The organism is Micromonospora sp. NPDC050417 (genome assembly GCF_044458865.1).
Classification (GTDB): domain Bacteria; phylum Actinomycetota; class Actinomycetes; order Mycobacteriales; family Micromonosporaceae; genus Micromonospora_G.
The window spans coordinates 232,652-290,322 of record NZ_JBITIH010000002.1 but is presented as its reverse complement, the minus strand read 5'-3'; the positions used below and the strand labels follow the sequence as shown (position 1 = coordinate 290,322).

50 protein-coding genes, 1 tRNA gene and 1 pseudogene (2 of these 52 running past the window's edge) are annotated in these 57,671 nt (G+C 70.3%); 21 read left to right on the top strand and 31 right to left on the bottom strand.

The window, feature by feature from the left end; genetic code table 11:
• The 5 genes from ACIBF5_RS03910 to ACIBF5_RS03890 form a co-directional block, all read right to left on the bottom strand.
• Window positions 1–721, bottom strand: the start of a protein-coding gene (locus tag ACIBF5_RS03910) for a peptidoglycan D,D-transpeptidase FtsI family protein (RefSeq protein WP_396807824.1). It extends 782 nt beyond the left edge of the window; only the first 721 of its 1,503 coding nucleotides appear in the window; its start codon is at window positions 719–721; the stop codon falls past the left edge of the window.
• Complete coding sequence (locus ACIBF5_RS03905; protein WP_396808275.1) at window positions 718–2,163, bottom strand: FtsW/RodA/SpoVE family cell cycle protein; 1,446 nt, start codon at window positions 2,161–2,163, stop codon at window positions 718–720. Before ACIBF5_RS03905 ends, ACIBF5_RS03910 begins: the two co-directional genes overlap by 4 nt.
• Window positions 2,164–2,242: 79 nt before the next feature.
• Window positions 2,243–3,715 carry a PP2C family protein-serine/threonine phosphatase gene (locus tag ACIBF5_RS03900; protein ID WP_396807822.1) on the bottom strand — a complete coding sequence of 491 codons (1,473 nt, stop codon included), beginning with the start codon at window positions 3,713–3,715 and terminating at the stop codon, window positions 2,243–2,245.
• On the bottom strand, window positions 3,712–4,194 hold the full coding sequence (locus ACIBF5_RS03895; protein ID WP_396807820.1) for an FHA domain-containing protein: 483 nt from the start codon (window positions 4,192–4,194) through the stop codon (window positions 3,712–3,714). Before ACIBF5_RS03895 ends, ACIBF5_RS03900 begins: the two co-directional genes overlap by 4 nt.
• 4 nt (window positions 4,195–4,198) lie before the next feature.
• Complete coding sequence (locus ACIBF5_RS03890) at window positions 4,199–4,996, bottom strand: DUF3662 and FHA domain-containing protein (protein WP_121162331.1); 798 nt, start codon at window positions 4,994–4,996, stop codon at window positions 4,199–4,201.
• A 244-nt stretch (window positions 4,997–5,240) separates the two neighbouring features.
• On the opposite strand from ACIBF5_RS03890, the gene ACIBF5_RS03885 reads away from it, so the two are divergent.
• From ACIBF5_RS03885 to ACIBF5_RS03860, 6 genes are all read left to right on the top strand, one after another.
• Window positions 5,241–5,326 (top strand) — tRNA-Leu (locus tag ACIBF5_RS03885).
• A gap of 122 nt (window positions 5,327–5,448) precedes the next feature.
• Complete coding sequence (locus tag ACIBF5_RS03880; RefSeq protein ID WP_396807818.1) at window positions 5,449–6,522, top strand: NAD-dependent epimerase/dehydratase family protein; 1,074 nt, start codon at window positions 5,449–5,451, stop codon at window positions 6,520–6,522.
• A gap of 99 nt (window positions 6,523–6,621) precedes the next feature.
• Window positions 6,622–7,428, top strand: a complete 807-nt coding sequence (locus ACIBF5_RS03875; RefSeq protein ID WP_396807816.1) for a WecB/TagA/CpsF family glycosyltransferase — start codon at window positions 6,622–6,624, stop codon at window positions 7,426–7,428.
• Between the two features lie 139 nt (window positions 7,429–7,567).
• Window positions 7,568–9,001: a hypothetical protein gene (locus tag ACIBF5_RS03870; RefSeq protein ID WP_396807815.1), complete on the top strand. Its 1,434-nt coding sequence runs from the start codon at window positions 7,568–7,570 to the stop codon at window positions 8,999–9,001.
• Entirely contained in the window at window positions 8,998–9,777 is a 780-nt protein-coding gene (locus tag ACIBF5_RS03865; RefSeq protein WP_396807813.1) for a 3-ketoacyl-ACP reductase, read from the top strand. Before ACIBF5_RS03870 ends, ACIBF5_RS03865 begins: the two co-directional genes overlap by 4 nt.
• Before the next feature lie 98 nt (window positions 9,778–9,875).
• Window positions 9,876–10,481: a hypothetical protein gene (locus tag ACIBF5_RS03860; RefSeq protein WP_396807811.1), complete on the top strand. Its 606-nt coding sequence runs from the start codon at window positions 9,876–9,878 to the stop codon at window positions 10,479–10,481.
• On the opposite strand, the gene ACIBF5_RS03855 is transcribed toward ACIBF5_RS03860, so the two are convergent.
• From ACIBF5_RS03855 to ACIBF5_RS03845, 3 genes are all read right to left on the bottom strand, one after another.
• Window positions 10,449–10,862, bottom strand: a complete 414-nt coding sequence (locus ACIBF5_RS03855) for a hypothetical protein (RefSeq protein WP_396807809.1) — start codon at window positions 10,860–10,862, stop codon at window positions 10,449–10,451. The genes ACIBF5_RS03860 and ACIBF5_RS03855 overlap by 33 nt on opposite strands.
• A 258-nt stretch (window positions 10,863–11,120) precedes the next feature.
• Complete coding sequence (locus ACIBF5_RS03850) at window positions 11,121–11,342, bottom strand: DUF397 domain-containing protein (protein WP_121157696.1); 222 nt, start codon at window positions 11,340–11,342, stop codon at window positions 11,121–11,123.
• Window positions 11,318–12,193, bottom strand: a complete 876-nt coding sequence (locus tag ACIBF5_RS03845; protein ID WP_396807807.1) for a helix-turn-helix domain-containing protein — start codon at window positions 12,191–12,193, stop codon at window positions 11,318–11,320. Before ACIBF5_RS03845 ends, ACIBF5_RS03850 begins: the two co-directional genes overlap by 25 nt.
• Before the next feature lie 577 nt (window positions 12,194–12,770).
• On the opposite strand from ACIBF5_RS03845, the gene ACIBF5_RS03840 reads away from it, so the two are divergent.
• Entirely contained in the window at window positions 12,771–13,076 is a 306-nt protein-coding gene (locus ACIBF5_RS03840) for a hypothetical protein (RefSeq protein WP_396807805.1), read from the top strand.
• Window positions 13,077–13,208: 132 nt separating this feature from the next.
• Entirely contained in the window at window positions 13,209–13,718 is a 510-nt protein-coding gene (locus ACIBF5_RS03835) for a hypothetical protein (RefSeq protein ID WP_396807804.1), read from the top strand.
• A 13-nt stretch (window positions 13,719–13,731) separates the two neighbouring features.
• Here ACIBF5_RS03835 and ACIBF5_RS03830 read toward each other — a convergent pair whose 3' ends face one another.
• Window positions 13,732–14,943, bottom strand: a complete 1,212-nt coding sequence (locus ACIBF5_RS03830) for a PASTA domain-containing protein (RefSeq protein WP_396807803.1) — start codon at window positions 14,941–14,943, stop codon at window positions 13,732–13,734.
• 179 nt (window positions 14,944–15,122) lie between these two features.
• On the bottom strand, window positions 15,123–15,821 hold the full coding sequence (locus ACIBF5_RS03825; protein WP_396807802.1) for a PASTA domain-containing protein: 699 nt from the start codon (window positions 15,819–15,821) through the stop codon (window positions 15,123–15,125).
• Between the two features lie 186 nt (window positions 15,822–16,007).
• On the opposite strand from ACIBF5_RS03825, the gene ACIBF5_RS03820 reads away from it, so the two are divergent.
• Window positions 16,008–17,252, top strand: a complete 1,245-nt coding sequence (locus tag ACIBF5_RS03820; RefSeq protein WP_396807800.1) for a hypothetical protein — start codon at window positions 16,008–16,010, stop codon at window positions 17,250–17,252.
• Between the two features lie 24 nt (window positions 17,253–17,276).
• On the opposite strand, the gene ACIBF5_RS03815 is transcribed toward ACIBF5_RS03820, so the two are convergent.
• Window positions 17,277–18,755 (bottom strand): glutamate--cysteine ligase, encoded by a 1,479-nt coding sequence (locus ACIBF5_RS03815; RefSeq protein ID WP_396807798.1) that lies wholly within the window; start codon window positions 18,753–18,755, stop codon window positions 17,277–17,279.
• 285 nt (window positions 18,756–19,040) lie between these two features.
• Entirely contained in the window at window positions 19,041–19,619 is a 579-nt protein-coding gene (locus ACIBF5_RS03810; protein WP_396807796.1) for a YceI family protein, read from the bottom strand.
• A gap of 160 nt (window positions 19,620–19,779) precedes the next feature.
• Between ACIBF5_RS03810 and ACIBF5_RS03805 the strand changes: the two genes are divergently transcribed.
• The gene (locus ACIBF5_RS03805; protein WP_396808273.1) at window positions 19,780–20,250 is read left to right on the top strand and encodes a MarR family winged helix-turn-helix transcriptional regulator; all 471 of its coding nucleotides are present in this window, start codon (window positions 19,780–19,782) and stop codon (window positions 20,248–20,250) included.
• Between the two features lie 152 nt (window positions 20,251–20,402).
• Here the strand turns inward: ACIBF5_RS03805 and ACIBF5_RS03800 are convergent, their stop codons facing one another.
• From ACIBF5_RS03800 to ACIBF5_RS03760, 9 genes are all read right to left on the bottom strand, one after another.
• On the bottom strand, window positions 20,403–23,120 hold the full coding sequence (locus tag ACIBF5_RS03800) for an ATP-binding protein (RefSeq protein ID WP_396808271.1): 2,718 nt from the start codon (window positions 23,118–23,120) through the stop codon (window positions 20,403–20,405).
• A 109-nt stretch (window positions 23,121–23,229) separates the two neighbouring features.
• Window positions 23,230–25,497 (bottom strand): MMPL family transporter, encoded by a 2,268-nt coding sequence (locus ACIBF5_RS03795; RefSeq protein ID WP_396807794.1) that lies wholly within the window; start codon window positions 25,495–25,497, stop codon window positions 23,230–23,232.
• 198 nt (window positions 25,498–25,695) lie between these two features.
• Complete coding sequence (locus tag ACIBF5_RS03790; RefSeq protein WP_396807792.1) at window positions 25,696–26,844, bottom strand: acyl-CoA dehydrogenase family protein; 1,149 nt, start codon at window positions 26,842–26,844, stop codon at window positions 25,696–25,698.
• 174 nt (window positions 26,845–27,018) lie between these two features.
• Window positions 27,019–28,551, bottom strand: a complete 1,533-nt coding sequence (locus ACIBF5_RS03785; protein WP_396807790.1) for an acyl-CoA carboxylase subunit beta — start codon at window positions 28,549–28,551, stop codon at window positions 27,019–27,021.
• 148 nt (window positions 28,552–28,699) lie between these two features.
• Window positions 28,700–29,608 carry a hydroxymethylglutaryl-CoA lyase gene (locus ACIBF5_RS03780; protein WP_396807788.1) on the bottom strand — a complete coding sequence of 303 codons (909 nt, stop codon included), beginning with the start codon at window positions 29,606–29,608 and terminating at the stop codon, window positions 28,700–28,702.
• 137 nt (window positions 29,609–29,745) lie between these two features.
• Entirely contained in the window at window positions 29,746–31,083 is a 1,338-nt protein-coding gene (locus ACIBF5_RS03775) for an acetyl/propionyl/methylcrotonyl-CoA carboxylase subunit alpha (RefSeq protein WP_396807787.1), read from the bottom strand.
• A 150-nt stretch (window positions 31,084–31,233) separates the two neighbouring features.
• Window positions 31,234–31,854: a TetR/AcrR family transcriptional regulator gene (locus ACIBF5_RS03770; RefSeq protein WP_396807785.1), complete on the bottom strand. Its 621-nt coding sequence runs from the start codon at window positions 31,852–31,854 to the stop codon at window positions 31,234–31,236.
• Window positions 31,855–31,963: 109 nt separating this feature from the next.
• Window positions 31,964–34,918, bottom strand: a complete 2,955-nt coding sequence (locus ACIBF5_RS03765) for a hypothetical protein (protein ID WP_396807783.1) — start codon at window positions 34,916–34,918, stop codon at window positions 31,964–31,966.
• 6 nt (window positions 34,919–34,924) lie between these two features.
• A complete protein-coding gene (locus ACIBF5_RS03760; protein WP_396807781.1) occupies window positions 34,925–36,718 on the bottom strand; it encodes an HSP90 family protein in 1,794 nt (597 codons plus the stop codon).
• Window positions 36,719–36,810: 92 nt separating this feature from the next.
• Here ACIBF5_RS03760 and ACIBF5_RS03755 point away from each other — a divergent pair, with 92 nt between their 5' ends.
• The 3 genes from ACIBF5_RS03755 (at window position 36,811) to ACIBF5_RS03745 (ending at window position 39,637) form a co-directional block, all read left to right on the top strand.
• The gene (locus tag ACIBF5_RS03755) at window positions 36,811–37,611 is read left to right on the top strand and encodes an MFS transporter (RefSeq protein WP_396807779.1); all 801 of its coding nucleotides are present in this window, start codon (window positions 36,811–36,813) and stop codon (window positions 37,609–37,611) included.
• 88 nt (window positions 37,612–37,699) lie between these two features.
• A complete protein-coding gene (locus tag ACIBF5_RS03750; RefSeq protein ID WP_396807777.1) occupies window positions 37,700–38,206 on the top strand; it encodes a hypothetical protein in 507 nt (168 codons plus the stop codon).
• 129 nt (window positions 38,207–38,335) lie between these two features.
• Window positions 38,336–39,637 (top strand): hypothetical protein, encoded by a 1,302-nt coding sequence (locus tag ACIBF5_RS03745; RefSeq protein ID WP_396807775.1) that lies wholly within the window; start codon window positions 38,336–38,338, stop codon window positions 39,635–39,637.
• Window positions 39,638–39,671: 34 nt separating this feature from the next.
• Here ACIBF5_RS03745 and ACIBF5_RS03740 read toward each other — a convergent pair whose 3' ends face one another.
• Window positions 39,672–40,574: a sulfurtransferase gene (locus tag ACIBF5_RS03740; RefSeq protein WP_396807773.1), complete on the bottom strand. Its 903-nt coding sequence runs from the start codon at window positions 40,572–40,574 to the stop codon at window positions 39,672–39,674.
• A gap of 110 nt (window positions 40,575–40,684) precedes the next feature.
• Here ACIBF5_RS03740 and ACIBF5_RS03735 point away from each other — a divergent pair.
• Window positions 40,685–41,620: pseudogene (locus tag ACIBF5_RS03735) on the top strand (MFS transporter); the annotation flags it as partial.
• A 61-nt stretch (window positions 41,621–41,681) separates the two neighbouring features.
• On the opposite strand, the gene ACIBF5_RS03730 reads toward ACIBF5_RS03735, so the two are convergent.
• Window positions 41,682–42,449: an SGNH/GDSL hydrolase family protein gene (locus ACIBF5_RS03730; protein ID WP_396807771.1), complete on the bottom strand. Its 768-nt coding sequence runs from the start codon at window positions 42,447–42,449 to the stop codon at window positions 41,682–41,684.
• Between the two features lie 203 nt (window positions 42,450–42,652).
• Here ACIBF5_RS03730 and ACIBF5_RS03725 point away from each other — a divergent pair, with 203 nt between their 5' ends.
• Window positions 42,653–44,401: a proline--tRNA ligase gene (locus ACIBF5_RS03725; protein WP_396807769.1), complete on the top strand. Its 1,749-nt coding sequence runs from the start codon at window positions 42,653–42,655 to the stop codon at window positions 44,399–44,401.
• Between the two features lie 121 nt (window positions 44,402–44,522).
• Here ACIBF5_RS03725 and ACIBF5_RS03720 read toward each other — a convergent pair whose 3' ends face one another.
• Entirely contained in the window at window positions 44,523–45,134 is a 612-nt protein-coding gene (locus ACIBF5_RS03720; protein WP_396807767.1) for a dTDP-4-dehydrorhamnose 3,5-epimerase family protein, read from the bottom strand.
• Between the two features lie 145 nt (window positions 45,135–45,279).
• Between ACIBF5_RS03720 and ACIBF5_RS03715 the strand changes: the two genes are divergently transcribed.
• From ACIBF5_RS03715 to ACIBF5_RS03705, 3 genes are all read left to right on the top strand, one after another.
• Window positions 45,280–45,684: a CBS domain-containing protein gene (locus ACIBF5_RS03715; RefSeq protein WP_396807765.1), complete on the top strand. Its 405-nt coding sequence runs from the start codon at window positions 45,280–45,282 to the stop codon at window positions 45,682–45,684.
• Between the two features lie 62 nt (window positions 45,685–45,746).
• Window positions 45,747–46,178 (top strand): SufE family protein, encoded by a 432-nt coding sequence (locus ACIBF5_RS03710; RefSeq protein ID WP_396808269.1) that lies wholly within the window; start codon window positions 45,747–45,749, stop codon window positions 46,176–46,178.
• A gap of 21 nt (window positions 46,179–46,199) precedes the next feature.
• Complete coding sequence (locus ACIBF5_RS03705) at window positions 46,200–46,832, top strand: DsbA family protein (RefSeq protein WP_396807764.1); 633 nt, start codon at window positions 46,200–46,202, stop codon at window positions 46,830–46,832.
• A 111-nt stretch (window positions 46,833–46,943) separates the two neighbouring features.
• Here the strand turns inward: ACIBF5_RS03705 and ACIBF5_RS03700 are convergent, their stop codons facing one another.
• The 3 genes from ACIBF5_RS03700 to ACIBF5_RS03690 form a co-directional block, all read right to left on the bottom strand.
• Entirely contained in the window at window positions 46,944–47,495 is a 552-nt protein-coding gene (locus ACIBF5_RS03700) for a YbaK/EbsC family protein (RefSeq protein ID WP_396807762.1), read from the bottom strand.
• 89 nt (window positions 47,496–47,584) lie between these two features.
• Window positions 47,585–47,794, bottom strand: coding sequence for a hypothetical protein (locus ACIBF5_RS03695; RefSeq protein ID WP_396807760.1), 210 nt, complete (start codon window positions 47,792–47,794; stop codon window positions 47,585–47,587).
• A 37-nt stretch (window positions 47,795–47,831) separates the two neighbouring features.
• Window positions 47,832–48,614, bottom strand: coding sequence for an SDR family oxidoreductase (locus ACIBF5_RS03690; RefSeq protein WP_396807758.1), 783 nt, complete (start codon window positions 48,612–48,614; stop codon window positions 47,832–47,834).
• 153 nt (window positions 48,615–48,767) lie between these two features.
• On the opposite strand from ACIBF5_RS03690, the gene ACIBF5_RS03685 reads away from it, so the two are divergent.
• Both ACIBF5_RS03685 and ACIBF5_RS03680 read left to right on the top strand, forming a co-directional pair.
• A complete protein-coding gene (locus ACIBF5_RS03685) occupies window positions 48,768–49,574 on the top strand; it encodes an alpha/beta fold hydrolase (protein WP_396807756.1) in 807 nt (268 codons plus the stop codon).
• A complete protein-coding gene (locus tag ACIBF5_RS03680) occupies window positions 49,567–50,136 on the top strand; it encodes a TetR/AcrR family transcriptional regulator (protein WP_396807754.1) in 570 nt (189 codons plus the stop codon). The genes ACIBF5_RS03685 and ACIBF5_RS03680 overlap by 8 nt, the downstream gene beginning before the upstream one ends.
• Before the next feature lie 43 nt (window positions 50,137–50,179).
• Here ACIBF5_RS03680 and ACIBF5_RS03675 read toward each other — a convergent pair whose 3' ends face one another.
• Both ACIBF5_RS03675 and ACIBF5_RS03670 read right to left on the bottom strand, forming a co-directional pair.
• A complete protein-coding gene (locus ACIBF5_RS03675) occupies window positions 50,180–51,610 on the bottom strand; it encodes an MFS transporter (protein ID WP_396807752.1) in 1,431 nt (476 codons plus the stop codon).
• A gap of 129 nt (window positions 51,611–51,739) precedes the next feature.
• Window positions 51,740–51,994: a hypothetical protein gene (locus ACIBF5_RS03670; RefSeq protein WP_396807750.1), complete on the bottom strand. Its 255-nt coding sequence runs from the start codon at window positions 51,992–51,994 to the stop codon at window positions 51,740–51,742.
• Between the two features lie 268 nt (window positions 51,995–52,262).
• Here ACIBF5_RS03670 and ACIBF5_RS03665 point away from each other — a divergent pair, with 268 nt between their 5' ends.
• Window positions 52,263–56,774, top strand: coding sequence for an HAD-IC family P-type ATPase (locus ACIBF5_RS03665; protein WP_396807748.1), 4,512 nt, complete (start codon window positions 52,263–52,265; stop codon window positions 56,772–56,774).
• Window positions 56,775–56,801: 27 nt separating this feature from the next.
• On the opposite strand, the gene ACIBF5_RS03660 is transcribed toward ACIBF5_RS03665, so the two are convergent.
• Complete coding sequence (locus ACIBF5_RS03660) at window positions 56,802–57,431, bottom strand: MBL fold metallo-hydrolase (RefSeq protein ID WP_396807746.1); 630 nt, start codon at window positions 57,429–57,431, stop codon at window positions 56,802–56,804.
• Window positions 57,431–57,671, bottom strand: partial view of an S-(hydroxymethyl)mycothiol dehydrogenase gene (locus ACIBF5_RS03655; RefSeq protein WP_396807744.1) — the final stretch only. The gene runs 848 nt beyond the window's last position; only the last 241 of its 1,089 coding nucleotides appear in the window; its start codon lies beyond the right edge, outside the window — the gene reads right to left on this strand; its stop codon occupies window positions 57,431–57,433. The genes ACIBF5_RS03660 and ACIBF5_RS03655 overlap by 1 nt, the downstream gene beginning before the upstream one ends.

Sequence of the window (57,671 nt, the reverse complement as noted above, 5' to 3'; positions counted from 1 at the left end):
TGTCCTTGGTGTAGCCGTTCTCCAACGCGGCTGCGGCGTCGATCACCTTGAAGGTCGAGCCCGGCGGGTTGACCTCGGTGAGTGCGCGGTTCAGCAGCGGCTCGTTCGGATCCTGGACGAGCTTGTCGTACGCCGCCGTTGCCGCGTCGATGTCGTGGGTGGCCAGCGTGTTCGGATCGAAGCTGGGCATGGAAACCAGCGCCTGCACCGCCCCGGTGGTCGGGTTCAGTGCGATGGCCGCACCTCGGGTCGCACCGACCTTGTTCTTGGTCAGCTCGTCGAAGGCGGTCTGCTGGGCCCGACGGGAGAGGGTCAGCAGCACGTTTCCGCCAGCGGTCTGGTCACCGGTGAACAGGTCCCGGACCCGGTCCCCGAAAAGCTGGTCGCTGGTGCCGGCGAGAAAGTCGTTCTCGCTCCGTTCGATGCCGGTCGGGCCGATGTTGACCGGCTGGTAGCCGAGCACGTGCGCGTACATCGGCCCGTCGACGTACGAGCGCAGGAACTTCAGCCGGCCCGAGGTCTCCTTGCTGCTGGCCAGAGCCGTGCCGCCGGCCTCGATGTTGCCCCGCTTGCGGTCGTACTGGGCAACCTGCACCCGCCCGTTGTAATCGCTGGTGCGGTAGTCGTCGGCCTTGTAGCCCTGGACCCAGTTGAGATTCACGAAGAGCAGGCCGAACAGGACCATGACGACCACGCCGACCTTGCGCAGGGGTGCGTTCACGGGCGAATCACCTCCGTTTGCGCGCCGTGCAACTGGGCCGGGGGCGTCCCGGAGCCACCCGCCGCCCGGGCGGGCGAGGAGCCGTCCACCGGCCGCCGGGCCGCGTCGGAGATCCGTAGCAGCATCGCCACCAGCAGCCAGTTCGCCATCAGTGACGAACCACCGGCGGAGAGGAACGGTGTCGTCTGACCGGTCAGCGGGATGAGCTTGCTGATGCCGCCGACGATCACGAAGACCTGCAGTCCGAGGGTGAACGCGAGGCCGCCGGCGAGGAGCTTGCCGAACGAGTCGCGTACGGCCAGTGCGGCACGCAGCCCCCGCTCGACGATCAGCAGGTAGATGACGAGCAGCGCGGAGAGCCCGAAGAGGCCGATCTCCTCACCCATGCCGGCGAAGATGAAGTCGTTGTGCACCTCGGGTACCAGGGTCGGCTGGCCGGCGCCCGGCCCGGTGCCGAAGAGACCTCCGGTGCCGAGCCCGAGTAGCCCCTGGACGAGCTGATACCCGTCCCCGAGCGGGTCGTCGAACGGGTGCAGCCAGATCTCGGCCCGCAGATAGAAGTTGGCGAACGGGCCGCCGACCGTGCTGCCCAGGAAGTACGCCAGGAAAGCGCCGCCGAAGAAGAGCAGCAGACCGATAATCAACCAGCTAACCCGTTCGGTGGCGATGTAGAGCGTCACCACGAACATGCCGAAGTAGAGCAGCGAGGTGCCGAGGTCCTTCTCGAAGACGAGGACCATGAGGCTGACCAGCCAGACCCCGATCACCGGCCCGAGGTCCCGGCCGCGCGGGAAGTCAATGCCGAGGAAACGGCGGCTCGCCAGCGACAGCACCTCCCGCTTGCGGACCAGGTAGTAGGCGAAGAAGACCAGCAGGGCCAGTTTGGCGAACTCACCCGGCTGGATGGAGAACCCGCCGATCATGATCCAAAGCTTGGCGCCGTTGATCTCCGACATGCTTCGCGGGAGGACCGCCGGGAGCATCACCAACACGATGCCGGCGAGGCCGAGCGTGTACGCGTACCGCGAGATTGCTCGGTGGTCTCGGAGCAGGACCAGCAGGCCGGCAGCGAGAATCACCGCGGCCAGGGTCCAGGCCAACTGGCGACCACCGGTGCCAGCGAAGATCGGGAAGTCGGGCCGCTCCTCCGGTCTCGCCTCGCCGAGGTCGAGCCGGCGCAGGAAACCCACGCCGAGCCCGTTGATCAGCGCCACCGCCGGCACCAGCACCGGGTCGGCGTACGGCGCCAGGTAACGAATCACCAGGTGCAGGCCGAGGAAGACCGCAGCGAGTGCTGCGGTCGGCACCCAGAAGTCCAATGTCACCGTGTCGAGCAGGTTCGCCTCGACGGTGGCCGCGTAGCCCAGTACCAGTGCCATCGCCAACAGCAGGAGCGACAGTTCGGCGTTGCGCCGGGACGTGGTGTCCCGGACGCGTGGCATCTCACCCGTGACTGCGGGCGCTGGTGGCGGTCCGACTGGGGCAGTCACGATGAGTCCCTCGGATCGTTGGATCTCACGGTCACTCGGGCGACCGGCATCCCGCCGGGTCGGGGGTGGCCGGCGGAAGGGTGTCGGACGGCAGCACCTCGGGGCTACCGCTGTCGGCCGTCGCCGTCACCTCGGGCTGATCCGAACTCTCCGTCACCCCAGACGCCGACGGGGTCGGCGTTCCGGAGAACTGGGGAGTCGGGGAACCGGATGGCGACGGCGGTTCGCTCGGGCTCGGTGAGCCCTCGGCCGACGCTGTCGGGCTCGGTGGGCAGGTCGGCTTGAGGTTCGGGTTGCCCGGCTCGTCGACGGTCAACTCCGAGAGCAGACGCTCGGCGTCCGGCTCGTTCTTCGCCACTATCCCCTGCTTGACCTGCTCCTGCGCCGCGTTGGTCAGGTCGTTGAGCTCGGCCCGACTGGTGGAGTGCACGCTGGAGAGGTTGAGCCCGGCGATCTGGCCCGGCACGCCCCGGAACACGGCGAGCTGGCCGGTCTCGGTGGCACCCACGTAGAACTGCCGCTGGCTGTAGGTCCAGCCGCCCCAGAGGCCGGCGCCGAGGATGGCGGCGAGAGCGATCAACTGCACCGCCGTACGCACCGGCCGGCGGCGGGGCCGCTCCGGGTCGTCGTCGGCGTTCGCCGGGGATTCGGCCGGTTCCGGGCTGGCGGGACGTGGCGGAGTCAGTGCGGAGGCCCGCGCGGCCGGGGTGGAGTCGTCCGCCGAGGTGGCCATCCCACGGTCACGGGCGGCGGCGCCGCCAACGATCGGTGCCGCCTCCAGGATGTCCTGGTCGGTCGCGTCGGCGATGACCACCGTGATGTTGTCCGGGCCACCGCCGCGGAGCGCGAGCTGGACCAGCCGCTCGACACACTGCTGCGGGTCGGTGTACTCGCGCAGGGTCTGGCCGATGGTCTCCGCACTCACCACGCCGGAGAGACCGTCACTACAGATCAGGTAGCGGTCACCGGGGAGCACCTGCCGGACGGAGTACTCCGGGTCGATGTCGCGTCCGTCGAGCGCCCGGGTGAGCAGCGACCGTTGGGGGTGACTGCTCGCCTCCTCCAGCGTGATCCGACCCTCGTCGACAAGCATCTGGACGTACGTGTCGTCCTTGGTGATCTGGGCGAACTCCCCGTCGCGCAGCAGGTACGCGCGCGAGTCACCGATGTGCACCATGCCGATCTTGCTGCCGGAGAAAAGCGTGGCAGTCAGGGTGGTGCCCATACCCTCCAGGTGTGGGTTGGCGTCCACCGTGTCGCGCAGTTGTTGGTTGGCGGTGTCGACGGCAGAACGCAACGCGTCGACCAGGGCGTCCCCAGGGACATCCTCGTCGAGCGGCGCCATCGCACCGATGACGATGTTGCTGGCGACGTCACCGGCGGCCATGCCGCCCATGCCGTCCGCCACGGCGAGTAGCCGCGGACCGGCGTAGACGGAATCCTGGTTTCCGTCTCGGATCAGACCGCGGTCGCTGTGGGCCGCATAGCGCAGGGTCAGAGTCATGGCCGTAACTCAAGAGAAGTGCGGCCGATCCGGATCGGCACGCCGAGGGGGACGGGGGTTGGTCCGGTGACCTTAGCGCGATCGAGGTATGTGCCGTTAGTCGAGCCGAGATCCTCGACGAACCACTGACCGGAACGGGGCACCAGCCGGGCGTGTCGGGCCGAGGCGTAGTCGTCGGTAATCACCAGGGTGGAGTCCTCCGCACGGCCAATGGTGATCTGCCCTTCACCGAGAGTGATCCTGGTGCCAGCCAGCTGGCCGGCGGTGACCACGAGTTGATGTGCCGCCCGGCCGCGCTTCACCTTCGCCGGCTTGCCCTGGGAGGTCACCGCGCCGACCCCGCGCGGGGCGGCGACCAGGCGACTGGACCGGGCGCCCGCGAAGAGATCCCGACGGATGACGCCCACCACGGTGAAAACGAAGATCCAGAGCAGGACGATGAACGCGAACCGGGCGACGGTGATGACGAAGGGCGCCAAGTTTTTAGCCGTCCACTCGGAACGTCAGGGTGGTCGTCCCGAGCTGGACCATGTCTCCAGGGTTGAGCGCCACCGCCGAAACCCGCTGGCCGTTGACCATCGTCCCGTTGGTCGACCCCAGGTCGGTGAGGACAACCTGGGCGCCGTCGAAGTCGAGCCGGGCGTGTCGCCGGGAGATTCCGACGTCGGGCAGCCGCAGGTTCGCCTGGTCGCCGCGACCGATCACGGTCGAACCCATCTGCAACGGGTAGCTGCGGCCGTCGCCGGAGACCAGTCGCACGTTGCGACCGCCACCGCCGTGTCCGGGCGGCGGGCCGTAGCCACCGCCCTGCTGGTCGTACGGCGAGTAGCCGCCGGGGGCGGGCTGGTCGTAGCCCTGCTGCTGGACCGGGGCGACATCGCCCCCGGTGTAGACCTCCGCGGTGACCCGGAACATGCCCGTGTCCAGTCCGTCGCCGCGCTCGATCTCGACGATCACGTCGCCGTAGACCGTCCACGCCTGCTCGCCGATGAACTCGGCCTGCGACTGCGCCAGCTCCTGGGCGAGCGCAGCGGCGTACGGCGCGAGCCGACTGTGGTCGTAAGGCGAGAGATCGATCACGTAGCGGTTGGGCACAAGAGTGCGCCCACCAGCCAGGATCGCCTTGTGCGCCTCTGCCTCCCGCTGCATCGCGTTGAGGATCTCCACAGGGTGGACGACCCCCTTGAACACCTTCGCGAAGGCCCCTTCTACCAGGCCTTCCAGACGCTTCTCGAAGCGTTGCAGCACGCTCACCGGCTCCTCCTCGGGTCCCGAGGACATGATGGTATCCGGCCGCCGCACGCGCAGCTCGCACGCCGCTCGGCCGTCCGCTGCCGACCCATACCTGAGGGTCGGAGTCCTCGTGCTAGTGTTCCATGCGCCGCCAGCGGTAACGCCAGCGGTCGCAGTACGAACAGCGTAATATGTCCCGGCGTCGGTCGAAGACCTGGCTGGGATAACCTGAAGTTGGTAGGGCCCACGCACGACGGTGGGGGCAGTGCTAATCTGCCTCGGCGTCGCGTAAGGGGAAGTGGCGGAATGGCAGACGCGCACGGTTCAGGTCCGTGTGCCCGAAAGGGCGTGGGGGTTCAACTCCCCCCTTCCCCACCAACACGAAGGGCCCCGCGTTCACGCGGGGCCCTTCGTCCATCTCTGGGCGCGAATGCCCGAACCTGATGGGCACCGCGTTATGCTCCGATGGTTTCCGGCTGCCGAAAATTCTGGAGTGTCGTGTGAGTGTCGCGCTGGTGACCGGATCAGGCGGTCTGATCGGCTCCGAGGCGGTCCGGCACTTCGCCGGTCTCGGCCTCGACGTGGTGGGCATCGACAACGACATGCGTCGTCAGTTCTTCGGTGCCGAGGCCTCCACCGCGTGGAACGTGCTCCGACTGACCAGTGATCTCGGCGGGTCGTACACACACAAGGACGCGGACATCCGCGACCGGGACGCGCTGGCGGAGATCTTCCGGCGCTACGGCCGCGAGATCTCGGTGGTGATCCACACCGCCGCGCAGCCCTCACACGACTGGGCGGTACGGGACCCGTTCACGGACTTCGACGTGAACGCCGGCGGCACGTTGAACGTTCTACAGAACGTCCGTGAGCACTGCCCCGAAGCGGCCTTCATCCACTGCTCGACCAACAAGGTCTACGGCGACCGGCCGAACAGCCTGCCCTTGATCGAGCAGGAGACCCGCTGGGAGATCGACCCGGGACATCCGTACGCGGACGGCATCAAGGAGGACATGTCGATCGACGGCACTCTGCACTCCGTCTTCGGCGCCTCCAAGGTCGCCGCCGACGTGATGGTGCAGGAGTACGGCCGCTACTTCGACATGCGTACCGCCTGCTTCCGTGGCGGCACCTTGACCGGCCCGGCCCACTCGGCGACCGAACTGCACGGCTTCCTGGCGTACGTGATGCGCTGCAACATGGAGCGCCGGACGTACAAGATCTTCGGATACAAGGGCAAAATGGTGCGTGACGCGATCCACAGTCACGACGTCGTCAACGCGTTCGAGGCGTTCTACCGCAACCCGCGCTCGGCTGCGGTCTACAACCTCGGTGGCGGGCGGCACTCGAACTGCTCGCACCTGGAGGCGTTCGCGATCGCCGAGCAGATCTCCGGGCAGGAGATGATTACCGAATACCGCGAGGAGAACCGGATCGGTGACCACCAGTGGTGGATCGGTTCCAACGCGTCATTCCAGGCCGACTACCCGGACTGGAAGCAGATCTACGACGTGCCGATGATCCTGCGCGAGATCTACGAGGCCAACGTGGACAAGTGGATACCGCAGGCATGAGCGCACCGGTTCAGGCCGCACCATGAACCGTCGACATGCGCTGACCAGTCAGTTCAGCCACGGGGATCACGGCGCCGCCAGGCGCAGCGAGGAACCGCGATGATCTCCGAGGGTAAGCGCAACGTGCTGGGCGTTCTCGTGAACGTCGTCGACTACGACGCCGCCGCCACGGAGGTGATCTCCGCCGCCCGGGAACGTCGGCCGTTCGCGCTCACCGCGCTGGCTGTACACGGCGTGATGACCGGCGTACTGGATCCACCCCACAACGCTCGTCTCAACTCGTTCGACCTGGTCACGCCGGACGGTCAGCCGGTCCGCTGGGCGCTCAACCTGCTGCACGGGGCCAACCTGAACGAACGGGTCTACGGTCCGACGCTCACGCTGCGCGTCCTGGCCCGCGCCGCCGACGAGGGTCTGCCGGTCTACCTCTACGGCTCGACCGAGCAGACCCTGGCCCGCCTGGTGCCAGCCTTGGAACGGCGCTTCCCGGCGCTGAAGTTCGCCGGGGTGGAGGCGTCCAAGTTCCGCTCGGTGCGACCGGGCGAGGAGAACGAGATCGCCGACCGCATCCGCAGCTCCGGGGCCCGGCTGGTGCTGGTCGGGCTCGGCTGCCCCCGACAGGAGGTCTTCGCCTACGCGATGCGCCCGCTGTTGGACATGCCACTGCTGGCCGTCGGGGCCGCCTTCGACTACCACGCCGGACTGCTGCGCAAGCCGCCGGCGTGGATGCAGCGGGCCGGGCTGGAGTGGCTCTGGCGGCTCGGCCTGGAACCGAGACGCCTCTGGCAGCGCTACCTGGTGCTGAACCCGGCGTACGCCACCCGGGTGGCGGCGCAGCGGACGAAACTCTGGAAGGCCACACCACCGCCGCCGGCAAGCGACCCGCCGTCGAGTTTCTCGGTCTGACCGCGAACCTCTCCGGACCGAGCGCACCACGAGTTCCTGGACCGCCCCGCCCGTACCTCGGGAGGGGCGGTCTGTCGTTGCGGGGACCTGGAGCGGTCGGGGTCTATCCGTTGGGCAAGCGCTTTCCTATGCTGAGCTGATGATGAGGAGCGACGACGAGCTGACCCCGGCCCGACTGATCCCGAAGATCGACCGGCTCTGGGCGCTATCCGCCGAGAAGATCGACTCGATCGAACAGACCTCTCCACCCGGCTCGCCCTCGCCGGTGTTCACCGTCGACGGCCGGTACACCGCCCGGGGGTGGACCGAATGGACCCAGGGTTTCCAGTACGGCTCCGCGCTGCTCCAGTACGACGCCACCGGCGAACACCGCTTCCTCGACGTCGGCCGGGACCAGACCGTGGCCGTGATGGCCAGTCACGTCAGCCACATCGGCGTACACGACCACGGCTTCAACAACGTCAGCACGTACGGCAACCTGTGGCGGCTGATGAACGAGGGGCGCATCCCCGAGGACCAGGGCGAGCGGCACTTCTACGAGCTCGCCCTGAAGCTCACCGGCGCGGTGCAGGCGGCCCGGTGGCGGGAGACCGCCGACGGCACCGGCTACATCTACTCCTTCAACGGGCCGCAGTCGCTCTTCGTCGACACCATCCGCTCCTGCCGCGCGCTCAGCCTGTCGCACCTGCTCGGACACGTCCTGATGGGTGAGCGGGACGAACGGATCTCACTACTCGGACGGCTGGTCGAACACGCCATCAACACCGCCAGGTGGAACGTCTTCTACGGGGAAGGACGGGACGGCTACGACATCCCCGGCCGTACCGCTCACGAGTCGATTTTCAACGTGAACGACGGCAGCTACCGGTGTCCGAGCACCCAGCAGGGCTACTCCCCGTTCAGCACCTGGACCCGGGGACTGGCCTGGGCCATGCTCGGTTTCCCGGAGCAGTTGGAGTTCCTCGCGACCCTGCCGGACGAGGCGTTCGCACCGTACGGCGGCCGGGTCGGGGTCGAGACGCCACTGCTCCGCGGAGCCATCGCCACCTGCGACTTCTACCTGGCCCACACCCCGGTCGACGGGGTGCCGTACTGGGACACCGGCGCCCCCGGACTGACCCGGCTCGGTGACTACCTGGAGCACCCGGCTGACCCGTACAACCCGCACGAACCGGTGGACTCGTCAGCGGCGGCGATCGGGGCGCAGGGGCTGCTCCGACTCGGCCGCTATCTCACCTCGATCGGTCGAAACGCGGAGGGACGGCGCTACTGGCAGGCCGGACTGACGGTCTGCGACACCCTCTTCGACGAGCCCTACCTGAGCACCGACAGTCGGCACCAGGGCCTGATCCTGCACTCGGTCTACCACCGCCCGAACGGCTGGGACCACGTACCGGCCGGGCAGGGGGTGCCGAACGGCGAGTCCAGCATGTGGGGTGACTACCACGCCCGCGAACTGGCCCTCTACGTCCAACGCGTGGCCCGCGCCGAGCCGTACTACACCTTCTTCGGGCCGAACGCGGTCGCCGTACCGTCGATCTCCGCACCGGCCGCGGCGCTGGTGGCCCGGTGACCGGCCGGCCGGTCGCGGTCGTCACCGGCGGATCCCGGGGCATCGGGCGCGGCATCGTGCTCTCGCTCGCCGGCGCCGGGTACGACGTGGTCGTCAACTACGCCAGCAACGCGGACGCCGCCCGGGAGGTCGGCAAGGAGGTCGAGGCGCGGGGTGGGCAGGCGCACCTGGTCCGGGCCGACGTCGCACAGCGCACCGACCGGCGGACGCTGATCGACCAGACGGTCGCCACCTTCGGCCGGCTCGACCTGCTGGTCAGCAACGCAGGGGTCGCCCCCGCCGTACGGGCCGACCTGCTGGAGGCCGAGGAGGAGTCCTTCGACCGGTTGATCGAGATCAACCTCAAGGGGCCGTACTTCCTGGTCCAGCTCGCCGCCCGGACGATGATCGAACAGCAGGCCGCCGGGATCGTCAGCAACCCGAAGATCGTGATCGTGTCGTCGATCAGCGCCTACACGGCCAGCGTGAACCGGGGCGACTACTGCGTCAGCAAGGCTGGGCTGGCGATGACCGCGCAGCTCTACGCGACCCGGCTGGCCGAGCACGGGATCAACGTGTACGAGATCCGGCCCGGGATCATCGAGACCGACATGACCGGTGGTGTGAAGGACCGGTACGACGACCTCATCCTCAACCAGGGACTGACCCCGATCCGCCGTTGGGGACAACCGGAGGACGTCGGCCGTGCGGTGGTCGCCGTCGCCACCGACCTGCTGCCGTTCAGCACCGGACAGATCATCGACGTCGACGGGGGTTTCCACCTGCGTACCCTCTGACCGGGTCGTCCCGGGCCACCCCCTACTGGAGGAACTCCGGGGGCGGCCCGGGGTGCGGCCCTGATTCCCCCGGCGCCGGATCGGGCAATGCTGTATTCATGGATATCGACCTGGCTGTCCTGGTCGCGGTGGCTGTCGTCTGGCTGGCCGCCGGCCTCGTCGCGGACGGACTGCCGCAACTGGACAGTCCCCGGACGCTACGCAGACGTACCACCTGGTTGCTGGCCCTGACCGGGACCGGCCTCGGCACGCTGGCCGCCCTCGGCCTGGTCGCGCTGGTCGCGGCGGGCCCGACGGTGGCCGACCGGGCACCGCTCGCCCTGCTCCTGCCCTCGGTCCCGGCCACCGCGGTGGCGCTGCTGACCGTAGGCCGGCTCCGACGCCTGCGGGCCGGTGCCGGCGCGTTCGCCTCGGCGCCGGACGCCCCGTTGTCACCCGCGCTGCGAGCCGGTGCGGCGCACCCGATGATCGCGCTGCCGCTCCAGGTGGCTGGACTGGTGACTCTGCCGGCGCTGGTCTCCGCCACCTCGCTCGTCCCGGTGGCCGCGCTGACCGGGTTCGCGCTCACCACGAGCCTCGCCGTGGTCAGTGTCATCGGCGTACGACACGCTCTGCGCCACAATCGGCTGTCCGAAAATTCGATAACGGTACGCCCGAGCGCCCGGGGAACCTCAGCGCGGCCGACCCGCATCCTGCACGTATAGCAGCTCAAGAATCGCACGTGCGGCTTCGAACCACCGGTCCAGCCATTCCTGCCGAGGCATCGAACCCTTGGATGGCAATTCGAGCAACAGGCCCCGCAACAATGGGTGATCGACCAATGACTCAAACTGCGGCTCGGACCAGTCCGGCGGCGGATACACCGGCTCACTGAGCCCGCCCAGATCGAGCGACGGCAGTTTCGGCGGGCGCTCCGACTGACTGGCCGGACCGAGATCGGGCACCCCGTTGTCATGGGAGCGCAGGTCCTGTCCGGGGGGCCCGTCGTCGGCCAAAATACCGTCCCGGCGGGCGCCGCGGTACTTGGTGCCGAGCCGCTCCGGCTTGGCCGTGCCGTTGCCCAGGTTCTCCGAACCGATCGTCATCCGTCTCGCCTGCCTCACTCCGCCGCGAACCCGCGCGTCAGGTTGTACCAGCCGGTGCCGTGCCGCCTGGTACAACGACCCGGACCTGCCCTGGCGACGGCGTGCACCCGACCAGTAGTCCGGCAGACCCTCGTTGACCTGCGAAGGAATGCGAGGGCGACGAGCGGGCGCTGGTACGGGCAACAACCAGCGGACATGGTGAGCGCGGGCACCCATCGGGGTGTCCGCGCTCAGAATTGGCCCGCGTCGTGCGCTCAACTAGTCCAGATCGAACTCGCCGTCCTTGGCGCCGCCGACGAAGGCGTCCCACTCGTCCGGCGTGAAGATCAAGGCTGGCCCGGCCGTGTTCTTCGAGTCACGAACAGCGATCGCGCCACTCACGAAGGCCACCTCGACGCAGTTGTCACAATTAGGCCCGCTACGCGAGCTCTTGTACCAAGCTGCGTCGGTGAGGTCTACGCGAAACCCCTTTGTCTCCACTTCCACAATGGCTCCTCTGCCAACCTTGCAATCAGAGCTACCGAATCCTCCGGGCGAATCGCCGCAGCTCGAATATGGTCGAAAATAAAGGCGTACTTCTGTAGCTCCTCGACCTTTTCCAGGAAGAGCCCACCCGTGGCGTTTTCGGCGTACACCACCGGGGGGTCACCCGGTTCCGGAAAGTCGAGAATCGTGAAGGTGCCGTCCATGCCGGCATGCGCGCCGACGTCGAACGGCAAGATCTGGATCGTTACATTCGGCTGATCGGCCGCTTCCACCAGCCGCTTCAGTTGGTCGCGCATGACCTCGTCGCCACCGACCGGCCGACTTACCACCGTTTCATCGAGCACCACCCACACGTCGATCGGATCGTCTTGGCTCAGTAACGACTGACGACCCAACCGGACACGGACACGCTGCTCGACCTCGTCCGTGGTGATGTCCGGCCGCGCTGACCGGATCATCGCCTTGGCGTACTCCTCGGTCTGGAGCAGACCCGGCACGACCTGTTGCTCGTACGCCCGAATCGAACCGGCGGCGGCCTCGAAACCGACGTATGCGCTGGTCAGCACGGTGCTGTACGAGGCCCACCAGCCCTTCTGCCGCGCCTCCCGGGCGATCTGCAGCAGGTCTTCGCTCTCCTTGCCGACGATGCCGTAGATGCTGATCATGTCGCGAACATCACGAACCGTGGCGGTGGTGTGACCCGTCTCAATACGTGAGATCTTGGACTGCGAGCATTCCAGCCGCTCGGCGACCACCTCGATGGTCACCCCGGCCGACTCCCGGAGCCGACGCAACTCGGCTCCCAGACGACGGCGACGGATGGTCGGGCTCCGGCGCTCAGACACCGGGTCACCTCCGGTCGATCGCGCATAGTTCGGCCCACCGCGGTGCGCGACCATCAGGCGGTGGGCAATCGAGTTCGCGGCAGGATTTACCCACGTGTCAGCCGGCCGCGGCGGCGGAGACCGCCCCAGTCTGCCGCGTCCACACGCGACACTTCAAGCTTCGGCGGCACCCAACGCGCAAGAGCCATGCTGCAACTTGCATTGATCACACTCTTCGTGCACTCTGTGCGTATGGCTCGGGTTACTCAGCGTTTCGATCTAGTGGCACTGCGGACCGCCTGTCGCTCCGCAGTGGACCGGAGCGGCCTCCTCGCGCAAGCCCCGACCGGACACGACCCGGGGTAATGACCCCGCCGCTGTACGCCGTACGGCTACGGCGGCTGGTGCGGTCCCGGAGTCGACGGGTGTTGGTCGGGGCCGGCGTGAACGCGCCGACCGGCCCCTACCACCGGCCCCGGCCAGCACCCTCGACCTGCCGCTGTGGGCGGCCGGATTCCGCGTACGTCCACCCACGGACCGCGCGGTCAAGCCCACCAGCTCAACAGTCCAACCATGGTCAGTTCGGACAGGAGTCGATGTGCTTCCTCCCCGCTCAGGTGACGTCCTCCAAGTGACCCGCGCGGCGAGCGTGCAGTTCGCCCAGCCGATCCTCTTCCGGGTGATCCGGGCGCACGACTGGCCCACCTACGACGGCTGGATCTGGCTCGACGGATACGAGCTCAACGCCGCCATGGACGCGGTCGCCCGACGATCGATCTTCGTACAGCTCGACGGACTGCGGGCGGTCCGACTGACAGCGCCAGCAGCGCGGCACCTCAACGCGGGACCTCGGACGATGACCGGCGGACGCAACTCGTCGCCCGTCCGGGTGCGGGTCGGCTGACGGCGGGACATCCCGTCGTTCCGGCGCCGGCACCGGCCCAACCACCATAAACTCGGGCTGACGGCAGGCTCCGGGAAACGATGGTCGTACCAGCGACCCACTCGTCACGAGCCCCGAACCGCAGGGGTGGCCATGGCCACGACGTCCCGCGCTCGACTCCAGCTCACCGCACGTCTCACGTGCGTCGTCACCGCCTCCGCGTTACTCGCCGGCGGGGCGGCAGGATGCGCCACCGAACCCCACCGCCACCTCGACCCGGCCGCCGCGCTCGGCACACCGGCACCCGCTCCCGGGGGCGCATGGCCCTCGTACCCCCTGCCCAGCCAAGTCCCGACGCCGTCGGCGAACGGCTGGTCCCTGCCGGCGCTACCCACAGCCGGACCCAGCGGATCCCACCCGACCCGAGATGTGACAGCGCCGTGGTCGACCCGGCCCACCTCCCAGGCGACCACGCCCCTGGGCGGCGGGAGCGGAGCAGGCGGGCTGGTCGTCGGCCCACGCCCGGATGCCACCACCACCGGCCGGGCCAGCGACCGACTACCGGCGGGCTACCAACGATCACTGGTCTATTCAGGGCTGTTCGGACTGGTCATCGCGATGGTCGGAATCACCATGATCGGCCGGCGCCGGCAACTCTGGTAAGCCTGACGACCGCTCAGCCTGTCGGTGTCGGATCAGGCGTGGCGGGCGCACCGGCGGTAGCCGTGGGCGTCGGAGGCACGCCCGGCGTCGGGGGCGCTTCCGCGACCGTCAACGTGACCTGAGATCCAACCGCGATCGGCGTACTCGGGCGTGGGTCGGAAGCGATCACCGTACCGGGCACCCGGTTCGACTCGCGGAACTCGACCCGGGACGTCAACCCCGCCTGATCGAGTAGCTCCTGGGCCGCTTCCTGACTCAGCCCGATCACCGGTGGCACCTCGACGACACTCGCCGAGGTCGCGGAAGGGGTTGGCGCGGACGTGGTCGGCACGGCCGAGGTCGGCGCAACGGTGGCGCTCCGACTGGGCGACGGCGACGGCGATGGCGATGGGACCGAGGCAGGTCCCGTCCCACCGGGATTCGCCTGCACAATCAGCCAGATGCCGAACGCCAGCACCCCCAACAGGATCAGCCCGATCAGCCCGATCAGGATCGGCATCCACCAGCGCCGGTTGGACCCTCCGTCATCGCCGGCCCACTCGGTCGGTGGCGGCCCTCCCGCACCGGGCCGCACCGGCGGTCGCACCCCTGCCCGCCCGGACCACGGTGCACCACCCGACGAGGGCAGGCCCGCGTCCCGAGCAGCGGGGAGGGCCGCCGTCTGATCCAACCGACGCGCCGAAGGCCGGGGCAGCTTCGCGGTCACGTCCGGCGCCGCCGGGGGCTGCGGCAACTTCGCGGTCACGTCGGGTCCGGCCGGCGGTAGTGCCATCGTCTGGTCACTCGCGGGGCCGGGCAGGTTGCCCGGCAAGGCGATCGTGGCGTCAGGCGACGGACCAGCCGTACGATCCGGCAACGCGATCGTCTCGTCAGAAGACGAACCCACCGTACGATCCGGCAACGCGATCGTCTCGTCGCCCGTCCCCTGGTCCGGCAGCGCCACCGTCTCGTCACCGGCGGAGACCGCTGGAGCGGCGGACGGCAGCACCGTGGTCTCGTCGATCGGTTCCGGTTTCTCGACGGCGGTATCGGCCTCCGCGCCGGACTCGGGCACCGCATCCGACTCCGTCAGCGGTTCGGACAACGCACGCGGCTCGGACCCGGTGGGCGGTGCGGACTCTCCGGCCTGCTCGTCCTCACCCGCAGTCGAGGGCTCCTCGCGCGGACTGGCACCGGACGGGGCCTCTACCGAAGGACCGCCCGGTTCCTCGGCTGGCTCCTCCACCTGCCCGTCGGTAGACGGAGACGACTTTGCCGGGGTCGGTTCAGGAACATCCCGCGGCTGATCACGGTCGTCCGCCATGGTGTGTTCCTCTCCCCGAGATCTTCGCCCATCCAACTTATCTGGCCTGTTCGTCAGCGGCGGCCACGCCACGGTAAGCGGGCCACGCCACGGTAAGCGGGCTACGCGGCCGGCGTGGGTTGATCAGGCAGCGTGGTGGGCAGGTTGCCGCAGTAAATGACAACCTTCTCGTTCCACCGGAGCTGCGCGCCGGGTCGTGGTTCCTGCCGTACGACCAAGCCGTTCTTCCCGTTGGGGTAGGCAGGCTCGAACCCCGCGTCGACGATCTGCGTCTTCGCCTCGTTGCAGCTCAACGCGACCACCTCGGGTACGTCGGCGAGCGGGGCGGCACCCGCCACAAACACCTTGACCGCGGTTCCCTTGCGTACGTTCGCGCCCGCTGGCGGGTCGGTACGCAGGACTGCCGGGTTCTCACCGTCCTTGCCGAAGATCAGCTGCCACCCGAGTCCCCGGTCACGCAGATCCTGCCGCACCCTCTCGAAGCTCTGCCCGGTGAGGTCCGGCAGCGCGAACTGACCCGCGGGTACGGACGCCGTCGTCTTGCCAGCGGACGGGGTCGACGTACTGGGCCGGGGCTTCGACGTCTTCGACGACGTCGGTTCGGCGGTGACGGTGGCGGAAGGGCCGGCCTGGTTCAGCGGCTCGGAACCGTCGCTCTTCGCGAGCGCCCAGCCGCCGATCGCGCCGACGGTGGCGAGCACGACGGTCGCGACCGCCGCGCCAGCGACCATAGCCGCGCGGTTGGGCCGGTCCGACTGCTCGACAGACGATGGCTGCCAGCTCGCATTCCCGTCCGACATGTCGACCACTGCCTCACCATCCGGGCATCGCACCGCCCGCCGACAATCAACACCTGACCAATCGAGTGTGCTGGCTGGTGACAACCACGGTCCAACCGGGCGTCGCAGCACACCCTGGGTAAGGGTGCGAGCACGCCTGACCGCCGTGACTCGCCCTGCCGGCGGGTGAACGCTACGCTGCCCCGCATGGCCGTACGAGGCTGGGGAGGATCGGTCGCCATCGCGATCGGCGTAGCTGCCGGCGCTGGTGCCGCGCAACTGGGGCTCGGTTACGGGCTCGGCATTATCGCCTGGCTGCCGTCGGCCAGCGGTACGAGTGAGGCTTCCTGGGTGGCGAGCCTCGCGTGGGCCTCCTGGATCGCCGCCACCTCGACCGTTGCCGGTGCGATCGCCGCCCAACGGATCGCTGCTCCCGGATCCGTGCGGTCGACCGGCGTGGGCGCGGCGACGTCGCCCAGTCAGGCGCTCACCGGGGGACTCTGGCGGGTCGCGCTCGCACTGGCCAGCGCGGTCGGCGGCTTGGTGACGGTCGCGCTGGTCGCCGTACCGGCGCGGGCCGCGACCCGGGCTGACAGCGTCTCACCGCAGAGCATCGCCGCCGGGTACGCGGTCATCGGGGTGATGCTCGGCCTGGTGCTGGCGATCTGGTCACTCTCGTCCCCGGCCGTCGCCACCAATGTCATCGCCACCTCCGGTTGGTTGTGGCTGCTCGCGATCATCGCGGTCGTTGACGGGGTCCTCTCCGGACGAGGGCTGGCCAGTGCGCAGCTCGGCGTCTGGCAGATCACCTCGGACAGCGAGCGGTTCTGGTTCCGCGACTACTTCTACTGGCCCGGGGCGGCGCTCTCGCTCGGCTCCGCCCTGGTGATCGGGGCGCTCGCCGCCCGCTCGACCGCGCGGCTGCCCGAGCGCCGGGTCGGCGCGGTGGTGTCCGGTGTCGCGGGACCGCTGCTGGTCGCAGCCGCCTATTTCCTGGCCGCGCCCCGGCTGGTCGGGATCCGCGCCGAACAGGTCTCGGCACACCTGGCGGCGCCGTACGCGGTGATCGCCGGTCTCGCCGGTTCGGCCCTGGTCGCCGCGCTGGCGCAGCGCGGGTCGGCGAGCCGGGCGCAACGGGCGGAGCCGACCGGGTCCGCTCCGGCGGAGCAGGACGAACCTGGTCGGGTGCCGCAGCAGCGGGCGGCTGCCCCGGAGGATCGGACCACCGACCCGGACGGGAACGCGACCCGGTCGTACGACAGCGACTCGACCTCCCCGATCGAATCCGCCGAGGCATCGGCGTGGGACGAGCCGTCGGCACCGCCCACGGCCGACGTGCACCGGGCGGATGGCGCTGACCAGCCGGACCCGGAGCAGTTCAGCGGCCCGGACCAGCCCGACGGTACGACGCCGTCGAAGACCCGGCCGAGCCGCTCGCGCCGCACCCGCTGACGGCACCGGGCGGCGGGCAGCCGCCTACTCGATCGGCCAGGTGTGCACGGGCTCGTTGGTCCGTTGCAGCTCCCCGTACCGCTGCAACATCCGGTGCAACGCGGCCGGCCGTGTCAGTCCGTGGCTGTGCTCTGCGGCCCGTACCGTTCGGGCCTGCCAGACCGCGCCGTTGCGGCGGAGCCGACAGCGCTCCTCGATGATCCCGAGCAGCCGGTCGCGTTCCGACGGCGCGACCCCGAACCGGTCCAGCCCGACCGCGGCCCGGGGCAGCAGGACGTCCAGCACGAGGTCCGTCACCCGGACCTCACCGAGCCGGGGCCAGTAGACGGTGGCGTCGATTCCTCGCCGGGCTGCGGAGTGGAAGTTCTCCTCTGCGGCGCTGAACGGGAGCTGACTCCAGATTGGCCAGTCGGCCTCGGCCAACTCTCGGGCCAACCCGAAGTAGAAGGCGGCGTTGGCCAGCATGTCGACCACGGTTGGCCCGGCCGGTAGCACCCTGTTCTCCACCCGCAGGTGCGGGCGACCGTTCATGATGTCGTACACCGGCCGGTTCCAGCGGTAGACGGTGCCGTTGTGCAACCGCAGCTCACTGAGGCGTGGCACCCCGCCCCGGTGCAGCACCTCGGCCGGATCCTCCTCCTCGCAGATTGGCAGCAACGGAGGGAAGTACCGCACGTTCTCCTCGAAGAGGTCGAAAATCGAGGTGATCCACCGTTCGCCGAACCAGACCCGTGGTCGTACGCCCTGGGCTTTGAGTTCGTCCGGCCGGGTGTCGGTCGCCTGCTCGAAGACGGCGACCCTGGTCTCCGCCCAGAGGTGCCGTTCGTAGAGGTACGGCGAGTTGGCGCCGATGGCGACCTGGATGCCGGCGATGGCCTGGGAGGCGTTCCAGTAACTGGCGAAGTTGTCCGGGGCGACCTGTAGATGGAGCTGGATGCTGGTGCAGGCGGCTTCGGGCGCGATCGAGTCGGTCTGCGTGTGCAGGCGTTCGACGCCCCGGATGTCCATCTCGATGTCCTCGCCCCGGGCGGCGACGATCTGGTCGTTCAGCACCCGGTACCGCTCGTTCAGCGAGATGTTGTCCACGACCAGGTGCCGTGCGGTGAGGGTGGGCAGGATGCCGATCAGGACCACCGAGGCGTCGGCCTTGACCGCGCGGTCCTCAAGCCGGCCCAGGCTCGCACCCAGGTCCCGTTCGTAGTCGGCGAACCCGGTCCCCTCGATCAGGCGGGGGCGAGCGTTGAGTTCCAGGTTGAACTGTCCCAACTCGGTCTGGAACATCGGGTCACCGAGGTTCGCCAGGATCTCCTCGTTGCGCATCGCCGGCTCGGCGTCGGCGTCGACCAGGTTCAGCTCGATCTCCAGACCGGTCATCGGCCGTTCGGCGTCGAAGCCGAAGTCGTCCAGCATCAACGCGAAGACGTCCAGACAGCGACGTACCTTGTGGCGGTAGCGGATACGGTCCGCCCTGGTGAAAGCGCTCTGTCCGACCTCAGTGCCCATGTGCCCTCCCCGGCGAAAAGCGCTGTCGGCGCAGCCCGGAGGAGTCGATGCCCGGATTCTTACCGCGACCGAACTCTTACCGTACGAGTAAGGACCGTATCGGGCCAGGACGGCAACACGGCCAGCCGGGAGTGGGCGGCCAGAGACGCTGTGTCAACCATTGCACAGAGTTCGCGTATCGGCGGTATGCCCCACAACGGGTCCGCCCCGGGACCGGGGGCGGTCGCCGGGGCGGAGATACGGATCGACACGCGCGTCTCCGCGCCGTCCGTTGTGGAGGGTGGATCAGGCGGCGCGGATGGCCTCACCCTCGATTTCGATCTTGACCTTCTTGCCGACCAGGACGCCACCGGTCTCCAGGCCCATGTTCCAGGTCAGGCCCCAGTCCTCGCGTTCGATCTCGGTGGTGGCGGTGAAGCCGAAGATCTCCTGCCCGAACGGGCTGGTGCCAACACCGTGGAACTCGACGTGCAGGTCGACCGGGTTGGTGACCCCCCGGATGGTGAGCTCACCGGCGAGCACGAACTCGTCCCCGCTGTGCGACTTCACCCCGGTGCTGCGGTACTCCAGGGTCGGGTGCTTCTCCACCTCGAAGAAGTCACCGCCGTTCAGGTGCGCGTCGCGGTCGGCCTGGCCGGTGGTGATGCTGGCGGCCTGGATGGTGGCGGTGACCGACGACTGCAGCGGGTCCTCCGCGACGGTGATGGTGGCGGTCGCCTCGGTGAACTCACCGCGCACCTTGCTCACCATCATGTGCCGGGCCACGAACCCGACCCGCTTGTGTGCCTGGTCGAGCTGGTAGGTGCCGGCGGCCGGGATGGTGAGGCCTTCCCACGCCCGGGTGGCCGAGTTGGTGCTGGTCATGATCCTGACCCTTTCAGCGGGGATGATTGAGTACGTCAACGACTGACTGAGCAACTATAGACTGAGCAATATTCCCACTGTCAAGCATTGCTAGGATGTAGCGGTGACATCGACCGACGAGCTAGCCGACGACCCCCGGATCACCGCGCTGGGGCTGCTCATGGAGGTGCACGCCGGGCTGACTTCCCGGTTCGCCGCCCAGTTCGAGGAGCACGGACTGTCGACGGTCGAGTTCGAGGTGTTGATGCGCCTGACCCGTTCTCCGGAGCACCGGCTGCGGATGAGCGATCTCGCCGCCCAGACGTCGCTCTCGACGAGCGGCGTGACCCGGGTGGTCGACCGGATGGAGCGGGGCGGGCTGCTCCGCCGTCACTCCTGCTCGTCCGACCGGCGCAGCCTCTACGCCGTGGTGACCGAGGCGGGCGTGACCCGACTCGACCAGACCCTGCCGGGGCACCTTGAGCTGATCGACCGATGGTTCACCTCGCGACTCGAACCGGAAGCGCTGCGGATCCTGCTCAGCTCGCTACGGATCGTCAGGGACGCGGTCAACCCGGACGCCACCGCCGGCGGCGACGGCGTCGATGACGGCGTAGGCGACGGGGTGGACCACGCCACCGCCAGCCCCTGATTCCGCCGTCTGGGCACCCTGTCCGGCGTCGCTTCCGTGGTCACGTCGAGTGTCCGGTCGCCGGATCGCGCGACCGGCAGAAAAACCGGCAGAAGTCATTCGCGTACTGAGGTGTTTACCCCATTCCGGGACAAACACCATGGCTAGTCGTACTAGTGTCCATCGAACGGGGGCTCCGGGGGGAGTGGCGCGAGCGGGAGTACGTGAGGGGCTGTCGGGGGGCAGTCCCGCTCGCGCCACACCGGAGCCTCCACCGCCGAAGCGAGCACCACCCGCTCCCGGGGCAGGAGCGTAACCTCCCCCTCCCGACAGATCCGGTCGACCCGAACCAGCGACATCTTCCGGAGGACCGGGTCGTCGGTCGTCGCGATCACCCCCACCAGCGCCTCCGCCGCACCACGCAGGTCACGACCCCCGGCGTACGCACTCGCCGCAGCCGCGTACCACTCGACCGCCCACTCCCGGTCGGCCCGCTGCACCGCCAGGATCGCCTCGATCAGCGCACAGGTCCCGTCGTCGCTGCCGCCGCCACGCCCACCGGCCAGGGGTCGTCCCAGGGCCAGCAGGTCGCCATCGGGTCGGACTTCCCGCGAGGCGGCCACCGCGACCGCGCTGGCTCGCAACTCGGCCAACACCGCCGCCGCCTCGACCAGCCGCCCCTCCTGCGCCAGGGCCAGCCCGACCGTACCGAGCACCTGTCGGCGGTGCGCGGGATCGCCGCACTCGGTCAACGCGGCGAGCACCCGGCGTCCCTGGTTCACCGCGTCGGCGTACCGGCCGTCGAGCCGGGCTACCTCAGCGAGGTTTGCCCGCGCCAACGCCCGCAACCGATCGTCTCCACACTCGGCGCCGAGCAGGTCCATCGCGGCCAGCCGCCGACGGGCGGCCGGCAGGTCCGCCCCCCGGATCTCGTGCCAGGTCAGGTAGTGCTGGGCCACCGCCATGTCCCGCGCCCGTCGGTGACGACCCGCCAGGGTCAGCATCATCTCGCCCAACCGCCGCGCCTCGCCGTACCCGCCCGCTGCCGTCCACAACCCACAGAGCACACCAAGCGCGGCGAGTTCGCCACCGACGTCGCGGTTGTCCCTGAACCAGTCCAGCGCTGCCCGCACGGCAGCGAGTTCCTGCGGACCGGCGCCGTGCGCGGCGGCGAGCTGCGCCACTGCGACCCGGGCCCAGGCCCGCACCGCCGGGTCGGCCTGCTGGGTACGAGGATCGTCCAGCAGTCGACGCAGCCACTGCCGTCCGGCGACGTCCCGCCCACGGAACCGCCACCAGCGGGCCAGGCTCGCGGCCAGGTGCAATGCGGTGTGCGGATCGTCACCGGTGGCATGCGCCAACGCCGCCCAGAGGTCACTGGAGATCTCGTCCAGTTGCCGTACCGCCGCCGCGAGGTTCGCCCCGCTCAACTCGGGTGCGGTACGGGCGGCCAGGCCGGCGAAGACCTGGGCGTGCCGCCGCCGGATCCCCGTCTGCTCGCCGTCCGCCGCTGCCGCCTCGGCTGCGAAGTCACGTACGACGTCGACCAGACGGAACCGGAACGGGCCGCGCCCACGGGAGCTGAGCAGGCCGAGCGCGAGCAGCCGATCGAGCAACGGCACGGGGTCCCCGGGCAACTGTCGCCCGGACTTGTCGCACTCGCCGGTCAACATCGCCTCGGCCAGCTCGACCGACCAGCGGTTCCGAAAAGCCGAGAGCCGACGCAGGGCAGCCCGGTCGTCCGGGTCGAGCAACCGGTACGAGGCCGCCACCGCATCCCGCAGCGTCACCGCGACCGCCTCCCGCGCCGCGGCCGGTCGGGCAAGGTCGAGCACCCGGTCCCCGTACCGCTCCAGGACGCCGTTCAGATCCAGGATGCCACCGCGTGCCGCAGCGAGTTCGAGTGCGAGCGGCAGGCCGCCGAGGCGGCGTACCAGGGCCAAGAGTGCGCCCGTCTCCTCCGGCTGCGGCGGCTCCCGACGGACCTGGCGCAGCCGGGCCAGGAACAGCTCCACTGCCGGGTAGTGCTCGATCACGGCCAGTTCGGCCGGGGCGTCCGGAGGTGGCACCTCCAGGGGTGCGACCGGCCAGACCCGTTCGCCGAAGAGCCCCACCGGATGACGACCCGTGGCCAGCACCCGCAACGTCGGTGCCCCGGCGGTCAGCCGGTGCAGTGCCTCGGCGACCGCGCTCGGCGACCGCTCGACCGCGTCGACCAGTAACAGCGACGGCGCGCCGGCCAGGCGGGCGGTGAGATCCTGGGCCCGTCCCACCCCGAACACGGTGGCCACCGCCGAGAGCACGTCGCCCTCGGTGGAAAGGTCGGTTACCACGATGCCGGCCACCCCGCCCGGATGTTCCTCGGTGACCCGGTCGGCGACAGCGAGGGCCAGCGCCGTCTTGCCCACCCCGGCGAGTCCCACCAGGCTCACCACCGCCGGCGCGGCCCCCGTGCCGCCGGTGAGCAGCGCGGCCAGTTCGGGCACTTCCGCGTCCCGGCCGACCAGCGCACCCGGCGCCGGCAGGCCGAGACCGGTCGCTGCCCGACCGTTCGGGGATCCCGGTGACAGGTTGGAGACCACCGCCCGTGGCCCCGGTGGCACGACAGCCGTACCCGGCCCGGACTCCGGAGCAGCCGTTCCCTGTCCCCGGGCCGAGGCGATGAAATCGGCGCGCTCTGCCCCGACCAGCCTCAGCGCGGTGGCGAGCAGCTCCACGGTTGTCCTTTGTGGACGCTGTGCGTGGCCACGCTCCAGGTCCCGGACCGTACGCACCCCGACACAGGCACGCACGGCAAGGTCGGCCTGGGTCAACCCGACCGCCCGGCGCCGGGCGCGCAGCAGGTCGGGAAACGGGGTCGAGCTCCGCTCAGACCCATGATCCGGAGCCATGGGCTGGAAGAGTACGCACAGCACCCATCGCTGGGCAGTCATCCGTCAAGGTGCCGACGGGGAATGCACCGGATACCCGACAGTTACCCCCGCAGATGTCGTGACCCGGTCAGTTTCGAGTCAGGAACAGGTCAGCCTCAGCCGGCGCCACCGCAACCGGCTGCGTCGACCACCGCCCGTACAGCCGGCGCAGCGGCCCCGGAGCCCACCAGTTCCACTCACCGAGCAGGCTCATCACCGCCGGCAACAGGAGTCCGCGTACCAGGGTCACGTCCAGGATCACCGCGACCGCGAGCCCGAACCCGATCTCCTTCACCGCAGTCAGGTCGCCGAGCAGGAAACCGAGGAAAACGATCACGATGCAGACCGCGGCGGCGGTCACCACCGGCCCGGTACGGCTGATCCCGGTCAGCACCGCGCGCCGACCGGCACTCGCCCGACCCGCCGCCGTCCGCTGCACGGAGAAGCGCCCCCACTCCTCCCGAATCCGGGCGAGCAGGAAGACCTCGTAGTCCATGGAGAGCCCGTACACGAAGACGAAGAGCAGGATCGGGGTGGTCAGGTCGATCGCACCCCACGATTCCACCCCGAGCAGTGCGGCACCCCACCCCCACTGGAAGACCACCACCAGGACGCCGAGCGTGGCGAGCAGGGTCAACGCGTTCATCAGCAGCGCCTTGACCGGGATGACCAGCGAACCGGTGAGCGCGAACAGCAACACCACCGTGACCAGAAACAGCACGAGTATCGCCAGCGGCAGCCGCCGCGCCACCGACTCCTGGTAGTCGACCAGTTCGGCAGCGGCGCCACCGACCAGCAGCGGAATCGTCGAGTCGAGATCACGTACCGCCCGGACCAGGTCGCGGGATTCCGGACCGCCGGTCACCCCCTCCGGCGTCACGTCGATCACCAACGCGTTGCCGGGCACATCCGGGCGAGGCTGCATCTGGATCACGTTCGGCAGCCGGTTCAATTCGTTCATCAGGTCGCGCACCTCGGCCGTCGCCGGGTCGGCGCTCGCGACCACGACCACCGGTTGCGCCCTCCCCGCCTCGAAGTCACGCAACAGCACGTCGTGCACCTGTCGTTCCTCCATGCCCGCCGGCAACGACCGTGCGTCGGAGTTGGCCAGGTTGGCATCGAACAGGAACGGGAGAGCGAGCAGGAGCAGCCCGGCGGAGACGGTCGCGGCCACCGGTCCCGGCCGGGACTGGGCGTACGCCGCCAGTCGGGCGAGCAGCCCGCCGGCGACCGGCTCCCCAGGCGTACGGCCAGCGCTCGACGTACGCGGATACGACGTGGAACGACCACGGCGGACCAGGCCGGTGACGGCACCCACCGCACGGGTGATCGTGTTCTGCGCGCCGAGGGCCGGGATCCGCCGGTGGGTCACCGCGACCAGCGCCGGTACGGCGGTGAGCCCGGCGAGCGTGGCGAGCACCACGACCATCGCCCCGCCCAGCGCCATCGACGCGAGCAGCGGCTCGGCGAAGACGTAGAGGCCGGTCATCGTCGCCGCCACCGCCAGCCCGGAGATCAGCACCGCGCGACCCGCACTGGCGAGGGTACGGGCGAGCAGCTCCGCCGGCTCGGCGGACGGGTCGGCGGCGCGCTCCTCCCGGAACCGGAACAGCAGCAGCAACGCGTAGTCGACGGTCAGACCGATGCCGAGCAGGGTGACCACGTTGACGGTGAACTCACCGACCTCGGTCACCGAGGCGAGCCCGAGCAGCCCGAGCAGGGTCACCGCCACCGCCGCGAGCGCCGCCAGCAGCGGAATCGCGCCGGCCAGCACCCCGCCGACGATCACCACCAGCGCCGCCAGGAGGACCACCAGCGCGATCGACTCACCCACCGCGGCGTCCCGGATCGCCTGCTCGGCGAAGGCGCGCTCGGCCAACTTCTCGCCACCGACCAGCACCTGCGGCGCGTCGATCCGGTGCAGCAGCTCGGCGACCCGGTCCTCGACCCGCTCCCGCTCGGCGTCCGGCTGCCCGTCGACCAGTTCGACCCGAACCATCGTGCTGCGGTTGTCCGCGCCGATCCGGCCCCCCGGCGTGTTGTAGAGATCGTCGACGTCGGCGACCCCGGGCAGGGCACGGAGTTCCTCCGAGATCTTCGTGACGCTCTCCACCAGCGGCGGATCGTACGGGTCCCGGTCCCGGACCACCGCCACCACCAGTGGTCCCTCGGGCAACAACTGGTCGATCCGGGCCTGGGCGCGCTGCGACTCGACCTCGGGGCGCAGGTTGTCCGTACTGGACAGCCGGTCGAAGACCGATCCGCCGAGGGTGGCGCCGGCGATGACGAGGACGAGCCACGCGCCGAGCACGGGCCAACGCCAGCGCCACGTCGAGCGCCCGAGTGCAGCGAGCATGACCGAGACCTCCCAGGCGGCGGCCGTACGACCGCTTTGCGCGTGTGTCCCGTCGATGCAAGCACCCACCGGATCGCCGCGCCAGCCCGCAACCGGTCAGTCCGAACGTCCGATTCGCGCATCCTGCCCGGTCGCCCGGTCGGGATGCACGAATCGAAGCGGTGTCAGCGGTGGGGTGGATTCAGGGGCGGGGCGGGATCAGAGGCCGAGGTCGCGGGCAATGATCATGCGCTGCACCTCGGAGGTTCCCTCACCGATCTCCAGGATCTTCGAGTCGCGCCAGAACCGGGCCACCGGGAACTCGTTCATGAAGCCGTAGCCGCCGTGGATCTGGGTCGCCTCGCGGGCGTTGTCCACGGCGCTTTCGCTCGCGTACAGCTTGGCGATCGCGGCCTGGCGCTTGAAGTCCTCGCCGGCCAGCATCCGGGCGGCGGCGTCGTAGTACGCCAGTCGGGCCATGTGCGCCCGCAACTCCATGTCCGCGATCTTGAACTGGATCGCCTGGTTCTTCGCGATCGGCTGGCCGAACGCTTGCCGCTCCTTGGCGTACCGGATGGACTCGTCGACACAACCCTGGGCCAGCCCGACCGCCAGCGCGGCGATCGCGATCCGACCCTCGTCGAGGATCTGGAGGAACTGGGCGAAGCCACGACCGCGCGCCCCGAGCAGGTTCGCCGCCGGCACGCGACAGTCGTCGAAGGTCAGCTCATGGGTGTCCGAGGCGCACCAGCCCACCTTGGAGTAACCGGGGGCCACCGAGAAACCGGGCGTTCCGGACGGGACGATGATGGTGGAGAGTTCCTTCGAGCCGTCCTCCTTCGTCCCCGTCACCGCGGTCACCGTCACCAGCGCGGTGATGTCGGTCCCCGAGTTCGTGATGAACGCCTTCGACCCGTTGATCACCCACTCGTCGCCGTCGAGTACGGCGCGGGTCTGGGTGCCGCCGGCGTCCGATCCGGTGCCCGGTTCGGTCAGGCCGAACCCGGCCAGCGCCTCCCCGGTGAGCAGCTTCGGCAGCCACTGCGCCTTCTGCGCCTCGGTGCCGAACCGGTAGATCGGCATCGCGCCGAGCGAGATCGCCGCCTCCAGGGTGATCGCCACGCTGGAGTCGACCCGGGCCAACTCCTCCAGGGTGAGGCAGAGCGCGAAGTAGTCGCCGCCCATCCCGCCCCGCTCCTCTGGGAAGGGGAGCCCGAACAGCCCCATCTTGCCCATCTCCCGAATCACCTCGTACGGGAAGGTGTGCCGTTCGTAGTGCTCGGCGATGACCGGCGCGATCACCTCCCGGGCGAACTCCCGGACGGTCTGGCGGAGCGCCTCCTGCTCCTCGGTGAGCCGGAAGTCCATCGGTTCCTCCTTGTAGGCGGTACTGCGTGGATGGCGAATGCCGTCGGCGTCGCTTGTGGCTGCCGACCGGCGCGACGGTGCCGTTCGAGCGGACTGAGCGGTATGGATCAGACCGGGGTGAACGGTGCCTCGGACCGGGCCGAGCGGGTGCTTCAGCCCGGGTTGAGCGGTGTCTCAGACCGGGGTGACGCCGTGCCGGCGTCGGGAGAAGTGCCGTTCCTTGCCCTTCGCTGCCGCGTACCGACGGACCAGTTCGGTCCGAAGCTCATGCGGCTCAACGATCGCGTCGATGACCAGTTCGCTGGCGAGCCGGACAACGTCGATGTCGCGCTCGTACTCGGCGCGTTTCGCGGCGACGAAGGCAGCCCGCTCGTCGACGTCGACGATCGCGGCGATCTTGTTGGCGTAGACCGCGTTCACCGCCGCCTCGGCGCCCATCACCGCGATCTTCGCGCTGGGCAGGGCGATCGTCGCGTCCGGTTCGAAGCCGGGACCGGCCATCGCGTAGAGGCCGGCGCCGTACGCCTTGCGCACCACCACACAGATCTTGGGTACGGTCGCCTCGGAGATCGCCGTGATCATCTTCGCGCCGTGCCGGATGATGCCCTGCTTCTCGACCGCGGTGCCGACCATGAAGCCGGGAACGTCGGAGAGGAAGAGCAGCGGCACATTGAACGCGTCGCAGAGCTGGACGAACCGGGTCGCCTTGTCCGCCGAGTCGACGAAGAGCACGCCGCCCTTGAACATCGAGTTGTTCGCGACGACGCCGACCACCTCGCCGTTCAGCCGCCCGAAGCCGATGGTCAGCTCCTTGGCCCAGAGCGCCTGGATCTCCAGGAACGAGTCGGCGTCGAGCAGCCCCTTGACGTACCGCCGCATGTCGAACGCCTGCCGCTCGCTCGCCGGCACCAGCGCGGCCAGGTCCACGGTGGTCGGTGCCTCCACCGCCGCGACGGCCGGCGGCGCCTGCGTCCAGTTCGCCGGCAGGTACGACAGGTAGTCGCGCACCACCGCGAGCGCGTCCGCCTCCGTCTTGCAGAGGAAGTGCCCCACCCCGGACTCGGCGCAGTGCACCCGGGCCCCGCCCATCTCCTCCAGGGTGGTCTTCTCGCCGGTCACCATCTCAACCATGCGGTCCGAGCCGAGGTACATGCTGGCGTTGCCCTCGACCATCGCGACCACGTCGCAGAAGGCCGGAATGTACGCCCCGCCGGCCGCACTCGGCCCAAAGAGCGCGCACACCTGCGGGATCGAACCGGAGGCGCGCACCTGGTTCCAGAAGATCTTGCCGGCGCCGCGCCGCCCGGGGAAGAGGTCCACCTGGTCGGTGATCCGGGCCCCGGCCGAGTCGACCAGGTAGACCATCGGCAAACCGGCCGCGTACGCCCGCTCGATGATCCGAATGATCTTCTCGACCGTACGCGCACCCCAACTGCCGGCCTTGACCGTCGAATCGTTCGCCATCAGGCAGACCGGCCGGCCGTCGATGGTCGCCTGACCGGTGATCACCCCGTCGGCGGGCAGCCCGTCGGCGAGTGCGTTCGCGTACGTCCCGTCCTCGACGAAGGAGCCCTCGTCGACCAGGAGCGCGACCCGTTCCCGGGCGAAGAGCTTGCCCTTGGCCGCGTTCGCGGCGTGGTACTTCTCCGCACCGCCGGCCCGGACCCGCTTGCGGAGCTGCTCCAGCGCCTCACTGTCGAGCGTCACGCCGACTCCTCACCGCGCCAACCGGCCATGCGGTCCGAGACCCGGCCGCTCGACCGGGACCCGAATCCGCTGAACGATCGTTAGGCTAGCGCATCGAGTCGGGCCGCCGCGACCACGAACACCTGACCAACACGCCCGCACCCGCCGGTCAGGCCAACCGCGTACGCGGCCCCGCGCGCAGCACCCCCGACGGCAACTGCCGCCCGACCAGCTTCTCGGCCAACTCCGCCACCTCGACCAACGCGTCGAGGTCTATTCCGGTATCGATCCCCATGTCGTGCAGCATGTGCACCACCTCCTCGGTGGCCACGTTGCCGCTCGCCCCCGGCGCGTACGGGCAGCCACCGAGACCGCCGATGCTCGCGTCGAACTCGGTGATCCCCAGCTCCAACGCCGTCAACAGGTTCGCCAACGCGGTCCCACGCGTGTTGTGGAAGTGCAGCAACACCGGAATCTCCGGCTGGGAGGACCGGACCGCCGTCACCAGTTCCCGCACCCGGCGGGGCGTACCCATCCCGGTGGTGTCACCGAACGCCACTCGATCGGCACCATCGGCAACGACCCGGTCCACGATCCGCGCCACCCGTACCGGGTCCACGTCACCCTCGTACGGACACCCGAAGCTGGTCGCCACGATCACCTCTGCTGTCGCACCGGCCCCGTGCAGCAGCTCGATCAACTCCGCGATGTCATCCAACGACTCGTCCGTCGACCGGTTCACGTTGCGCCGGTTGTGCGTGTCGCTGGCCGAGACCACCACCTCGATCTCGGTGAACCCGGCGGCAAGCGCCCGCTGCGCCCCGCGCGAATTCGGCACCAGCGCCGAGTAACGCACCCCCGGTGCCCGGGTCGCCGCCGCCCAGACCTGGTCCGCGTCGGCCATCTGCGGAATGGCCCTCGGGTGGACGAACGACACCGCCTCGATCCGCCGTACGCCGGTGGCGGAGAGCGCGTCGAGCAGGCGCACCTTCGCGTCGGTCGGAATCGGATCCTCGTTCTGCAACCCGTCGCGCGGTCCGACCTCGCGGATCGACACGGCACCTGGCAGTTGACTCATGGGCCACCTCACTGTGACGTCACCGGTTCGCCCATTGTCACTCGCTCCCACCCCCGTGCCGCGATCTAGGGCAGGTCCGCGCTTCGAGAGATCAACGCGTGACGATATGCCCTAGATCGCGGCGAGGGGGCTAGGAGTCAGCGCATGCGGGAGACGATGCCGGTGTCGTAGTCGCCGGAGATGAACTCCGCGTTCTCCATCAGCTCGGCGAAGAACGGCAGGTTGCACTTCGGCCCCACGATCTCGAAGCCCGCCACCGCCGACCGCGCCCGCGAAATGGCCTCGGCCCGGTCCGCCCCGTACACCACCAGCTTCGCCATCAGCGAGTCGTAGAACGGCGTGACCGTCGTGCCGGCGGCGTAACCCGAGTCGACCCGAACCCCCTCACCGCTCGGCTCCACCCAGGTCTTGACCGCTCCCGGACCCGGCAGGAACCGCTTCGGGTCCTCCGCGTTGATCCGCAGCTCGATCGCGTGCCCGCGCGGGGCGAGCGCGTCCGGGTCGAAGTTCGGCGCCAGCCCGGACGCCACCCGCAACTGCTCCTCGACCAGGTCCACCCCGTAGACCAGCTCGGTCACCGGGTGCTCCACCTGGAGCCGGGTGTTCATCTCCAGGAAGAAGAACTCTCCGGTGGTCGGATCCAACAGGCACTCCACCGTGCCCGCGTTGCGGTATCCGACCGCCTCACCGGCCCGTACCGCCGCCGCCAGGAAACGCTCACGCAACTCGGCCGAGACGGCCGGGGACGGCGACTCCTCGACCAGCTTCTGGTTACGCCGCTGAACCGAACACTCCCGCTCGCCCAGCGCCACCACCCGACCGTCGGCCAGGCCGAGGATCTGCACCTCGACGTGGCGTACCCGGGGGAAGTAACGCTCGATCAGCACCGAGCCGTCGCCGAACATCCGCTCGGCGAACGCGCGCACCTTGTCGTACTCGGTGCGGAGCGCGTCGGCGTCGGCGGCGACCGCCATGCCCATACCGCCGCCACCAGCGGCGGCCTTGACCATCACCGGGAAGCCGATCGACTCCGCCGCCGCCAGCGCCGCGTCCACGTCCGCGGCCGGGTCGGTGGTGCCGGGTGCCACCGGAACCCCGGCGGCGGCCATCAGGTTCCGCGCATTGATCTTGTCGCCCATCGCGGTGATCGCGTCCGGGCTGGGTCCGACCCAGATCAGGCCGTTGGCCTCGACCGTACGGGCAAAGTCGGCGTTCTCCGACAGGAAACCGTACCCGGGGTGGATCGCCACCGCACCGGTCGACTTCGCCGCGGCGAGGATCGCCTCGGCATTGCGGTAGCTCTGCGCCGGATTTGCCGGGCCGACGCAGATCGCCTCGTCGGCTTCCTTGACGAACGGCAGGTCGGCGTCCGCCTCGGAGTAGACCGCCACCGTCCGTACGCCGAGCCGTCGAGCGGTGCGGATGATCCGACGGGCGATCTCACCGCGGTTCGCGACCAGCAGCGACTCGATCATGTCCTTCTCCTCGGGGTCCTGACGTGCCAGGGCGCGTCTCGTGGATCGAGACACGCCCTAGGACACCACGACCACCGTCAAATCACGAATCCGGGTCACCTCGAAGACCCCGAGTCACGCCCAGCCGACCCCGTTTCGACCGGCTCGACGCTACGAAACCCCGAGCAGCGCGGCGAGCGTCGCCGCGCGCAGCAGCGCGGCCCGGCGCCGCCGTTCGACCTCGCCGCCGAGGAACGGGGTGGAGTTCATCAGGCCGAAGGCGGCGTGCGCCAGGACCCGGGCCTCGCCAGCGGCGAGACGGGGGTGCAGCACGGTGAGCACGGAGACCCACTCCTCGACGTAGAGCCGCTGCAACCGGCGGATCTGCCGGCGCGGCTCGTCCGGCAACCGGTCCAGTTCGTGCAGGTGCAGCGCGATCACGGCCGGATTCGCCAGCGCGAAGTCGACGTGGAAGTCGATCAGCGATTCCAGGATCGCCTGCGGTTGCCCGGTGTGTTCGGCCACCCGTTGCCGGCCCCCGTCCAGCAGACCCTGGCTGACCGGGATCAGGGCGGCGGCGAGCATCGCCTCCTTGCCCGCGAAGTGGTGGTAGAGAGCAGGCCCGGTGACGCCGGCGGCTGCCCCGATGTCATCCATGGACACGCCGTGGTAGCCGCGGGCCGCGAAGAGCCCGACCGCGATCTCCAAGATTTCGTCCCGGCGCGACCGGCGCCGCGGACTCGCCGGGGTAGCACCCGGCGTCGCCCCTGTCACCTGCTGTTCCAGCGTCACCACGCCAGCCTAGTCATTTGTCGAACGGCCGTTCGTCCCCAGATTCGCGGGACCGATTCCGTCTCAACTGATGGGCAGCTCGTCTCACGCTCGGTAGCGGTGTGCTGGCTCACCCTTCGGTCTCCAGGTCGTGCTCGCGGCGGAGTGCCTCCGCCTCCGCAGTCCGCCCCAGCCGGCCGAGCGCCTGGGCGAGCAGCCAGGCCGCCCGTCGTACGACGCCGGAACCGGTCGGCAGCCCGGCGAGCGTCGTACGCAGCATCCGTTCCGCCTCGACCAGCCGGTCCAACCGCAGCAGCACCTCCCCGGCGAGGAGTTCGACCTGCAACGCCTCACCGAACGCCTCGATCGACCGCAGCCGGCGCGGCACGTCCTCGATCCGGCGCAGCGCCTCCTCCGCCCGGTCGCTGGCGACCAGGGCACGGGCGGCACAGTCAGCCACCATCGACGACTCCCAGATCGTCGCCGGCTCCTCGGCCGCCTCGGCCGGCAACGTGGCCAGCACCGCCTCGGCCCGGTCGACCGCCGCCAGCGCCGCTTCCGGCTCGCCCGCCCAGTGTCGGGCGTCCGCCTCCCGCCGACGGGCCCGTGACTCGTCCAGAGCAAGGCCGATCAGACCGTACGCGACCGCCGCCGAGCCGAACCGCTGCGCTGCCAGGGCGTCGCGGTCCTGCGCGTACAGCAGCTCTGCGGCCTCCTCCAGCACCTGCGCCCGGTGAGCGAGGTTGTCCGGTCCGTCCAGGTTCTCGGCGAGTTGGTCCAGCAGGCTCAGCGCAAGCTGCCCCTCGCCCAGTTCGCGGTAGACGTCGGCGAGCAGGTGCCGGCAACGGTCCGCGTCGCCCTGGTGGCCGAGCCGGTCCAGTTCGAGGATCGCCTCCTCGGCGACCTCCGCCGCGTCGAGCATCCGGTCGGCCAACCGGTACGCGTTCGCGAGCTCGAACCGGAGGAACGCGGAGCCCTCGACGATGCCCTGCTCGGCGCAGAGCGCGACCGCCTCGACGAAGTCCTCGACCGCGTCCTCCGGTCGCCGCAACGCCACCGACGCCCGAGCTCGTCCGATCCGGGCGTGCAGGGCCCCCTCTCCGGTCGCGAACGTCAACGCCTCGTCCAGCGCGTCGCGTACCTCGGCCGGGTCGTCCAGGGTCTGCGCGTGGCAGATGCAGGCGGCGGCGAGACGTTCGGCCATGCCGAGTGCCCGGTAGTCCTGCCGTGCCTGGGTCGCCGCCTCCCGCGCCTCCGGATACCGCTCCAATGCCTGGAGGCAGATCGCCCGACGCAGGACAATCCGGGCGGAGAGGTACGGGTCGCCGGCCTCCGCCGCCACCTCGGCAGCCCGGTCGACCGCGTCGAGCGCCTCCTCCCAGCGTTGCAAACCGGCGAGCGCCATCGCGGACCGGTCGTACATCGCCGCCGCCTCGGCGCGGCTGCCGTGCGCGGCCAGGTACGTCACCGCCGACTCGACCAGCGGCAGGCCCTCCGCCTCCTGGTCGGTCTGACAGAGCAGCACCCCGAGCCGCCCGGTGACCACCCACTCCCGACCCGGATCGGCGACGTCCTGATAGATCTGGACAGCGCGCCGCACGAGGGCGATCGCCGCGATCCTGTCCTGCGCCAGCACCTGCCGCACCGCCTGGAACTCGACCCAGCGCGCCTCGTCCCGGGCAGTCAGGTCGGTGGCGTCGAAACGCTGCTCGAACACGGCCAGCACCACCTGCAGGTGCTCGTACCGTTCGGTGTTCCAGTGCTGGTCGGCAAGGTCGAGCAGTTCGGCCACGGTGGCCGTGGCGGGAATGTCGTCCGGGGTCGGCACCGGTGGCACGGTCGGGGCGACCGTCCGGGCGGTCGTGCCGGAGCGGCCCTCGCCCTCCGGTCCGACCGCCTCCGGTCCTACCACCTCCGGTCCGACCGCAGCCGGATCGGCGGTGGGTCGCGACGGCTCGCGGCGGCGGGCGGTGGCCGACAACGGCAGGTGCTCACCGATCGGCTCGGCCGCCAACCGGCGCGCGATCCAGGTCGACTGCGAGGCGGTGCCGTTGCGTTCGTCGAACCGGTCCGCGATCCCGGTGGCGAACCTCGCCAGTTCGTCGGCGAGCACACCGACCGGCAGGTCGGCGGCCTCCCGGTCGCCGTGGCCCCGCCGGTGCACGGTCAGCAGGCCGTGCCCGCCCCGGTCCAGTCGACGGAGCACCAGCGCCGCCGCAGCGGCGAACGACATCGCGGCGGCCGGCGACGGGGCCCGGTCCAACCAGTCCAGGTGCCGCTCGACGATCTCCAGGCCCCGGGAGTCGTTTCCGGTCAACGCGCAGAACTCGACGTGGTCGCCGATGCTGCCGAGATCGGCCAGATTTCCCCTCAACCGCCGGTACGCCTGCCGGTGCGCGTCCCGCGCCTGCTCGCGCCGGCCGGCGCGCAGGTACGGAACGAGCAGGCTGGTCAAGATCCCCTGGGGCTGCTCGTTGCAGGTCAACTGCCCGGCGAGCACGGGTTCGGCGAGCACTACCGCGGCCTCGGTCTGCCCGGTCGCGACCAGGTGCCGAACCCGGCCGGACGGGTCACAGCCGGCGCAGTCGGAGAGTTCGTCACGTGGGGCAGTGGTCCACTTCCGGTACCACTCCTCGCTCTCCTCCTCGATGCCCCGGTGCCGGGCAACCAGGTGCCGGTACTTGTAGACGGCCTGGAGACTGTGCCCGCCCTCGCGGTAGCGGCGCTCCATGTCGTCGAGCACCGCGTACGTGCGCTCCAGCGGCACCTCGGGAAAGTCGAGCAGCGCGTTGACCATGTGCTTGAAGTGCCAGAGCAGGGTGTGGACAAATTGCTGGTGGTACGGCTGCGGGTTGCGGTCGTAGTCCGCCAGGCACCAGGAGAAGGTGACGAAGGACTTCGCCGGCTCGCCGCCGTAGGTGTAGGCGCTGGTCCCGAGCATCCGTACCGCGAACGCCAACTCCTGGTCGCCGCCGGCGTCCGCCTGCCGGACGAGTTGCTCGACGGCGGCTATCTGGCCGGCGCCGAACGGCATCTGCGACACCCGCTGGTACGCCGCCCTCAGTTCATCGTTTCCGCTGGTCATGGCGGGTCACTCCGGTCCGGGTACGGCTCGACCGAGCAGGCCGAGGAACGAGTTGTTGAGCAGGGCGGCGTCGGCCGGGCGGATCGGGTGGTAGCCGAGCAGCAACGCCTGCCCGTACAGCGCCTCGACGGCGAGCCCGACCAGCTCAGGGTCACCGAGGGTGGTGATCCGGCGCACCAGTGGATTGCGGTGGTTGAGCACCAACTGTGGACGCTCGGGTGGGCCGGACGACGCGATCGCGTCCAGCACCCCCGCCCACAGGTCGTCGGCCCGCTGCCGGGTCGACTCCAGCTCGTCGTGCCATGCGGCGGTCCGGCTGACCAGGTAGAGCGCGGGCAACGACACCGGGTCGTACGCGCGCAGCGCCACCTCGCAGCCAAGCCGGTCCAGGGCCCGCTGGGCGGCGAGCAGGAACGGGCGCAGCGCCAACTCCACACCCGGGTCGAGGGTGTCGAACCGGGTGGTCAGGTCGGTCGGCTCCAGCCGTTCGATCAGCACCGTCCGGTCCAGCCCCGGCAACCGCTCGATGATCTCGGTGTCGTACGTGTAGCCGCCGTTCACCACAGCCAGGTCCTGTGCCGCCGCCACCGCTGCGAGCTGCCGGAACTCGTCCGTGGTTGCCGCATACCGGATGACACCGTGCCGCTGGCGGAACTCGGCCAGCGTCATCCGGCCGGCGTTCGTCTCCATCGGCCACCACTGCTCGACCAACCGGAGCATCTCGTCGTCGTGCAGGGCGAGCGCCTTCACCCCGAGGTGGTGAACCTGGAGGAACTCGCCGAGCCGGCGCGGGTCCGCTTCGGCGAGCTGGACCAGCCAGCCGCGCAGTTGGTCCCCGAGCGCTTCCCGGGTGCTCTCCAGCAGGCTGTCCTCGTACAGCGCCTCACGGCTCGCGGTGGGTCGCAGCTCACCAGCGTCGACCACGCAGCGGGCGAAGAACGCCCACTCCGGCAGCAACCCCTCCGCACCCTCGGTGAGCAGCATCCGCTTCAGGTAGACCCGGTGCCCGACCCGGGCAGCCGGGTTCGCCGGGTTCGGCAACACGAAAGCGGCGCCGGTCAGGCCCGCCTCCGGCACCGACAGCGGAATCACGTCGAACGGGGTGAAGCCAAGGGTCTCCCGGGCGTACCGGATCAGGCCCTCGCGGCGGGCGGCCGGCGAGTTTCCCGCAGCGGCCGACCACGGCGGCGGTCCGCCGGTGGTCTCCACCTCGCCGACCCGCACCGTGATCGGCAACAGCGAGCCGAAGTGCCGGGCCAGCTCGGTCACCGTGGGCACGGTGAACCACTGGTCGGCGCCGGGACGCGGAACCAGCGTGACGGTGGTGCCCGGCTCGTTCCGCCGGGCGTCCGGTCCGGCCAGCTCGACCCGGTAGCGACCGTCGGAATGACCGGTCCAGAGCACGGTCGGCTGGTCGGCGTGCCGGGTGACGACCCGGATCTCGTCTGCGACCAGGAAGCAGGAGAGCAGGCCGATGCCGAACTGTCCGAGGAACTCGTGCCGGGCGAAACCCAGCTCGTCCCTTTTGGAGCTTCGGCCGATCGTGGCGAGCAGCTCGTGCACCTGGGCCTCGGTGAGACCGATCCCGGTGTCGTGGATCCGCAGGGTGCCGTCGCTGGTCAGCGCCGGTGGCTCGATCCAGGTCACCGCCGGCGCGGTCGGCTCCGCCACCCGGCGGGCCGTGATCGCGTCCGCCGCGTTCTGCAACAACTCCCTCAGGTAGACCCGTGGGCTGGCGTACAGGTGATGGCTGAGCAGGTCGACAATGCCGCGAAGGTCTACCTGGAAGGTGCGGTCCACGCTCTGTTACTCCCCAGTCCGGTACAGGCGCCCCACCGTACCGGTGATCACCGACACTCCGCCGCCCTGATTCCAGGTCCGCGCTGCTACCGGTGGCGAACGGCCGGATCGCCGCCGGTACGGCCGTGACCGGCGGATTCGTCGGTGCCCCGGTCGCGGGCCTGCTCTTCGCGACGAACGCGGCGTTGCCGTTCGCGGTCGACGCCGCCACGTTCGGGGTCGCCGCTCTGCTCGCCCTGACTCTGCCGTCGGCCCGACCGGCGGGGCGCGCCGCGCCCGTCACCGTCCACGATCGACGGCCGATCTGGCGGGCGGCCGGCGACGGGCTGCGCTGGATCCGGCGGGACCCGGTCCTGCTCCGGATCACCCTGCTCACCGCCGCCAGCAACCTCGCGATCAGCGGTCTGATCGCGGTCATCGTGCTCTACGCACTGGACGTGCTGCGGGTGCCCGAGGCCGGCTACGGCGTCTTCATGGCATCGGCGATGCTCGGCGGACTGGCCGGCGCGCTCGGCGCGGGACGGATCGCGGGACGGGTCGGCACCCGCACCGGGTTGCGCCGGGTGCTGGTCGTACAGACCCTGGCGCTGGTGACGCTGGCGGTGTCCCGGCACCCTGTGCCGGGCGGGATCGCCCTCGCCGTCTTCTCCGCCGGATCGGCGACATGGAACGCGCTCTGGTCCTCGTACGGGCAGCGGAACGTACCCACCGAACTGCTCGGCCGGGTCGGCAGCGCTCAGCGGGTGGTGGGCCTGGTCGCCGCCCCGGTCGGGGCCGCACTCGCCGGCCTCACCGCGAACGCGTACGGGCTGCAGCCGGTCGGGTACGCGGCTGCGGTGGTCTTCGCCGTCGTCACCGTCGCCGCCTCGCGGGTGCTCTGCCGGTTTCGATAACCGGATTCCGCTCCTAACGGTCCCCGTCCACGGGAGCAGGACCGTTCGTGCCCCCACAGATTGATCACCGACGTGCAGAATGCGGAGCGTGCAGACAACCTCTCGTTCCGCAGCCGTCGCGAGCAGACCGGTTCGACGGCGACTTCGGTCGCTCGCTGCCGGCGAGTTGTTCAACATCCCGCTGCACCCGATCATCTGGATCGGCGTGATCGGTGCCCCGGTCACGCTCGCCAACGTGGCGGGATACCTGCTCTTCACACTGCTGCTACTTGAGGGTGCCGGCTACTGGCTGGCGAAACACCGCCAGGTCGACAGCCGGCGGCGCGAACTTCCCGGTGCCCGGATCTTCCGGCTGCTCCGGGTCGTGAACCTGCCCCTGTTGGCGATCGGTGTCGCGATCACCGCGTACGGCGCGGTCGACAACCCGGGACTCGCCTCCTGGCCCGGGCTGGGCTACGCGCTCTTCGCGGTGCTGGAGCACGTCAACTACTTCCACCTCCAGCTCAGCTACGACCGCCGGGCCGATCTGCGGCGGCTACGCGCCTTCGGGCTCCGACGGTCCCACCTCTCCCGCGACCTGGCGCAGCGTCCCTGAGGCGGCTTCCCGCACCAGAGGATCCGGGGAGTACGGCAAGGGCCGCGCCAGCACAAAGATGTCGCCAGAACTCCCAAAAAGCCGCCCTGCCGACAGGAACCCGGCTACGCCGTCACGCCTCTACCCGGCATGACGACAAGGCGTACGGTGCTGCGGCTGGCCGGCGGAATCGCGGCCGGTGCGGCGGGCGGTGCAATGGTCGCGACCAGCGGCGGGTGCCGTGAGAACGCGACGCGACCATCGGCGCGGGGTGGGCCGGCTCCGGGAGAAGCCCTGGTCGTGGAGATGGCGGCGGGCAGACTGGCGGTGTTCGACGCGACCACCGGGCAGACGGTGGTCACCCCGTCGGAGGCGGTGCTCAGCGGCGACGGCACCCGCCTCGTCCGCACCGAAGCCGACGGCACCGGCACCCGGGTCACCAACCACCGGCTCGCCGACGGCACCTCCGTCAGCGGTGGCCTGCTCACGGGCCGGCTCGCCGCACGGGCCACCAACCCGGAGGGTTCACTGGTGGCGCTCGCGACGCCCGCCGAGCCCGGCGCGAACCCGTACCGGCCGGGTCGGCGGGGACAGACCACGATCGTGGTCGCCGGCAGCGCGGGTCAGCGCAACCGGGTGGAACTGCCCGGCAACCTGGAGCCGGAGGCGTTCGACACCACCGGTGAGGCGCTCTTCGTCCTCGACTACCTGCCGCCGATGGCCCCGGACCGCTACCGGGTACGGGTCGTGGACCTCGCCACCGGTGAACTGCAACCCCTCGTCACCCGGCTGAAGTCGGCCGTACCACCGGGCGCCGAGGAGGAGATGCGAGGTGAGGGCCGGCAGGCGGTGTACGACAGCCTCACCCGGCAACTGTTCACCCTCTACACCCACCAGCCGGATCATGAGCACACCCGGGACCTGATCGCCGGTGCTCGCCCGGACGCCCCGCACGTGCACGCGTTCGTCCACACCCTGAACCTGACCGACCGGTGGGCGTTCTGCGTCGACCTGCCGTCCCCGTTCGGTGAGGGACCGGCCGCCGCCCACGCGATCGCGGTCGACCCCAGCGCGGCACAGGTCTACGTCGTCGACGCGAGCAGCGGCACGGTCGCGGTCATCGGCTCGAACGAGTTGAGCGCGGGGCGGACCGTCCGGTTCACCCCGCCGAGCGGGCCGGTCGGTTCCGCCGCCGCCTCCATCGGTACGGACGGAGTGCTGCTCATCGGCGCCGGACGCGAGCTGATCAGCGTGCCGTTGACCGGTGCGGAACCCGTACGCCGGACCATGCCGACCGCCGTACGCGGCATCGCCACCAGCGCCGACCGGAAACGTTGCTACGTCGGCCAGGAGAACGCGCTGGTCTGCCTCGACCTGGGCACCGGCACCCTGGGTTGGCGGATCGCCGTACCCGGATTGGAAACGTTGCGGCAGGTCGCCGCGCGGACGTGAGCGCCGCGCGGCGACCTGCCAGTGGTCGGATGGGTCAGCCGGCCAGCCCGCCGGGCTGGTCGCCCTGGACGACAGGAGCCCGGACCAGGTTGCCCCATTCGGTCCACGAGCCGTCGTAGTTGCGCACCTGCGGATAGCCGAGCAGGTGGTGCAGGACAAACCAGGTGTGGCTGGAGCGCTCACCGATCCGGCAGTACGCGATGATGTCGTCCGCGGTGGAGAGCCCGAGCCCGTCGGCGTAGATCGCCCGGAGTTCGTCGGGACGCTTGAAGGTGCCGTCCTCGTTCGCGGCCGACTTCCACGGCTTGTTCACCGCACCGGGGATGTGGCCGCCGCGCATCGCCCCCTCCTGCGGGTAGTCGGGCATGTGCAACAGTGCCCCGCTGTACTCGCCCGGCGAGCGGACGTCGACCAACGGCCGACCGCTGGCGATGTGCGCCGCTACCTGGTCCCGGTACGCACGGATCTGGCTGTCGTCGCGCTGCGGCACCGGGTAGGTGGCACGGGGGCGCTCGACCTTGTCCCGGGTCAGTTCCCGACCCTCCTCAACCCACTTCTGCCGGCCGCCGTTGAGCAGCCGGACGTCATTGTGGCCGAAGAGCGAGAAAACCCAGAGGGCGTACGCCGCCCACCAGTTGAAGTTGTCGCCGTAGAAGACGATCGTGTCGTCCCGGCCGATGCCCTTGGCAGCACAGAGCTCGGCGAATGCCGTGGCGTCGAGGTAGTCCCGGGTGACCTGGTCGTTCAGTTCCAGGTGCCAGTCGACTTTGATCGCACCGGGAATGTGACCGGTCTCGTAGAGCAGCACATCCTCGTCGGACTCGATCACCACGAGACCTTCGGTGCCCAGGTTCTCGGCCAGCCACTCGGTGGTGACCAGGCGCTGCGGGTCGGCGTACGCCTGTAGGGCAGGCGTGGGATCACTCGGTACGGACATGCTGCCCAACGTACGCCAGCGTGGCGGCGATCAGGTGGAGAACCGATGGGTGCTGGATCACTCCGGCGAAGGAGAGGTGACCGCCGCCAGGCGTCACAACATGCCACCCGGCACTCACCCTGACCGTCGCCACCGACACGGTCACGGTGGCGCTGGTCTACGCCGTGTTCTTCCTGCTCGGCACCGGCGAGACGCTGGCCGACACCGCGTCCGGGGCGTTCCTACCCGCCATCGTGGCACCGGAACGGCTCGCCACCGCCAACGCCCGATTGATGGCCACCTTCACCATCGCGAACCAGTTCGTGGCCAAACCGCTGGGGGCGTGGCTGTTCGTGATCGCCGCCGCCGCACCGTTCGGCGTCAACGCGCTCACCTTCGCCGTGGCCGCCGCACTGGTGACGACGATCCGGCCGGTCCCGGCACCTCCGTCGGCACGACGTACGAGCCTGCACGCGGAGATCGGCGAAGGTCTCCGCTGGCTCTGGCGACACCGGCTGCTGCGTACCCTCGCGGTCAGCATGGGGGTGGGCAACGTGGCGTTCTGCGCCGCGTTCGCGGTCTTCGTCCTCTACACCCGACAGCGTCTGGGCCTGTCGGACGTCGGCTACGGCTTCCTGTTGACCACGTTCGCCATCGGCGGGCTGCTCGGTACCGTCCTCGCGCCCCGCCTGCAGGCGGTCCTCGGCGCCAGCACCCTGCTTCGCGCCGGACTCGTCATCGAGGTCGTCACCCACGTGACGCTCGCGGTGACCACGACACCGCTGGTCGCCGCCGGGATCCTGATCGTCTTCGGGATCCACACCATGGTCTGGGGCGTCATCGTGGTCACCCTGCGACAGCGGGTCGTACCGCAGAACCTGCTCGGCCGGGTCGGCAGCGTGTACGCGCTGCTGGATCTCGGTGGGGCGGCGCTCGGCTCGCTCCTCGGTGGCGTACTGGCCCGGACCTGGGGTCTGACCACGCCGTTCTGGATCGCCGCGAGCGTGATGACTCTGATCGCCGCCGCTGCCTGGAGCCCGCTCCGGCAGACAGCGCCGGTGGACTGACCTACCCCGTTGTTAAGAGGGGCCCCTTGCTATACAGAAAGCGATAACAAGGGGCCCTTCCTTACTTGTCGAAGGGGCTCAGGACGGGGCGCTTGGCGGTGACGGTGTCACCGGAGGAGCGGCCGGTGAGACGACGCTTGATCCAGGGGGCCAGGTGCTGCCCCGCCCAACGCAGATCCGCGCCGCGCGCGGCGAGCCACGGCGTCGGCGCCGGCACCGGCGGTACGACCAGCCACTGCTCGTCGGGGGCGAGCCCGAGCGCGGCCAGTACGTGCCCGGCCACCCGCCGGTGACCGGCCGCGGAGAGGTGTAACCGGTCCTCGCTCCAGAGTTCGGGGTGCAGGAACACGTCGTCGGCGAAGAGGTCGACCAGTTTCGCGCCGTACCGCTGCGCGGTCTCCCCGACGGCCTGGTTGAGCAACGCCACCCGGGGCGCCATCATCCGCTGGCCCGGCAGCCGGGACATCACGTCGGCGAACCGGAACACCAGCACATCCGCCCCGGCCTCCCGGAAGTCCCGGATGACCTGGTCGAAACGGCTGGTCAGCCCCTCCGCGTCGAAGTTGCGGCGCAGCACGTCGTTGCCGCCGGCCGCGAAACTGATCAGATCGGGGCGCATGGCAAGGGCGGCGGGCACCTGTTCGGCCACCACACTGGGGAAGAGGCGGCCACGGATGGCGAGGTTCGCGTACCCGAAGTCCGGCCCGGCCTCGACGGCCAACCGGGCGGCGACCAGGTCCGCCCAGCCCCGGTACGTCCCGTCCGGATACGAGTCGTCCATGCCCTCGGTGAAGCTGTCCCCCACCGCCACGAAACTGCGCCAGCGCATCCGCGCCCTCCTGAATCCGTGGCCCGCCAACAGGTCCTCGCGGAGTCTTACACTTCGGCAGGCTAGGTTACCGCCGGGTACGCCGAAAGTGGCGACCCTGACATCCGCCGTCGATACCGTCACTTTTCCGCTGGCACGGGTTGCCGGTCCCGCCCCGCCCGAAATGCTTGGACGCCGGCTTGGTGGCGTGCCAGGCTGCCTGGATGCTGCTTCGGATGTCCACGCTGTTCCTTCGTACGCTGCGCGAGGACCCAGCGGACGCGGAGGTGCCGAGCCACCGGCTACTGGTTCGGGCCGGCTACATCCGGCGGGCCGCACCGGGCGGCTACACCTGGCTGCCGCTGGGCAAACTGGTGCTGGACCGGGTGGCGCAGGTGGTCCGGGACGAGATGGCCGCGATCGGTGGCCAGGAGGTGCACTTCCCCGCCCTGCTGCCACGGGAACCGTACGAGTCGAGCGGCCGATGGACCGAGTACGGCGATGACATCTTCACCCTCGCCGACCGGCGCGGTGCCGAACACCTGCTCGCGCCGACCCACGAGGAGATGGCCGCGCTGCTGGTGAAGGATCTGTTCAGCTCGTACCGGGACTTCCCCGTGATCCTCTATCAGGTGCAGACGAAGTTCCGCGACGAGGCACGACCCCGGGCCGGGTTGCTGCGTGGGCGGGAGTTCCTGATGAAGGACGCCTACTCGTTCGACCTGGACCAGGCCGGGCTCCAGGCGGCGTACGACCAGCACCGGATGGCGTACCAGCGGATCTTCGACCGGCTCGGGCTGGACTACACGATCGTCGCCGCCTCCTCGGGGGCGATGGGCGGATCGGCGTCGGAGGAGTTCCTGGCCGCGACCCCGGTCGGCGAGGACACCTTCGTCGGCTGCACCGCCTGCCACTACGCGGCCAACACCGAGGCGGTGACCACACCGGCGCCACCCGCCCGTGACCCGGACGCGCATCCCGCCGCCCAGGCGTACGACACCCCGGACACCCCGACCATCGAGGCGCTGGTCGAAATCGCGAACGCGCGCCGGTTGGGGGGCCGGGACGACTGGACCGCCGCCGACACGTTGAAGAACGTGGTGCTCTCGGTACGCCGGGTCGGGCTGGCCGAGCCGGAGTTGCTGGTCATCGGTATACCGGGTGACCGGGAGGTGGACCTGAAGCGGGTCGAGGTGGCGCTCTACCCGAACACCGTCGCGCTCTTCGACGGCTTCGCCGAACGGCCCGACCTGGTCCGTGGGTACATCGGGCCGCAGGTGCTGGCGAAGCTCGGCATCCGCTACCTGGTCGACCCCCGGGTGGTCACCGGCACCGCCTGGCTGACCGGCGCGAACGAGTCGGGCCGGCACGCGGTCAACGTGGTCAGCGGCCGGGACTTCACGCCCGACGGCACGATCGAGGCGGCCGAGGTACGGGCCGGCGACCCCTGTCCGGCCTGCCGTTCGGGCAACCTCACCATCCGCCGGGGCATCGAGATCGGGCACATCTTCCAGCTCGGACGGCGGTTCACCGACGCGTTCGCGGTGGACGTACTCGGCCCGGCCGGCAAGCCGGTGCGGCCGATCATGGGCTGTTACGGCATCGGGGTGTCCCGCGCGGTCGCGGCAATCGCCGAGCAGCATCACGACGAGCGGGGACTCGCCTGGCCGGCGTCGATCGCGCCCGCCGACGTACACCTGGTCGCGGCCGGCAAGGGCGCCCCGGTGGAGGCGGCGCTCGCACTCGGCGAGGATCTGGCCCGCGCGGGCCTGCGGGTGCTGGTCGACGACCGGTCGCAGGTCTCGGCCGGGGTGAAGTTCGCCGACGCGGATCTGATCGGCATTCCGCGCAGTGTGGTGGTCGGGCGCCGGCTGGTCGACGGGTACGTCGAACTGCGCGACCGGGTCAGCGACGAACGGGTCGAGCTGCCACTGACCGAGGTCGTCGCCCACCTCACCGGGCAGTCCACCTGACCGGGGCAGTCCACCTGGCCGGGCCGGCGGACCGCTGTCGCCGGCGGCTCCGCCGGTTGGCGGGGCCGCCGGAGACTGACCAGGCGGGTCAGGACGGCACGAGCCGGGGTGGGGTGAAGTCCTAACCCCGGTGGCCGGCGCGGAGCGACTCGTAGTGGCGCAGGCAGTCGTCGTACGACGGGAGCAGACCCTCGGCACGCAACTCGGCCAGAGTGGGGCCGTTGGCGTCGCGCTCGGAGAGGATCGGGTCGATGTCGGCCGGGATCGGCAACGCCAGTTCCGCGTCCCGTACGTTCGCGATCCGCTCGCGGCCGGGCGCGTACCCGGCGGAGCAGAGGTAGCTCAGTACGGTGTTCTCCTCCAGTGCGACGAAACCGTGCCCCAGCCCCTCGGAGAGGTAGAGGGCCCGGTAGTCGACCGTGTCCAGGCGGACCACCTCGTGCTGGCCGAATGTCGGCGAGCCCACCCGCAGATCGACCACAATGTCCAGCAGGGCGCCCTGTGGGCAGTAGACGTACTTGCCCTGACCGGGCGGTACGTCGGCCCAGTGGATGCCCCGGACCACACCTCGCCGAGAGACGCTGTGGTTGGTCTGGGCGACGGACAACTCAAAACCCAGCGCCTCCGTGAACGCGGCGGCGTCGTACCAGACGAGGAAGTTGCCACGGCCGTCGGGAAATTGTTGGGGGACGAACTCCCACGCGCCGGAGATCGACAACTCGGTGGCTTTCACCTGTTCACCTTTCACGCGATCAGCAACAGCACACGATACCGACCAGCCACGGACAACCTGGTGAGGTAGGCATCTCAACCGGGTGTGACCACCCGAGCACGGGGTACCGCACCGATATAGACGAACACGATTCACGGAGGCTCTCATGACCAACTACCGGGTCGCCGACCTGATGACCCGACAGGTCGTCTACCTCTCGGCACAGACCACCCTCGACGAGGCGGCGCGTGCGATGGCCGACGCCGACATCGGCGACATCGTGGTGACCAACGGGCAGAGCCTCTTCGGCATGGTGACCGACCGGGACATCGTGGTGCGGGCGGTGGCCGAGCACCGGGATCCGGCGAAAACGACACTCGGCGAGATCGCGACCCGGGAGATCGTGATGATCGAGCAGAGTTCGACCGCTGCCGAGGCAGCCCGGCTGATGCGGGAACGTGCCGTACGCCGAATGCTGGTCTGTGACGTCGATCGCCAACTGGTCGGCATCATCTCCCTCGGCGACCTGGCCCAACAACTCGCCCCCACCGAAGCCACCCCCACCGTGTGAAGGAAGGGCCCCTTGTTATCGCTTTCGGTAGTACAAGGGCCCCCTCCTAACGCGTGAGTAGCCTGGAGCGCATGCCACCGAAGAAGCTCGACGAGATCATCGAGGAGTTCGCCTCCGCGCCACGTGATCTCGTGCTGGAGATGCTGCTCGAATACTCCGACGCGGTCCCGCCGCTGCCGGCCGAGTTGGCCGGGCACGCCGGCATGGAACAGGTGCCGGAGTGCCAGACCTCCTTCTTCCTACGCGCCGAGGTGACCCCGGAGCGCACGGTGCAGACCTGGTTCGACTGCCCACCGGAGGCGCCGACCACCCGCGCGTTCGCCGGCATCCTCGCCGAAGGGCTGGCCGGAGCGAGCGCCGAGGAGGTGCTCGACGTACCGGATGATCTCTACCAGCGGATGGGCCTGGCGCAGGCGATCAGCCCGCTGCGCGTACGCGGTGGCACGGCGATCCTGGCCCGACTCAAGCGGCAGGTACGGGAACAGATCGGCTGACCTCCGGCGTTGCAACGGGACGTGGAAATCGATCTCTACGCGGATGTCGTCTGCCCCTGGTGCTACATCGGCAAGCGCCGGCTCGAACAGGCGTTGGAGTCCTTCGACGGCAAGGTGACGGTCCGGCTGCGGCCGTTCCAGCTCGACCCGTCACCGGTGCCGGAACCGGTGCCGATGATGGAGGCGCTGGGTGCGAAGTTCGGCGGTCCGCAGCGGGCACGCCAGATGGTCGACCACGTCACCGGAGTCGTCGCCGCCACCGGCCTGGACTACCGGTACGACCGCGCGGTCGCGGCGAACACCTTCGAGGCACACCGGCTGGTCTGGTTCGCCGAGCAGCGCGGGTTCGGAAGCCCGATGATGGATGCCCTCCAGCGGGCCCACTTCGTCGACGGCGCGGACATCGGGTCACGGTCCGCGCTCGCCGGGCTCGCCGCCGGGGTCGGTCTGGACGAGACCGAGGTACGGGAGTGGCTCGACTCGGACGCCGGCACCTCCGAGGTACGGGCGGAGCTGGCCGAGGCGCACGCGCTGGGCGTCACCAGCGTGCCGACCTACGTGCTCGCGGGCAAGTACGCGGTTGTCGGCGCACAGGAGACCGAGACCCTGATCCAGGCGCTGGCCGAGGTGGCCCGCCTCGAAGCCTCGGCCTGACCAGCGCGCTCGAATGTTTCACGTGCAACAGTATTGATCTCCTTCGAACCAATCGTCCGGCTGGCGGCACTCCGCGCCGGCCAGCCGCGACGACGGCTCACAGGCGGCGGCTCAGCTCACCACCCGGGCCAGGTCGGTGACCACTCGCGCGTTCGGCAGACCAGCCAGGGCGCGCCCCGGCACCGCGATCTTGCTGTGCCGTACGCCGGAGCCGACGATCACGTACTTGGTGTCGACCACCCGCTCGTCGACCAGGATCGGCCACTCGACCGGCAGGCCGATCGGGGTGATCCCGCCGTACTCCATGCCGGTGAACTCGACCGCCTCGTCCATCGGGGCGAAGCTCGCCTTGCGTACGTCGAGCTGACGGCGCACCACACCGTTGACGTCCGCCCTGGTGGTGGCGAGGATGATGCAGGCCGCGTACCGGGTCACGCCCTCCCGCTTGCCGGCCACCACCACACAGTTCGCCGAGACGTCGAGCCCGACCTCGTACGCGGCACAGAAGGCGGCGGTGTCGGCGAGCGTAGCGTCGATCGGCGCCACCAGGATGTCGTCCACCGGTACCGGGGCGTCCGCAGGCCAGTCCCGTACGGCCGCCTGCACCGCAGGCGCGAGCAGGTCGAGGCGGGTACGGGCCGGTTCCGTTCGCAAGGTCCCCATCACGGTTCGATCCTCGCACCACCGGTCGGACGGCACCGCCCCTGCCCACCGCACGCACCGACACCGGTCGGCGACGGCGTGGGGGCCGATCAGCTTCCGGTGAGGAAGGCGTTCTCCCGGGCGAAGGTGCGCTCCGCCAGGCGCGCCTGGTCGAGAGCCTCCTGCCGGGCCTGCTCGGCGTTCTCCTGGCGAGTCTCGGCGACGTCCTGCAATCCGTGTCGTACGGCGAGGCGCATCACGCCGTACAGGCAGGGGAATCCACAGACGTACAGCAGGACTGCGGCAGCGATCTGAAGCATGTCCTCACGGTAGGACGAGAGATTCTGCGAGAAGCATTCATTTCCGGACGGGTCCCTCGTACGTGTCCGCGAGGTAGTCCGCCCAGGTCCTGCTCCCCGTGGGTGTGGCTGTGGTGGTGAGCCCACCGGCGCGGACCGCCCGGCCGAACCGGCCCGGAACCCGGATCGAGAGCAGCGAACGACGTCGACCCCGCGCGATCGACCACGCGGCGACCGCCTCGTCGTACCGGAGCACCTGCGGTCCGCCGTACTCCTCGATGGTCCGACTCGGGCCGGCGACCAGCCGGTCCGCTATCCGACCGGCGACGTCACCGGGGTCGACCGGCTGCACCAGCAGCGCCCGGTCACCAAAGACCGGACCGAGCCGCCCGGCGACCCGCAGCATCCCGTCGAGGAGCTGGGGAAACTGGGTGGCACGCAGCACGCTCCACGGCACGTCGCCGGTCGTCACGATCCGCTCCGCGTCGAGTTTGAGCCGGTAGTACCGCAGGGGCACCTCGTCGATGCCGACGATCGAGACGTAGAGCAGGTGACGTACCCCGGCCTCGGCGGCGTCGGTGACCAACCGGCGGGTCCCGGCCACGTCGACCCGTGCGTCGGGCGACCGGGTGGCGGAGGCGAGGTGGACCACCGCGTCCACCCCGGTCACGGCGAGATCCACGCCGGTGCCGGCACCGAGGTCGGCCACCACCCACTCGACTCCGTCGCCGCCCGGCCGTGGCCGGCGACTCATTCCGCGCACCTCGTGCCCCGCCGCCGTCAGGTTCGGCACGACCTTCCGGCCGAGGGTTCCGCTGGCACCGGTGACCAGGACTCTCATCGTGCGCTCTCTTCCGATCGAGGGACGGAACAGGGACAGGACAGGGACAGGACGGGGGCGGGGTCCGGTCGTAGGACGGGCCGAGACACAGGGACGTGACGGTGATGGGTGTCACAGTTGCTCGTCTTGGCTAATGGGGTTAACTTTTTAGTTATGACGATTAACTTCCTGGATCGAGGCGAGGGCCGGATCGCCTACACCGTGCGCGGCGAAGGCCCCCTGGTCATCTGCCTACCCGGTATGGGTGAGCTCCGCTCGTCATTCCGCTTCACCGAGCCGGCCCTGGTCGAGGCCGGCTACCGGGTCGCCGTGCTGGACCTGCGCGGTCACGGCGACAGCGACGACGGTTTCCACCGGTACGACGACGACGCCCTGGCCAGCGACGCGCTCGCCCTCGTCGACCAGCTCGGCGGACCGGCCCTCCTGGTCGGCAACTCGATGGGTAGCAGCGCCGCGGTCCTCGCCGCCGCCGCCGCACCGGCCAAGGTCAGCGGCATCGCGCTGATCGCCCCGTTCGTACGCGACCCGAAGATCAACCCACTGATGCGGCTGATCATGCGGCTCCTGCTGGTCAGGCCCTGGGGCCCGGCCGCCTGGCGGACCTACCACCGCACGCTCTTCCCCGGACGCCCCCCGACGGACCTGGCCGAACACCAGAACCGGTTGACGGAGAGCCTGCGCCGGGGCGACCACTGGAAATCGTTCGTCCGGACCACCCACACCAGCCACGAGCCGGTGCATCGGCAACTGGACCAGGTACGGGCCAACACCCTCGTGGTGATGGGCGAGAAGGACCCGGACTACCCCGACCCGGCGGCCGAGGCCCGTTACGTCGCCGAACGGCTGCGCGGCGAACTACTCCTGGTCGCGGGCTCCGGGCACTACCCGATGGCCGAATACCCGGAACAGGTCAACCCCGCGCTGATCAACTTTGCGAACCGGGTGACCGCCGGTGCCTAGAGCCGGACTCACTCCCGCGATCGTGGTCACCGAGGCAGGTCGGGTCGCCGACGAGGTCGGACTGGACCGGCTCACCCTCGCCGCCGTCGCCCAGCGGCTCGGCGTCACCCTGCCCAGCCTCTACAAGCACGTACGCGGGCTCGACGGGCTCGCGCAACAGCTCGCCATCCAAGCCCTGGACGAATTCACCGTACGAGGCACCGACGCCACACTCGGGCTCTCCGGGCAGGCGGCGATGCGTGCGCTCGCCGGGGCGTACCGGGACTACGCACAGACCCACCCGGGCACCTACGCGGCCACCCTTCGTGCCCCGGACCCGGCCGACCCCGCACACGTCGCCGCCGCCGAACGGGCGGTACGCGTGATCTACGCCGTACTCGCCGGGTATGGCCTCAGCGGCGACCGGGCGATCGACGCGGCCCGGGCACTGCGCAGCGCGCTACACGGGTTCGTCACCCTGGAGGCAGCCCACGGCTTCGGGTTGCCCCGCGACCTGGACCGGTCGTACGAACTGCTGGTCGACGCACTCGACCGGGCATTCCGCACCTGGCCGCAGCGGTAACGCGGGCCGCACCTGGCGGAGTGCCAACACGTTCCGCCAGCATTCAGGCTCGGGCGTTCACCCGACCGGAGATCAGGCCGCCGGCCAACGCCAGGGCGGTGGCGACCGCGAAACCGGCCAGGTAGGTCCCCGGACCGGGTTGCCCAGCCGCCGCGAGCAACGCACCGGTGAACGCCAGGACCGTGGCACCGGAGAGCGAATCGCTCAGTTGCAGGGCGGAACTGTTCCGCCCCTGTTCCTGCGGCGCGGAAAGCTCCAGGGTCAGCACCGACATCGACGGGTAGGCCATCCCGATCCCCAACCCCGCCACCGCCCACGCGACGATCCCCAGCACCACCGGCACCGCCGGGGCCAGCATCAACGGCCCGGCGAGGGCGATTCCGGCAGCCATCAGCAGCAGTCCCGCCCGGGGCAGGGTGGCACGCGACGCCGGTGGCCGGATCCGCCCCTGCAGCCACGACCCGAAGGACCAGGAGACCGCACCGGCCGCCAACGCCGCGCCGGCCAGCGCGGGCGCGAGTTGCCGCTCCCGTGCGAGCAGCAGCGGAATGAACACCTCGGCACCGACGAACGCCGCCGCCGCCAGGCCGCGCAACGCGATCACCGTCGGCAGACCACGGGCGGCGCGGAGCACCCCGGTCGGCAACAACCGGGGTACGCAGAGACCCAGGCCGCCGAGGGCCACCACCACCAACCCGATCGCGAGCAGACCGGTGCGCTGGCCACCGAGATGCAGCAGTGCCGCGCTCACCGCAGCCCCGGACGCCCAGGCCACCCGGCGCAGCGAACCGGGCGCGATCCGGTTCGGGGCCGCCGTCCCCACCCCGGTCGAAGTCGACTGCCCCGGAGCGGACGCCGCCGACTCCGCCGGACGACCGACCCCGCGCAGTCCCGGACGGATCAGCAGCGCGGCCGGCAACGCCAACAGCGGTACGGCGAGAAACACCCAACGCCAACCGACGTACTGCACGATCAGACCGGCGATCGCCGGTCCAACGAGCGAGGGCACCACCCAGGCCCCGGCGAACGCGGCGAAGACCCTCGGGTGCAGTCGCTCCGGGTACACCCGGCCGACCACCACGTAGAGCGCGACGATGAGCAGCCCGGAGCCGAGCCCCTGCACGACCCGCCCGAGCACGAGTTGCACCATGCTCTGGGCGGTGCCGGCGATGACCAGTCCGACGACGAACCAGGCGACACCGTGTCGTACCGGGGCGGCGGGGCCCCGGGCGTCGCTCCACAGGCCGGCGACGACCATCGTCACCACACCGATGGCGGCCGGCCCGCCGAAGGCGAGCGCGTACAGCGACAGCCCGTCCAGCGCCTGCGCGACGGTGGGCATGGCGGTGGCGACCGCGAGCGCCTCGAACGCCAGCAGCGAGATCAGCGACACCATGCCGACGGTCAGCGCCCGAAACGGGCGGGCGAACAGACCACCCGCCAGCGGGGGCGGGGCCAGGAGTTCGGCGGTCACCGGGAGAACTCGTTCATCTGTGGGCGCCCCCTCCGGTCCGACCGTCGCCTCGACCGATCTCAGGCCACCAGCATGGGACATGAACCAGAGTTGAGGTCAAGGCGCGGTGCGAGGAGCGCCGGTGGTCGGCTACGCCTGTTGCAACGCCTCACCTAGCCCTTTGGCCAGTCCGGAGAAGTGCTGGTCGGCGATGAGGTGTCCGGCGGTGATGGCCAGTGCCAACGGCCACTCGATCACCTGTAGGACGGCAAGCAGGCCGAGACCGGCATAGTAGGCGATCTTGTCGGTCGGCGGTACGGCGATGTCGCCGAGACCGGGGATCCGGATCCGGCCGGCGTACGACTCGACCACCTTGCGTGGGTCGTGCAGGGCGCCAACGTTCATCTTCGCCTCCCAGGTCTGAGGTTCCCCCACCGGCCGGCGGGGATGTCGTGTCCCGGTGGCATTCCACCATCGACGGCGTCCATGCCCGACCAGCCCCACAAACCCGGTGCCGACCCGACGGAAAGGGAACTTCGCCTGGTGGGCGTGCATAACGTACCCGTGGCGGGGAAGGCAGGGCCGACCGTCATCCGGGGGGCGAAATGGCGTACGCGAGCATCGGGAGTCATCAACAGGCACAGCGGCGCGCTACCACCACCCACGCGGCTCGATGACGCCCTTCGGGCTGAATCTCACCGGAGCCCTGCCGACGCCCACCCTCTCGAACCTGCTGGGCGGCGTCTCGCGAGGTGCCCAGGAACTGGCCAGCCGGGCCGGAGCGCTGGCGGGTCAGGGCGCACGCGTCGCCGGGCTGACCCAACGCGGCGTACGGTCCCGGCCGGGTCGGCACCACATCGAGGTACGCGGCGTGGCGCTACCGGGCAGCGAGCGGCTGGCGCACCGGGTGGAGGAAGCTCTCGAACGCCTGCCGGGCGTGCTCTGGGCCCGGGTCAACGCGCCGACCAGCCGGGTGGTGGTGGCCGTCGACGACCCCGCGCCCCGGCTGCGGGACCTGATCGCGACGATCGTCGCGGTGGAACGTACCGACGACTGTGAGCACCACCCCGACGATCCGCAACCGCACCCGCCGGAGGAGGGGCCCCGAACCCGGCGGGCGGTCTCGACGCTGGCCGCGGACGCGTTCGGTCTGGGGCTCACCGTGGCCACCCGGATCCTGCCCTTCGCCCCGCTTCCGGGCGAGGTCGCCGGCCTGCTCAAGGCGATCGACATGCAGCCGAGGCTGCACGCCCTGGTCGGCCAGGGCCTGCGCGGCGACCACCGGGCGGATTCCCTGCTGCCGCTGGCCGAGGCGATGGCGCTGGGTCTGACCGGTGGTTGGGCGGGCATCCTGCTCGACGGCGCCCAGCGGGTGCTCCAGTGGCAGGAGGCCCGCGCCCAGTTGACCGCCTGGCAGGACGCCGAGCCCCGGCTCGCCGGTACGCCCGAGCTGGCTGCGGCGCAACCGCTGCTGGACGGGCGCCCACGAAAGCCCGACGGCCCGCTGGAGCGGTACACCACCCGTACGCTCACCGCCGGGGCCCTGGCCGGGGCGGTGGCGCTGCCGTTCGCCGGCCCGAAACGGGCCGCCGCGCTCGCCATGTCGAGCCTCTCCAAGGCACCCTTCGACGGCAGGGAGGGGTACGCCGCACAGTTCGGCCGCGCACTCGCCGCCCGTGGTGTGATCGCCATGGACCGTTCGGTCCTTCGGGAGCTGGACCGGATCGACACCCTGGTGCTGGACGAAGCCGTGCTGCATTCGAACCGGGGCACCCTGACCGACCTGGTGCCGCTGGCCGGCGAGGCCGAGGAAATCGCCGGCCAGGCGTTCACCCTGTTCCACCCGGCCTGCCCGGACGAGCCGCACGAGGCGGACGGTTGGCGGCTCGCCCCGTTCGCGGCGCTGGGCGTGACGCCGCCGAGGGACCACCCGGAGGCGGGCCGGCTCTTCGGCTCCGGCGGCAGCGTGCTCGGCCTGACCCACGACGGCGAACTGGCGGCGGTGGTCAAGTACGAGCCGGAGCCGGCGCCCGGCGTTGACGCCCTGCCCTCGGTGACCAGCCGGGCCGGTGTCCGCCTGGTGGTCGCGAGCGCCGACAACGACCGGTACGGCTACGCCGACGCCCTGGTGCCCGGCGGGCCCGAGCTGACCGCGTCGATCCGGTCGTTGCAGGCCGAGGGGGCGATGGTCATGCTCGTCTCCGGCGACCGGCGCGCACTCGGTGCGTCCGACTGCGGACTCGGCGTCTGGTATGCCTCCGAGGCACCACCGTGGGGGGCGCATCTGTTGATCGGCGCCGACCTGGAGGTGCCGGCGCTGATCGTCGAAGCGGTCGGCGTGGCCCGGAAGCTGACCCGGCAGAACATCGCCCTGGCCGCCGCCGGCACCGGTCTCGGCGCGCTCACCGCGTTCACCGCGCCGGTCGCCCGCTTGCCGCGCCGCACGATGAACGGCGTGAACGTGGCCGGTGCGATGGCGCTGGCGAACGGCGTCTGGCGGGCGAAGCGGCTCCCCCCGCACGCTGTGGTCCGGCCCGCCGGTGCGGCCACGCCCTGGCACCTGATGCCGGTGGCGACCGTGCTTGACCGGTTGGGCACCCGCCCGGAGGGCCTGAGTACGACCGAGGTCCAGCGTCGTGGCAGGGACAGCGGACCGGACGACCATCAGGGCGCGAACCTCGGTCGGGCCTTCGTCGACGAACTCGCCAACCCGCTGACCCCCGTCCTGGCCGCCGGGGCCAGCCTCTCCGCGGCGGTCGGTTCGGTGGTGGACGCGGCACTGGTCGGCGGGGTGGTGGGGCTCTCGGCGCTGATCGGCGCCATCCACCAGGTCAACACCGAGCGGTCGCTGGCCGAGTTGCTCTCCCGCACGGCGGTGACGGCCCGGGTACGTCGCGACGGCGAGGAGCGTGTGGTCGCCGCCAGCGACCTGGTCCCCGGGGACATCGTGCTGGTCGGGCCGGGCGACGCGATTCCGGCCGACTGCCGGGTGCTGGAGGCGGACGGGCTGGAGGCGGACGAGTCGTCGCTGACCGGTGAGTCGTTGCCGGTCGCGAAGGACAGCCCGTCGGTGGTGGCCGCGGCGGTCGCCGATCGCCGGTCGATGCTCTACGAGGGGACCACGGTCGCCGCCGGTCGGGGTGTCTCCGTGGTCGTCGCCACCGGTTCCGACACCGAGGTCGGTCGGGGCATGGCGCTGGCCCGTCAGGCACCTCCGAGCAGCGGAGTGGAAGCCCGACTAACCAAGATCACAAAGGCCACCATCCCGGTAGCGACCGGCGCGGCGATGGCGGTGGCCGGGGCGGGGCTCTTCCGGGGCGTACCCCTGGCCGAGACGGCCGCGACCGCCGCGAACCTGGCCGTCGCGTCGGTACCGGAAGGGCTGCCGTTCCTGGTCAGCGCCGCCCAGTTGGCCGCCGCGCGGCGATTGGCCGAACACGGTGCCCTGGTCCGCAACCCGCGCACCATCGAGGCGCTCGGCCGGGTCGACGTGCTCTGCTTCGACAAGACCGGCACCCTGACCGAGGGACACCTGCGGCTCGCCGGGGTCGGCGACAGCGAGCAGTACGCCGAGGTCGACGCCCTCGACCGTACGCTGCGCCGGGTCCTCGCCGCGGCTCTGCGCGCCACCCCTGAGGTGGAACAGCCCGACCAGATCAGCGGGCAGACCGACCGGGCGGTGGTGGTCGGCGCCCGGGATGCCGAGGTCGGGCCAACCACCGGCTGTCGGAGCTGGCACTACGCGAACGCGTTGCCGTTCGAGCCGTCCCGTGGCTACCACGCCACCGTCGGCCGACGGCACGAGACGCACCTGCTCAGCGTCAAGGGCGCACCCGAGACGATCCTGCCCCGGTGCACCCGGCGGCGGACCCGAGACGGCGAGGTACCGCTCGACGACGCGGGCCGGGAGTCGTTGCAGCAGATGATGGGCGAGCACGCGGGGGCCGGTCAGCGGGTACTGGCGGTCGCCGAACGGGTGGTCGACGGGGACACGATCACCGACGCGGACGTCACCGACCTGACCTTCGTCGGCTGTCTGACCCTTGCGGACGGGGTACGCGCGAGTGCCGCCCCAGCGGTCGCCCGGATCCGTCAGGCCGGGGTGCACACCATCATGATCACCGGTGACCACCCCGGCACCGCCGCCGCGATCGCCTCGATCATCAGCACCGACGACGCCGAACAGCGGGTCGCCACCGGCATCGAACTCGACCAGCTCGACGACGAGGCGCTCGCCGAGCGGCTGGCCCGCACCGACGTGGTCGCCCGCTGCACCCCGGCGCACAAGGTACGGATCATCCAGGCACTTCAGCAGGCCGGTCGGGTGGTTGCGATGACCGGTGACGGGGCGAACGACGCCCCGGCGATCCGGCTCGCCGACGTCGGCATCGCGCTCGGTCAGCGCGGTACGCCCGCCGCCCGGGCCGCCGCCGACCTGGTGGTCACCGACGACCGGCTCGAAACGATCATCGCCACCCTGGTCGAGGGCCGGGCCATGTGGTCCTCGGTACGGCACGCGCTGAGCATCCTGGTCGGCGGCAACCTCGGCGAGATCGCGTTCAGTGTGCTCACCGCGGCAGCCACCGGCCGGTCCGCGCTCAACGGCCGCCAACTCCTGCTGGTGAACCTCCTCACCGACCTGGCCCCGGCGATGGCGATCGCGGTCCGGGCGCCGAACCCGGACGCCACCGACGGCCTGCTGCTGGAAGGACCGGACAGCTCACTCGGCGGCACCCTGAACCGGGAGATCGCACTCCGGGCCGGAACCACCACGCTCGGCGCCACCGCCGGATGGACCCTGGCCCGACTCACCGGCCGGCAGCGCCGCGCCGGCACCATCGCGCTCGCCTCGCTGGTCGGCACCCAGCTCGGCCAGACGGTGGTCGACGGTGGCGCGACCCCGGCCGTACTCGCCTCGACCGCGGCGTCGATGGCGGTCCTGGCCGGCGTGATCCAGACCCCCGGGGTGAGCCAGTTCTTCGGCTGCACCCCACTCGGCCCCGTCGGTTGGGGCATCGCCGCAGGCAGCGCACTGAGCGCCACCTTCGCCAGTAGCACCCTGGGCCGGCTGTTCACCCGATCGGAAGAGCACGAACCGGTGGACGCCAACTCGCCGCCGACCGGTACGGAGTCAGGCGACCCGGAATCAGACGACCCGGATTCGGGCGACCCGCAGCAGGCGTGATTTCCGGCCCGGTCGGCAACGCGTACGTCAGTGCCCCCGGGCCAGCCACTCGTCGAGGTGCGGTGCCTCGGCCCCGATGGTCGTACCGTCCCCGTGGCCGGTGCGGACGGTGGTGGCCGGGGGAAGGGTCAGCAGCCGCTCCCGGATCGAACCGATGATGGTGCCGAAGTCGCTGTACGACCGTCCGGTCGCACCCGGTCCACCGGCGAAGAGCGTGTCACCGGTGAAGACCGCACCGAGGCGGGGTACGTGGAAGCAACACGCACCCGGGCTGTGGCCCGGTGTGTGCAGGACGGTCAGCACGATCCCGCCGATCTCGATCGTCTGCCCGTCGCTCAGCTCACCGTCGGGCATCACGTCGGGATGGACCTGGTCCCAGAGCACCCGGTCGTTCGGGTGCAGCAGCACCGGCGCGCCGGTCGCCTCACCGAGGGCCGGCGCCACCCGTACGTGGTCGTCGTGCGCGTGGCTGGCGAGGATCGCCCGCACCCGCCGACCACCGACCGTACGCAAAATCGTCTCCACGTCGTGCGGTGCGTCGATGACCACACACTCGTCGTCGTCGCCGACCACCCAGACGTTGTTCTCCACGTCGAAGGTCTGGCCGTCGAGGGAGAAGGTCCCCTTGGTCACCGCATGGTCGATCCGGGCGGTCATCAGAAGACCACCACCGACCGGAGTACGTCGCCCCGGTGCATCCGCGCGAACGCCTCCTCCACCTGGTCCAGGGCGATCTCCTCGGTGACGAAGCTGTCCAGGTCCAGCCGCCCCTGCAAATAGAGTTCGGTCAGCAGGGGGAAGTCCCGGCTGGGCAGGCAGTCGCCGTACCAGCTCGACTTGAGGGCGCCGCCGCGACCGAAGACGTCCAGCAGCGGCAGCTCGGGGACCTTCATCTCC

Coding starts and splice junctions, on each gene's coding strand:
- ACIBF5_RS03905 (WP_396808275.1), bottom strand. CDS start 2,163: ATGCCACGCGTCCGGGACACCACGTCCCGGCGCAACGCCGAACTGTCG.
- ACIBF5_RS03900 (WP_396807822.1), bottom strand. CDS start 3,715: ATGACTCTGACCCTGCGCTATGCGGCCCACAGCGACCGCGGTCTGATC.
- ACIBF5_RS03890 (WP_121162331.1), bottom strand. CDS start 4,996: ATGTCCTCGGGACCCGAGGAGGAGCCGGTGAGCGTGCTGCAACGCTTC.
- ACIBF5_RS03875 (WP_396807816.1), top strand. CDS start 6,622: ATGATCTCCGAGGGTAAGCGCAACGTGCTGGGCGTTCTCGTGAACGTC.
- ACIBF5_RS03870 (WP_396807815.1), top strand. CDS start 7,568: ATGATGAGGAGCGACGACGAGCTGACCCCGGCCCGACTGATCCCGAAG.
- ACIBF5_RS03860 (WP_396807811.1), top strand. CDS start 9,876: ATGGATATCGACCTGGCTGTCCTGGTCGCGGTGGCTGTCGTCTGGCTG.
- ACIBF5_RS03855 (WP_396807809.1), bottom strand. CDS start 10,862: ATGACGATCGGTTCGGAGAACCTGGGCAACGGCACGGCCAAGCCGGAG.
- ACIBF5_RS03835 (WP_396807804.1), top strand. CDS start 13,209: ATGGCCACGACGTCCCGCGCTCGACTCCAGCTCACCGCACGTCTCACG.
- ACIBF5_RS03825 (WP_396807802.1), bottom strand. CDS start 15,821: ATGTCGGACGGGAATGCGAGCTGGCAGCCATCGTCTGTCGAGCAGTCG.
- ACIBF5_RS03820 (WP_396807800.1), top strand. CDS start 16,008: ATGGCCGTACGAGGCTGGGGAGGATCGGTCGCCATCGCGATCGGCGTA.
- ACIBF5_RS03815 (WP_396807798.1), bottom strand. CDS start 18,755: ATGGGCACTGAGGTCGGACAGAGCGCTTTCACCAGGGCGGACCGTATC.
- ACIBF5_RS03810 (WP_396807796.1), bottom strand. CDS start 19,619: ATGACCAGCACCAACTCGGCCACCCGGGCGTGGGAAGGCCTCACCATC.
- ACIBF5_RS03805 (WP_396808273.1), top strand. CDS start 19,780: ATGGAGGTGCACGCCGGGCTGACTTCCCGGTTCGCCGCCCAGTTCGAG.
- ACIBF5_RS03800 (WP_396808271.1), bottom strand. CDS start 23,120: ATGGCTCCGGATCATGGGTCTGAGCGGAGCTCGACCCCGTTTCCCGAC.
- ACIBF5_RS03795 (WP_396807794.1), bottom strand. CDS start 25,497: ATGCTCGCTGCACTCGGGCGCTCGACGTGGCGCTGGCGTTGGCCCGTG.
- ACIBF5_RS03790 (WP_396807792.1), bottom strand. CDS start 26,844: ATGGACTTCCGGCTCACCGAGGAGCAGGAGGCGCTCCGCCAGACCGTC.
- ACIBF5_RS03780 (WP_396807788.1), bottom strand. CDS start 29,608: ATGAGTCAACTGCCAGGTGCCGTGTCGATCCGCGAGGTCGGACCGCGC.
- ACIBF5_RS03775 (WP_396807787.1), bottom strand. CDS start 31,083: ATGATCGAGTCGCTGCTGGTCGCGAACCGCGGTGAGATCGCCCGTCGG.
- ACIBF5_RS03765 (WP_396807783.1), bottom strand. CDS start 34,918: ATGACCAGCGGAAACGATGAACTGAGGGCGGCGTACCAGCGGGTGTCG.
- ACIBF5_RS03745 (WP_396807775.1), top strand. CDS start 38,336: ATGACGACAAGGCGTACGGTGCTGCGGCTGGCCGGCGGAATCGCGGCC.
- ACIBF5_RS03740 (WP_396807773.1), bottom strand. CDS start 40,574: ATGTCCGTACCGAGTGATCCCACGCCTGCCCTACAGGCGTACGCCGAC.
- ACIBF5_RS03730 (WP_396807771.1), bottom strand. CDS start 42,449: ATGCGCTGGCGCAGTTTCGTGGCGGTGGGGGACAGCTTCACCGAGGGC.
- ACIBF5_RS03725 (WP_396807769.1), top strand. CDS start 42,653: ATGCTGCTTCGGATGTCCACGCTGTTCCTTCGTACGCTGCGCGAGGAC.
- ACIBF5_RS03715 (WP_396807765.1), top strand. CDS start 45,280: ATGACCAACTACCGGGTCGCCGACCTGATGACCCGACAGGTCGTCTAC.
- ACIBF5_RS03700 (WP_396807762.1), bottom strand. CDS start 47,495: ATGGGGACCTTGCGAACGGAACCGGCCCGTACCCGCCTCGACCTGCTC.
- ACIBF5_RS03695 (WP_396807760.1), bottom strand. CDS start 47,794: ATGCTTCAGATCGCTGCCGCAGTCCTGCTGTACGTCTGTGGATTCCCC.
- ACIBF5_RS03690 (WP_396807758.1), bottom strand. CDS start 48,614: ATGAGAGTCCTGGTCACCGGTGCCAGCGGAACCCTCGGCCGGAAGGTC.
- ACIBF5_RS03685 (WP_396807756.1), top strand. CDS start 48,768: ATGACGATTAACTTCCTGGATCGAGGCGAGGGCCGGATCGCCTACACC.
- ACIBF5_RS03670 (WP_396807750.1), bottom strand. CDS start 51,994: ATGAACGTTGGCGCCCTGCACGACCCACGCAAGGTGGTCGAGTCGTAC.
- ACIBF5_RS03665 (WP_396807748.1), top strand. CDS start 52,263: ATGACGCCCTTCGGGCTGAATCTCACCGGAGCCCTGCCGACGCCCACC.
- ACIBF5_RS03660 (WP_396807746.1), bottom strand. CDS start 57,431: ATGACCGCCCGGATCGACCATGCGGTGACCAAGGGGACCTTCTCCCTC.